This is a genomic window from Coprococcus sp. AF102-57 (assembly GCF_027686195.1).
Taxonomy (GTDB): Bacteria; Bacillota; Clostridia; order Lachnospirales; family Lachnospiraceae; genus Allocoprococcus; species Allocoprococcus comes.
This window is the reverse complement of the sequence record NZ_JAQCSY010000011.1, coordinates 1-57,671: the sequence shown is the minus strand read 5'-3', so window position 1 is coordinate 57,671 and position 57,671 is coordinate 1. Positions and strand designations below refer to the sequence as shown.

The following is a 57,671-nucleotide window of genomic DNA, read 5'->3' as shown; positions in this document are numbered from 1 at the left end:
TGCAGGAGAAAAGAAAATATGCTGCATATAAATCTGATCTACTCTTTTTGAAAAGCATTGAAATGGAAAAATGCATGAAATGAAAAACAAAAATTCAAAAAAACACATTTAAATCAACAAAAATCACGATATATCATATTTATATGCAAGAATTAGTTGACGAAAAATCATTTTTCCTATATACTTACTACTTGTAGTGAGTTTTGATGTTGTCAAAACAGCTGAAAGAAACTGCAGATGGCAGATTTCGGAAGTATAAAGTACGGCAAGAAACACACAATGATTAGTTGATGATTATGGGAGGTTTTCAAGATGACTGCATATAGAGATATGAGTAGAGAAGAACTGCTTGAATTAAAGAGCAGACTGGAAAAAGAATTTGAAGATGTTAAAGGAAAAGGTCTGAAACTGGATATGTCCAGAGGTAAACCGTCCAAAGCACAGCTTGATCTTTCTATGGGGATGATGGATGTACTTAAGAGCACATCAGATCTTGTCTGCGAAGAAGGAGTAGATTGCCGTAACTATGGAGTGATCGATGGAATCAAAGAAGCAAAACAGCTTCTTTCTGATATGATGGAAGTACCGAAGGATAATATTATCATCTTTGGTAACTCCAGCCTGAACGTAATGTATGATACTGTTGCAAGAGCGATGACACATGGTATCATGGGAAGCACCCCTTGGGCAAAGCTTGACAAGATAAAATTCCTGTGCCCGGTACCTGGATATGACAGACATTTTGCAATCACCGAACATTTTGGAATTGAGATGATCAATATTCCAATGACGTCGGATGGACCGGATATGGATCTGGTAGAGCAGTATGTGGAGAATGATCCGGCTGTAAAAGGTATCTGGTGTGTACCGAAATATTCTAACCCACAGGGAATCACTTATTCTGATGAAACCGTACACCGTTTTGCGAAATTAAATCCAGCGGCAGAAGATTTCCGTATTTTCTGGGATAATGCATATGGAATCCATCATTTGTATGAGGATAAACAGGATTATCTGATCGAGATTTTGATGGAATGTAAAAAAGAAGGACATCCGAACATGGTTTACAAATTCGGTTCTACTTCCAAGATCAGCTTCCCGGGTTCTGGTATTGCAGCAATTGCAGCATCCGATGAAAACCTTGCGGAAATCCGCAAGATGATGTCCGTACAGACCATCGGTCATGATAAATTAAACCAGCTCAGACATGCGCGTTTCTTCGGTGATATCCATGGAATGGTTCAGCATATGAAGAAACATGCAGATATCTTAAGACCGAAATTTGACACCGTATTAAGTGTACTGGAAAGTGAGCTTGGCGGACTTGAGATTGGTTCCTGGATAGCACCGCGAGGAGGATACTTCATTTCCTTCGATGCGTTGGATGGATGTGCCAAAGCAATCGTAGCCAAAGCAAAAGAAGCCGGATTGATCATGACAAAAGCGGGAGCAACCTTCCCATACGGAAAGGATCCAAAAGACAGCAATATCCGAATTGCACCGTCCTTCCCGACACCAGAAGAACTGGAAGTTGCAGCACAGGTATTCGTACTCAGCGTAAAACTGGTAAGTATTGATAAAATTCTTGGCGAAAAAGTAGAAGTCGAAGAAGCTTAATATATGTGAGAAAACAGTGGACTTTCCCGAAAGGGAGTCCGCCGTTTTTTTAAATAAAGGTTGTGTGGTCGATTTTACAAAAGAAAGTCCTCCAATTCCATTGTGCAAACCATTCCGATGAGCCTCTTAGGGCGGGAAGCGTGTTCAGCAAAGGCTTCCACGCTTCCTGAGTCTCATCTACATTGCACAAAAAGTGAATTGGCGGACTTTCTTTTGTAAAATCGACCGTTTAACTGTACTGGTAAAAATGACGGTGCTGAATTCGGAGAGAAAAAACTGTAAAGAAAGATATTACACTAATCTTCCCTTCCGACTGCAATTCCCTAAATCCTAGTCCTCACCACCCAAAAAACTTTCGCATATGTAAAACAAAGTTACCAATATACAGACCAGAGGAAACAAAGTACTCCCTCACATGAATTTGCACTACGGAGTTCAAGACTCAGGAATCGTGGAAGCCTTTGCTGAACACGATTCCTGCCTTAAGAGGCTTGAACGAAGTGGTTAGTGCAACTGAATGTGAGGGAGTACTTTGTTTCCTCTGGTCGTCTTATTGCAACCAAATATATTTTACATATCCTAAAATTCTACATCTTCTTCTGCGCAGTCGAAAGCATCAGTTTGATGCGGTTCAGCTGGTTTACTTCGCTTGCTCCCGGATCATAATCGATTGCAACGATGTTGGATTCCGGATGACGGCGGCGCAGTTCTTTAATAACACCTTTTCCGACTACGTGGTTTGGCAGACAGGCGAAAGGCTGTGTGCAGACAATGTTTGGTGCACCGCTGTGGATCAGCTCCAGCATTTCTCCGGTAAGGAACCATCCTTCACCGGTCTGGTTTCCAAGAGAAACAATTTCTTTTGCCATCGAAGCCAGGTGTTCAATATGTGATGGTGGATCGAAGCGTTTACTTGCTTTTAATGCATCGACGGCAGGCTTGCGGAACCATTCCAGAGCCTTGATTCCGAGATTACCCTTGCGGGCGGTTGATTTCTTCATGCCGAGATGTTCTGCTTTAAAGTTTGTATTGTAGAAGCAGTAGAGCAGGAAGTCGGTCAGATCCGGAACCACGGCTTCGGCACCTTCCTGTTCAAGAAGATCTACCAGGTAGTTATTGGCAGCTGGAAGGAATTTAACAAGGATTTCTCCGACAACTCCGACACGTGGCTTTTTGACATCTTTTAATGGAAGAGAATCAAAATCTTCTACGATCTGGCGGCAGAGACGCTTAAACTCGTGTCTGCTTGGATAACCTTTCTTGATAAATTCGATAACTGTCTTTTCCCATTTCTTATGCATGGTATTGGCAGAGCCTGGAACAGCTTCATATGGGCGGACACGGTACAGGCAGCGCATGAAGAGATCACCAAATATCAGACCATACACACCTTTCAGTACAAGTGGAAGGGTGATCTTGAATCCAGGATTGCTTTCAAGCCCGCTTAAGTTGATTGAAATAACAGGGATATGTCCGTAACCGGCTTTTTTTAGAGCACGGCGGATAAATCCGATATAGTTGGAAGCACGGCATCCGCCACCGGTCTGCGAAATAATGACAGCCAGGTGGTCGGTGTCATATTTGCCGGAAAGGATAGCCTCCATGATCTGTCCAACTACCATCAGAGATGGGTAGCAGGCGTCATTGTTTACATATTTAAGACCCATGTCAACTGCATGCTTGTTATCATTTTTCAGTACTTCCAGTTTGTAGCCTGCTTCCTGGAAGGCTGGCTCAATCAGTGAAAAATGGATCGGTGACATCTGTGGACACAAAATGGTATAGGTTTCTTTCATTTCCTTTGTAAAAGGAATTTTTTCGATATTTGCCGGACGAATGGTGCGCTCCATATGCTTCTGCTCGCGGACACGGATGGCTGCGAGCAGAGAACGGATACGGATACGTGCAGCACCCAGGTTATTAACCTCATCAATTTTGAGAGAAGTATAAATCTTGTCGGAACCGGTCAGAATATCTGCAACAGCATCGGTTGTTACGGCATCAAGACCGCATCCGAAAGAGTTCAGCTGGATCAGATCCAGATCATCTCTTGTCTTTACAAAATTGGCTGCTGCGTACAGTCGCGAATGATACATCCACTGATCCATAACGATCAGCGGTCGTTCTACCGGATTCAGATGGGAGATGGAATCTTCCGTCAGAACGGCAAGTCCGTAGGAGGTGATCATCTCCGGGATACCGTGGTTGACCTCCGGATCGTAATGGTATGGACGACCGGCAAGCACGATGCCGCGGGTTCCTGTCTTTTCCATGTAAGCGAGAGTTTCTTCACCTTTTTTGCGGATGTCCTGACGGCATGTGGCAAGCTCTTCCCATGCAGCATGAGCGGCATTTTTGATTTCTTCTGCCGGAAGATTCTTTGCAGAAGTAAATTCACGGACCAGTCCGTCTGTGATTGTCTCTTCGCTTGTGAGGGCGAGGAATGGATTCATGAAATCCACTTCACCGTGTACGATCGGATCCATATTATTCTTGATGTTCTCCGCGTATGAGGTGACGATCGGGCAGTTATAATGATTGTCGGCATCGGCAAATTCACCACGTTCGTATGGTATACAAGGGTAGAAGATAAAGTCTGCACCCTGGTTGATCAGCCACTGTACATGTCCGTGCGCCAGCTTTGCCGGATAACACTCGGATTCGCTCGGAATAGATTCAATACCAAGTTCATAAATCTTATGTGTAGAAGCAGGAGAGAGTAACACATGATATCCCAGTTTTGTGAAGAAAGTAAACCAGAACGGATAGTTCTCATACATGTTGAGAACTCTTGGAATACCAACCGTTCCACGTTTTGCTTCGGATGGATCTAATGGCGTGTAACCAAAATAACGTTCATTTTTATAAGCGAAAAGGTTTGGCACATCACTCTTTGCTTTCTCTTTTCCAAGACCGCGCTCGCAACGGTTTCCGGAAATAAAACGACGTCCTCCACTGAATCTGTTGATGGTCAGACGACAGTTGTTGGTACAGCCGTTACATTTTGCCATTGAGGTTGTATAGGTAAGTTCATTGATTTCATCAATGGAAAGCATAGTTGTATTTTTGCATTCTTTGAAACCATAGCGTTCTCTTGCAATCAGTGCAGCCCCAAAAGCACCCATGATTCCTGCAATATCCGGACGGATTGCCTGACATCCGGCGATGGTCTCAAAGCTTCTGAGTACGGCATCATTGTAGAATGTACCACCCTGTACAACAATTTTTTTACCAAGCTCAGATGCATCGGATACCTTGATAACCTTGAAAAGAGCATTTTTGATAACCGAATAAGCAAGTCCGGCTGAAATATCGGATACTTCAGCACCTTCTTTTTGCGCCTGTTTTACCTTTGAGTTCATAAATACGGTACAACGGGTACCGAGGTCAATCGGATGTTTCGCAAAAAGTGCTTCATGTGCAAAATCCTCTACGGTGTAGTTCAGGGATTTGGCAAAAGTCTCGATAAAGGAACCGCATCCGGAAGAACATGCTTCGTTGAGCTGTACGCTGTCTACAGTCTGATTCTTGATCTTGATACACTTCATATCCTGACCACCGATATCGAGGATACAGTCTACATCCGGTTCGAAGAAAGAAGCGGCGTAATAGTGAGATACGGTTTCAACTTCGCCTTCATCCAGAAGAAGTGCGGCTTTAATGAGCGCTTCTCCGTAACCGGTTGAGCAGGAGTGAACGATCTGTACGCCTTCCGGAAGCTGGCTGTAAATATCCTTGATCGCACCGATGGTCGTACCAAGAGGATCACCGTCATTGCCATGGTAGAAGGAGTACAAAAGAGTACCGTCTTCTCCGACCAGAGCGGCTTTCGTGGTGGTAGAACCGGCATCGATTCCAAGGTAGGCATTACCGCGGTAGCTGGCAAGATCACCAACCGGCACCTGATGCTTTGCATGGCGGTTCTTAAATTCATTGTAATCTGCTTCACTGGAAAAGAGTGGCTGCATACGCTCAACTTCAAAGTCCATTTCAATATGGGCATCCAGCTTTTTCTGCATCTCACCAAGAGAGGTGACTACATCCTTTTTAGAGTTCAGCGCAGAGCCGACGGCTGCAAAAAGATGGGAATACTTTGGTGCGATAATGTGTTCGTCATCCAGCTTGAGAGTACGGATAAACGCTTCTCTCAGTTCAGAGAGGAAATGAAGCGGTCCACCGAGGAAAGCAACATGTCCGCGGATTGGTTTTCCGCAGGCAAGACCACTGATGGTCTGGTTGACGACTGCCTGGAAAATAGAAGCAGACAGGTCTTCTTTGGTAGCACCGTCATTGATCAGCGGCTGGATATCTGTCTTGGCAAATACGCCACAGCGAGCTGCAATCGTATAAAGTGCTTTGTAATTTTTGGCATATTCGTTCAGACCGGTTGCATCTGTCTGGAGAAGGGACGCCATTTGATCGATGAAAGATCCGGTACCTCCGGCGCAGATTCCGTTCATACGTTGCTCAATATTTCCATTTTCAAAATAGATGATCTTGGCATCTTCGCCGCCCAGCTCGATCGCTACATCGGTCTGTGGTGCATAATCCTGAAGAGCGGTGGAAACGGCAACAACCTCCTGGACAAAAGGTACATCAAGGTGCTTTGCCAGAGTAAGACCACCTGATCCGGTAATCATTGGAGATACCTTGATCTGACCGAGCTTGTAGATAGCACGGCCAAGCAGATCAGAAAGGGTTTCCTGAATATTGGCGAAGTGACGCTCGTAATCAGAAAACAGAACATCATTATTACTGTCCAGAACTGCGATTTTAACAGTTGTAGAACCGATGTCAATCCCCAGGGTATGTAATTCTGTCTGATTCATGATTTAACTACTCCTTATTACAATTTAAAAATTTGTCTGTGTTTTTACCTATTAAATGTAGTTCGCAGAGAACTACAGTATCTTACATTATACGACAGAACCATCGAAAATACAAACAGAAGTTGTGTATGGGGTTGTAGAAAAAAGTGCCTGGGAGTGAACAAAAGATGTAAATTATGTGAAAAGAGAGTAAAGAGGTGGAATGGAATTGACAAAGTAAAAAGCAGACGATAAAATAACATACGTGAAAGGAGAGTTTGAATGAAGAACTGGTTAGATAAAATGGAGCGCAGATTTGGGCGCTATGCAATTAGAAATCTTACGATGTATCTGCTTGCAGGCTATGCGATCGGATATCTTTTGAGTTTTACGATGCCACAGCTTCTTAACTATTTTACACTGGAACCGGCACTGATTCTGAAAGGGCAGGTGTGGCGACTTCTAAGCTGGGTGATCATCCCGCCGAATGACAATATTATTTTTGTTATCTTTATGATGCTGTTATACTATTCCCTTGGTAATACGCTGGAAAGCTACTGGGGGGCATTTCGTTACAATGTTTACATTTTTTCAGGGATATTATTTACGGTTATTGGAGCTTTTATTGTGAATGGACTGATCGGAGGCATTACCGGATTTGGAAGCCTTTACAGCACTTACTATATCAATATGTCCATTTTCCTTGCATGTGCATCTATCATGCCGGATTATCAGCTTTTGCTTTACGGCATTATCCCGATCAAGATGAAGTGGCTTGCAATTCTGGATGTGGTTCTGCTTGCGGTAGACGCAGTGCAGGGTGGTCTGATTATACGGATCGTGATCATCGCATCCCTTTTGAATTTTATTATTTTCTTTTTCTGCAACCGGAATCTGCGTGGACACAGTCCGAAACAGGCTGCCCGCAGAAAGAAATTTCAGAAGCAGATAAGCCGTCCGCAGAATCAATATGCAGGAGGTGCAAAGCACAGATGTGCAGTGTGCGGACGTACTGAACTTGACGATCCGACACTGGAGTTCCGTTATTGCTCAAAGTGTAACGGGAATTATGAATATTGCCAGGAACATCTTTTCACACACGAACATGTGAAGTAGAGTTCTACCATAGAATCAAATTGAATTAAAAGAGGAGGAAACAATGAAAAAAACCAAGATTGTTTGTACAATGGGACCAAACACCAACGACAGAGAAATGATGAGAAAGCTGATCCAGAATGGAATGAATGTGGCACGTTTCAATTTCTCACATGGTGATCATGAAGAACAGAAATTCAGAATGGATATGCTCAAAGAACTTCGTGAAGAGGAACATGCAAACACAGCAATCCTTCTAGATACAAAGGGACCGGAAATCCGTACAGGAATTCTGAAAGACGGAAAGAAAATTACTTTAAAAGAAGGAGAAACCTTCACTCTGACAACAGAAGATATCATAGGAGATAATAAGAGAGTATCTATCACATATAAGGGACTGGTACAGGATATTTATAAAGGCTGCACCATTCTGATTGACGATGGTCTGATCGGACTTCGTGTAGAGAGCAAGACAGAGACAGAGATTGTCTGTTCTGTAGTAAATGGCGGAGAACTTGGCGAAAGAAAAGGTGTTAACGTACCGAACGTAGCCATTCGTCTTCCGGCTATTACAGAAAAAGATAAGGATGATATCCGTTTCGGTGTAGAGCAGGATATTGACTTTATCGCAGCATCATTTGTAAGAAATGCAGAGTGTGTACTTGAGATCAAGGCATACTTAAAAGAACTCGGCGCTCCGTATATTCCGATCATTGCAAAGGTAGAGAACGCAGAAGGTATCGAGAATATTGATGAGATCATCCGTGCGGCTGATGGTATTATGGTGGCACGTGGAGATCTTGGTGTAGAGATCCCGGCAGAGGAAGTGCCACATCTCCAGAAAATGATTATCCAGAAATGTAATGACAACTTTAAGACGGTTATCACTGCAACACAGATGCTGGATTCTATGATGCGTAATCCGCGTCCGACAAGAGCGGAAGTGACGGACGTTGCCAATGCGGTATACGATGGAACAGATGCAGTTATGCTTTCCGGAGAAACAGCACAGGGAAAATATCCTCTGGAAGCACTCCAGATGATGGTTCATATTGTAGAGACGACAGAGGAACATCTGGATTATGATTCTATTCTTGTTAAAGCCGGCGATCATCTGAAATCAGGTGTGTCCAGTGCGATCGGATATGCTTCTGTTCTTGCGGCAGCGAACCTGAATGCAAGATGCATCATCACTCCATCTGTATCTGGTGCAACAACAAGGGTTGTATCCAACCTTCGCCCGAGACAGGAAATTCTTGGAATTACACCGAACGAACGTACCCTTCGCCGGATGTCGATCTACTGGGGCGTAAGAGGATTGAAGTCTCTGGAATTCCATACAACAGATGATATCTGCAGTGGGGCAATTGATCTTGCACAGGCAAAGAAATGCGTGGACAGTGGAGATATTGTGGTCCTGACAGCTGGTATTCCTTCACCGAGCGTACAGCGTGAAAAGGGTTCTGTAAGTAATATGATGCGTATTGCAACCATCGACTAAACGAAAGAGAGATGAACAGGATGAAAAAAGAACCATTCGTAACAAAGACACAGTTAGATGAAATCGTAAAAGAATATCCGACTCCGTTTCATCTTTATGATGAGAAAGGGATCCGAGAAAATGTAAAGGCACTCAAAGAAGCATTTGCATGGAACAAAGGATATAAAGAATATTTTGCAGTAAAGGCGACTCCAAACCCATATATCCTCAATATTTTAAAAGAATATGGATGTGGATGTGACTGCTCTTCCTATACAGAGCTTTTAATGTCTGAGTCTGTCGGACAGGTTGGAGAAAATATTATGTTTTCTTCCAATGATACACCGGCAGAGGAATTTGCACTTGCTGATAAGCTCGGCGCGATCATCAACCTGGACGATATCACACACATTGATTTTCTGGAAAAGACGATCGGAAAGATTCCGGAGACAATCAGCTGCCGTTATAATCCGGGTGGACTTTTCAAAATTTCCAACAGTATTATGGATAATCCGGGAGATGCCAAATACGGTATGACAACTGAACAGATTTTTGAGGCATTCAAGATCCTGAAGTCCAAAGGCGCAAAAGAGTTCGGTATCCATGCATTCCTTGCAAGTAATACTGTAACTAATGAATATTATCCGACACTTGCACGTACTTTGTTTGAAGTAGCAGTTAAGCTTCAGAAGGAGACCGGTGTACATATCAAGTTCATCAACCTTTCCGGTGGTGTGGGAATCCCTTACAAACCGGATCAGGAACCGAACGATATCAAGGTGATCGGTGAAGGTGTAAAAAAAGTGTACGAAGAGGTTCTTGTTCCGGCTGGAATGGGCGATGTGGCGATTTACACAGAGCTTGGCCGTTTTATGCTTGGACCTTATGGATGCCTTGTGACAAAAGCAATTCATGAAAAGCATACGCACAAAGAGTACATCGGTGTAGATGCATGTGCTGCAAACCTGATGCGTCCGGCTATGTATGGTGCCTACCATCACATCACTGTCATGGGAAAAGAAAATGAACCATGCGATCATACTTACGATGTGACTGGTTCTCTGTGCGAGAATAATGATAAATTTGCAATTGACCGTCAGCTTCCGAAGATTGACATGGGAGATCTGCTTGTGATCCATGATACCGGAGCACATGGATTCTCTATGGGATATAATTACAACGGACGTCTTCGTTCCGCAGAAGTTCTTCTGAAAGAGGACGGAGGTACACAGCTGATCCGCAGAGCAGAGACTCCGATGGATTACTTTGCAACTTTCGACTGCTTCCCGGTTTATGAGGAACTTAAGAAGAATACGGAAGAAGCGGATAAGCTCGGAAAATAATTTCAAATAGTTTATTTTGAAAAAATACTTGCGAACCGAAGATAAGTATGATATGATTATTTTCGGTTCGTGATTAAAAAACATGAATTTTATGCCGGCATGTCGGAATGGCAGACGAGGCAGACTCAAAATCTGTTGCGGGTGACCGCGTGCGGGTTCAAGTCCCGCTGCCGGCAGTTGATAATTAACTGGAATTGAATAAAAGATATGAGAAGTACATTGCGAGGATTCGTGATGTATTTTTTCGTATATACACAATTATTGTGGCACATTTCGTGTATCTGTAATTTTGATGAGGATCTTTTTTACCCCTTCATGTATTGAAAATATCAAAAAAAAATGTCATAATGAGATGTTGTATATTTGAACGAATAGATAGAAAAGATAGAAGTAAGTGATGAGACTTACAGAGAGGCAGTTGATTATGAGCAAAATCGTATTGATAGACGGACACAGTATTCTGAACAGGGCGTTTTTCGGACTTCCGGATCTGACAAATGCGGAAGGACTCCATACGAATGCAATATATGGATTCTTAAATATTATGTTCAAGATTCTGGAGGAGGAAAAGCCGGAGTATCTGACCGTTGCATTTGATGTGCATGCGCCGACTTTCCGCCATAAGATGTTTGAGGCGTATAAGGGGACGAGAAAGCCGATGGCAGAAGAACTCAGACAGCAGGTACCGTTGATGAAGGAAGTTCTGCATGCTATGGGAATCCGGACGATCGAGCAGGAAGGGCTGGAGGCAGATGACCTTCTTGGAACGCTGTCCAAAAGATGCGAGCGAATGGGGATGGAAGTGGTCATTATTTCCGGAGACAGAGATCTTCTCCAGCTTGCTACAGACCATGTTGAGATCCGGATTCCGAAGACAAAACGGACCGGAACTGAGATCGAGAATTATTATGCAGTGGACGTAAAAGAAAAATACCAGGTGACACCGACAGAATTTATCGATGTGAAAGCATTGATGGGAGATACTTCAGATAATATCCCAGGGGTGCCTGGAGTCGGAGAAAAGACGGCGACCAAGATTATTGTAGAATACGGATCTATTGAAAATGCCTACAAGCATGCATCCGAACTGAAGCCGCCGAGAGCATCGAAAAATCTGGTGGAATACTGGGATCAGGCACAAATGAGTAAGGTGCTGGCGACAATTGATGTAGACGCGGATTTTGCTTATGAACTGGAAGCGGCGAAGCTTGGAAATCTTTATACAGAGGAAGCTTATGTCTATTTCCAGAGACTGCAGTTCAAGAATCTGCTGAATCGTTTTGATGTGCAGAGTGAGAATTCGATTGAAGATGCATTTGTGATCGCTGTGGGAAAAGAAGAAATTCAGAAAATCTTTGCGGAGGCAGAAAAAGCGCAGACAGTGGGAGCTGTTCTTTACAAAGACACCAGAAATGTACTTCCGCTGTTTGCAGGAAATGCTGAGATAGGTGGAATTGGAATTTCGTTTGGAAAAGAGAAGATCTACTGTATTCCGGCAGGAAATGGATACAGCATGGAGGAACTTCTGGAGGCACTTGTACATGTGGCAAAGCATGCCGGACGGTTTGTGGTGTTTGATCTGAAGTCATCCCTGCCTTATCTGAAAGGATTAGAAGGAGCAGCAGAGGAGAAGTGCTTTGACAGTATTGTAGCAGCTTACCTCCTGAATCCGTTGAAAAATGATTATGGATTTGAAGATGTGGCACAGGAGCATCTTGGATTGATGATCGATCCGAAGACAGAACTGGAAAAAATGGTCTGTTATGAAGCCTATGCTGCATTTGCGTCATCGGAAGTTTTGGAAGAAAAGCTGAAAAAAGAGGAAATGTGGAAGCTTTTTACAGAAATAGAGATGCCGCTTGTATTTACTCTGTTCCACATGGAACAGAATGGGGTGCGTGTAGAAGCAGAAGAACTGAAAAGCTATGGAGAACAGCTTGGCGGAAAAATCGTACAGCTGGAAAAGGAAATTTATGAGCTTGCCGGGGAAGAATTTAATATCAATTCACCAAAGCAGCTGGGCGTGGTCCTTTTTGAACATCTGTCCCTTCCAAATGGAAAGAAGACGAAAACAGGATATTCGACGGCAGCAGACGTACTGGATAAGCTGGCACCGGATTATCCAATCGTGGCAAAAATCCTGGAATATCGTCAGCTTGCCAAGCTGAAATCGACTTATGCAGATGGGCTTGCCGTATTTATTCATGAAGATGATCACCGGATCCATGGAAAATTCAACCAGACAGTCACAGCGACCGGACGTATCAGCAGTACAGAGCCAAACCTGCAGAATATCCCGGCGAGGGTAGAACTTGGACGGCTGATCCGTAAAGTATTTGTGCCGGAAGAGGGATATGTGTTTGTAGATGCTGATTATTCGCAGATAGAACTGCGTGTGCTGGCACATTGCTCCGGAGATGCAGCACTGATCGAAGCATACCGGGAGGCAAAGGACATTCACCGGATCACAGCTTCTCAGGTGTTTCATACTCCGTTTGATGAAGTGACCGATCTGCAGAGGCGAAATGCAAAAGCAGTCAACTTTGGTATTGTCTATGGGATCAGTTCTTTTGGACTGAGCCAGGATTTAAGTATTACGAGAAAAGAAGCGGCCGAATATATTGACCGTTATTTTGAAACCTATCCGGGCATCAAGAAATTTCTGGATGATGCAGTTGCTCATGCAAAAGAACAGGGATATGTTGTGACCTTATTTGGCAGAAGAAGACCGGTTCCGGAGCTGTCTTCCAGCAATTTTATGCAGAGACAATTCGGGGAACGTGTGGCAATGAATTCTCCGATCCAGGGAACGGCTGCAGATATCATGAAAATCGCAATGATCGCTGTGGACAAAGAGCTTCGCATGAGAAACATGAAATCCAGGCTGGTTCTGCAGGTACACGACGAACTTCTGATCGAGACATGGAAGGAAGAGGAAGAGGAAGTGCGGGAGATCCTGAAAGAAGGCATGATGCATGCGGCAGATCTTTCCGTTCCGCTTGAAATTGACATGCATAGTGGAAAAAATTGGTATGAGGCAAAATAGAAGGAAACAGATATGAGAAAAATAGGAATAACAGGAGGTATTGGTTCCGGGAAGAGCAAAGTACTCGACTTTTTAAGTGTAGTGTGCGGTGCGGTGATCTGCCAGTCAGATCTGGTGGCACATCAGGTACAGCTTCCGGGAGAAAAATGTTATCAGAAGGTCGTGGAGACGTTTGGAAAAGAAATTTTAAATCCTGACGGAACGATTGATCGGAAAATTCTTGGCAGAATTGTGTTTGATCAGCCAGAGAAACTGCAAAAGCTTAATGCGATCGTGCATCCGGCGGTCAATGAAAAGATCCGGGAGGAAATGCAGAAGGCGCAGGAAGAGGGAAAAGAGCTTTTTATTCTGGAAGCCGCACTCCTTACGGAACCGGTATATCGTGAGATGTTGGATGAGATCTGGTATATTCATGTGCCACAGGAGATCAGGATGGAGAGACTGAGAAGTTCACGCGGATATTCAGATGAAAAAATGTATGCGGTGTTTGCAAATCAGCCGTCGGAAGAGACATTTACAGCGGTTTCGGATCTTGTGATCGAAAACGGCGGAACCTTTGAAGAAACGGAAAAACAGATAGACTTGGCACTGGGAAGAGGCTAAGAACAGGGAGAAGAAACAAGATGAGATTATGCAGCATTGCCAGTGGCAGCAGCGGAAACTGTATTTATGTGGGGAGCGATCGAACGCATCTGCTTGTAGATACAGGAATCAGCAAAAAACGAATTGAGGAAGGCTTAAAGGAACTTGAAATAAAAGGGAAAGAGCTGGATGGAATCCTGATCACCCATGAACATGCAGATCATATTCAGGGACTTGGTGTATTCAGCAGAAAATATGAGATCCCGATCTATGGAACACCGGGAACGATTCGGGGAATCCGTGATTATAAAAATCTCGGGAAAATGCCGGAAGGACTTTACCATGAAATCCAGGTAGATAAAGAATTTAAGCTGGGAGATATTGATGTGCATCCATTTGCTATTTCCCATGATGCAAATGAACCGAGCGGCTACCGCTTTGAGCAGGATGGAAAGAAGATCGCGGTAGCAACGGATCTTGGAAAATACGATGAATATACGGTAGAGAACCTGAAGGATTTAAATGCGGTCCTTCTGGAATCTAACCATGATATACATATGCTGGAAGTCGGTCCTTATCCGTATTACCTGAAGCAGAGAGTTCTTGGGGACAGAGGACATTTATCAAATGAATTGTCAGGACGGCTTCTTTGTGATATACTACACAATAACTTGCAGAGTGTATTGCTGGGGCATTTGAGCAAGGAGAATAATTACGAAGAACTTGCGTATGAGACTGTCAAGCTGGAGGTCACTTTGGGGCAGAACCCGTATAAGGGGGATGAGATACCAATCGCAGTTGCAAAAAGGGATCAGGTGTCTGCAGTGATCGAGGTTTAGAAAAAGAAAGTATGCAGGATTGGATTCAGGAGGACAGGCAGAATGAAGAAATGCATTATTACAGTAGTCGGTAAAGATTCGGTAGGAATTATTGCAAAAGTATGTACATACCTGGCAGAGACCAATATCAATATTTTAAATATTTCCCAGGCGATCGTGGATGGGTATTTTAATATGATGGCGGTTGCAGATGTGGAAAATTCAAAAAAAGAACTGGATATCGTAGCGGTAGAACTTCGTGATATCGGCTTACAGATCGGTGTCAATATTCATTGTCAGAGAGAAGAGATTTTTGAAAAAATGCACAGAGTGTAAGGAGAACCGCTATGATTAATTTTTACGAAGTAGTAGAAACAAACCAGATGATCGAAGAAGAAAATCTGGATGTAAGAACAATCACATTGGGTATCAGTCTGATGGACTGTATTGACTCAGATCTGGACAGACTGAATGAAAAGATATATAAAAAAATCACAACACTTGCAAAGGATCTTGTATCGACAGGAGAGAAGATCGAAAGTGAATTTGGAATTCCGATCGTTAATAAGCGGATTTCCATTACACCGGTTGCACTTGTTGGCGGTTCAGCCTGCAAAAAAACAGAGGATTTTGTGACGATCGCAGAGACACTGGATAAAGCAGCAAAGGAAGTCGGTGTAAACTTTATCGGAGGATACTCTGCAATCGTATCCAAGGGAATGACAAAGAGCGATGAACTCCTGATCCGTTCCATTCCGATGGCAATGGCAAAGACAGAGCGTGTGTGCAGTTCGGTCAATGTAGGTTCGACAAAGACTGGTATTGATATGGATGCAGTCCGTCTTTGCGGCGAGATTGTAAAAGAGACAGCAGAGGCGACAAAGGACAAGGATTCGATTGGCTGTGCAAAATTTGTAGTTTTATGTAATGCACCGGATGATAATCCGTTTATGGCAGGGGCTTTTTTAGGTGTTACCGAAGGAGATGCCGTGATCAATGTCGGTGTCAGCGGACCTGGTGTTGTAAAAAGAGCGATTGAAAAATGTCGTGGCGAGGGCTTTCAGGAACTTTGTGATACGATCAAGAAGACCGCATTTAAGGTGACAAGGGTTGGCCAGCTTGTAGCCGGAGAAGCTTCCAAAAGGCTTGGTATTCCGTTCGGAATCATTGACCTGTCACTTGCACCGACACCGGCTGTTGGCGATTCAGTAGCGGAGATTCTGGAAGAAATCGGACTTGAGAGAGTTGGTGCACCAGGAACAACAGCAGCACTTGCTATGCTGAACGATCAGGTGAAAAAAGGTGGCGTTATGGCGTCTTCCTATGTAGGAGGTTTAAGCGGAGCTTTTATTCCGGTCAGTGAGGATAAAGGAATGATCGATGCAGTCAATGCCGGATCTCTTTGTATAGAAAAGCTGGAGGCGATGACTTGCGTCTGCTCGGTAGGACTTGATATGATCGCTATTCCGGGTAAGACGAAAGCTACTACGATTTCCGGGATCATTGCGGATGAGATGGCGATCGGAATGGTCAATCAGAAGACAACGGCGGTTCGTGTGATACCTGTAGTTGGAAAGGATGTTGGAGATATGGCAGAGTTTGGTGGCCTTTTGGGATATGCGCCGATCATGCCGGTCAATGAATTTGACTGCAGTGCATTTGTGAATCGAAAGGGAAGAATTCCTGCACCGATACATAGTTTTAAAAATTAGAAAGAGGTAAAGAGAGCATGGGGAAAGTTGCGATTGTAACAGATAGTAACAGTGGAATTACACAGGCAGAAGGAAAGAAGATGGGAATTTACGTACTTCCGATGCCATTCTATATCAATGAGGAGTTGTTTTACGAGGATATCACACTCACGCAGGAGGAGTTTTATGAAAAACTGGCAGGAGATGCAGATATTAAGACTTCTCAACCGGCTCCCGGAGATGTAATGGATATGTGGGACAAGGCGCTGGAGGAATATGATGAGGTTGTACATATTCCGATGTCAGCCGGTCTTAGCAGTTCATGTGAGACTGCAATCATGCTTTCCCAGGACTATGATGGAAAAGTACAGGTCGTAAATAATCACCGGATTTCTGTTACGCAGCGAAGATCGGTGGAAGAGGCGAAAAAGCTTGCAGATGCTGGAAAGAGCGCGGCAGAAATTAAAGAACTGTTAGAAGCGATCCAGTGGGACAGTGATATCTATATTACAGTAGATACTTTAAAATACCTGAAGAAAGGCGGCAGACTTACACCGGCAGCTGCAGCGATTGGAACGGTTCTGAACCTGAAGCCAGTTCTCCGTCTTAAAGGAGAAAAGCTGGATGCGTTTGCGAAGTCAAGAGGATGGAAGAGTGCAAAGAAGACGATGATCAAGACAATTAATGAGATTCGTACTTCAGAATTCGGAGATTGTGATGGAAAAAAAGATCTGTATCTGGATGCAGCTTACACAGGAGACCGCAAGGAGGCACAGGAATGGCTGGATGAGCTTCATGAAGCATTTCCGGAGTTTGAAATCCGGATGGATCCACTGTCGTTGAGTGTGGCATGCCATATCGGACCTGGAGCCAGGGCGGTGACTCTTACCAAAATTCTTCATGTGAACTAAATGAGAAAGAGACTTTTTGCACAAACATGCGTAGTAGTGGTGTGCAAAAAGTCTCTTTTTGACAAAGGGGAAGGGTTAAATAATTTGCAACTGCTTCTGGTATTCATTTGTAAAAGGTGTGCCAAATTTCTCGGTAATTATGGATTCATACAGGTCTGATGCGAAAATGTCCAGGTTCAGGAGGACCTGGGTGGCGGAGGTGAGATCTCTGGCATCTGCGAGCTTTGTGATCAGAGGGATGGTGGCATACTCTTTGATCTCTTTAAGGATTTGAGTATCTTTTTTTTGAAAACCGAGTACGCGGGCATAAAGGGCGGATGTGGATGACCGCTCTTTTTTTGCTTTGCCGGAAATGTTACCGGAATCTTCTGCAAAACAGAAAGGAGGCTCATGTCGGAAGGTGTCCTTTTCTATGCCGAGCAGGATGTGCAGCAGGGCGCGGCTGATCCGGGTGTAGGTAAGCTCTCTGGTTTTCAGAAGATCGCAGAAGGAACTCCAGGTAGCAAAATCATTTCTCTGATTGATGATCCGGTTGGCGAGGTCTTTGCTGACATCAAGGTAATCGGTTAGAGAGGAAGCACTCTCACAGAGTAGTCGATACTTTAGCAGGAGCGAAAAATCATCCTGGGTAACCGGAAGTGAGGACTGGTAATTCTTTCGCAGCAGATCTGAAGAAGCGGGCGGAAGTTGTCCTGCGACGGATGAAAAAGCATCTTCTGGTAAAGATGGATTCAGAATTCGATTGCGGATCGCAGTTGCGGAACTGAAGGTTTCGCAGAGGGCAGTATCGTGGTAGCCGGATCCCTCGCGGGGAATTGCGAAAGGCTGGATCGGACTTTTGAAATACCGGAGCGCTTTTAAGTATTCAATCCCAAGAGTATTGTTTGGTGAGGACAGGATTTCGGCAAGGGACGGATCCTTTGTATAGACACTTAGGGCAGTCTGGCGTGCCTGCGGAAACGGTCGGCCTTTTCGCAGTTCATCCTGCAGGAGCTGCCGGTAGACTTCTGGCTCTTCGGAAAGAATCCGGGCAAGCCGATTGAGTTTTTTGATATCGCCACACTCACTGCCAAAGCAGAGATAGGAAATACAGCCAAGACTGTTAAAAATAGAAACGGCACCTCTTGCAAACAACTCTGCACTGCCACAGGAAAAAAGGACCGGGAGCTCCAGAACGAGTGATGCACCGCCAAGAAGGGCAGCTTTTGCCCGCAAATGCTTTGGTGCGATAGCAGGGGCGCCACGCTGGACGAAGTCACCACTCATAAGGACAACTGCCGCATCTGCCCCCGTTTTTTGAAGTGCCTGGTCTATATGATACTGATGTCCGTTGTGGAACGGATTATATTCTGCGATGATACCGACGATTTTCATACTTTTAACTAAAATCTCCTTTGTGTTGTTTGTGAAAAGATTATACTATAAAAAGAGTTTTTGTGCAAAAAACATTGTACTGGAAAATATTACGTGAAAAAAATAACATTACTTGTATACAATGTGTGCAAGGAGTATAATTAAGAATAGAGTGTGAGTTCTAATAAAGAAAATTCTAGTACCAGAAGGGAGAAACATCAATGAATGTATTAGTAATCAACTGCGGAAGTTCATCACTGAAGTTCCAGCTCATCAACTCAGAATCGGAGGCGGTTCTCGCAAAAGGTCTTTGCGAAAGAATCGGTATTGACGGAAGACTTACCTATCAGCCGGCAGGTGGAGAGAAGAATGTATCTGAAAAGGCTATGCCTACACATACAGAAGCAATCCAGTTCGTAATCGACGCGCTGACAGATGCAGATACAGGTGTTGTTAAGAGCCTTGACGAAATCGGAGCAGTCGGACATCGTGTTGTTCACGGCGGAGAAAAGTTTGCAAAATCTGTAGTTGTAACACCGGAAGTAAAAGCTGCGATCGCAGAGTGCAATGACCTTGCACCACTTCACAACCCGGCAAACCTAATCGGAATCGAAGCTTGTGAAAGTCTGATGCCGGGCACACCACAGGTTGTTGTATTTGATACTGCTTTTCATCAGACAATGCCTGAGAAAGCTTATATGTATGGACTTCCATATGAATATTATGAAAAATACAAAGTAAGACGTTACGGATTCCACGGAACAAGCCACAGCTTCGTATCTAAGAGAGTAGCTGAGATTGTTGGAAAACCATACAACGCAACAAAGACGATCGTATGCCATCTTGGTAATGGAGCATCTGTTTCAGCAGTGCTTAACGGAGAATCAGTAGATACCTCTATGGGACTTACTCCGTTGGAAGGTCTTGTAATGGGAACACGTTCCGGAGATATTGATCCGGCGATCATGGAATTCATTGCTAAGAAAGAAAACCTTGACATTGCAGGAATTATGAATGTCCTGAACAAGAAATCAGGTGTGGAAGGTGTATCCGGTGTATCCAGCGACTTCCGTGATCTTGAGGCAGCAGCAAAAGCAGGCAACAAGCGTGCAGAACTTGCAATCGACGTATTTGCATACAGAGTAGCAAAATATGTTGGTGCTTACACAGCAGCAATGAACGGTGTTGATAATATCGTATTTACAGCAGGTATCGGTGAGAACTGTGCACTTGTAAGAACAAAAGTCTGCAGCTATCTTGGATATCTTGGAATTACAATCGATGAAGAAGCAAATGGAAAACGTGGAGAAGAGATCGTAATCTCTACACCAGATTCCAAAGTGAAAGTTCTTGTAGTTCCGACAAACGAAGAACTTGCAATTGCAAGAGAGACAGTTGCACTTGTATAACAGAAGAAATTAGAAAAAACCTTAAAATCTGTAAATCATCCTTGACAAAAAGAATTTACATGGTATAATAGTTTAGGTGTGAACAGGAGAAAGAATTATGTTAATTGACCTGTCCGAAGTCTTATCTGAACCGCATAAGTCCATTGACGAAGTGGTCGGCACTGAGATGAAAGAAGTGAAGGTGAACGGAAGCAGATTTCCGGTAAGCCGGACACAGCCTGTGCATATTCATGTCGAGTATGCCGGCGAAAAAAAACTTCATATCAGTTGTGAGACAAGTCTTACGGTAATCATTCCGTGTGACAGATGTCTTACAGATGTACCGACAGATTTCACGCTTTCCTTTGAAAAGCAGGTGAATACAGCTCTGGCAGACGGAGAAGATGATGGCGAATCCGATGAAGCGAATTACATTGACGGATATCATCTTGATGTGGAGCAGCTGCTCTATAACGAGATTTTAGTAGGGTGGCCGATGAAAGTTCTATGTAGCGAAGACTGTAAAGGGATTTGCAGTGTATGTGGTCAGAACTTGAATGAGGGAAGCTGCGACTGCGAAGACACCAGTCTTGACCCTAGAATGTCAGTTATCCGCGATCTTTACAAGAATTTTAAGGAGGTGTAACCTATGTCAATTTGTCCAAAGAATAAATCTTCTAAAGCAAGAAGAGACAAGAGAAGAGCAAACTGGAAAATGAGCGCACCGAATCTGGTGAAATGCAGCAAATGTGGAGAACTTATGATGCCACACAGAGTTTGCAAAGCTTGTGGATCTTACAACAAGAGAGAAATCGTTACTGTAGAAAACTAATTAAAAAAAGCTATAGTACAGGAGTTAGGCGTATTGCTTAACTCCTTTTCTTTTTCCTAATTTTCCTAAATCTGCTAAATATTATTGATTTTTACGGTCATGTCTAGTAGAATTGGTTTAGTAATGCTGGGAGGTAACAGTATGAAAGAAATAACAAAAGTTGTTGTCGATGCAATGGGCGGAGACAACGCACCGCATGAGATCATCAAAGGTGCGGTCGAGGCGGTCGGGAAGTCAGATGCGATCCATGTGATCCTGGTCGGAAAAGAAGATGTCATCAATCAGGAACTTTCCGGGTACACATATAATAAAGAACAGATTTCGGTTGTTCATACATCGGAAGTAATTGAGACAGCAGAACCGCCGGTTATGGCGATCCGCAGAAAGAAAGACTCATCCATTGTGGTAGGTCTTAAGATGGTGAAGGATAAAGAAGCTGACGCTTTTGTTTCAGCAGGAAGTTCCGGTGCGGTTCTTGCCGGGGGACAGCTTCTGGTTGGACGTATCAAAGGGGTGGAAAGACCACCGCTTGCACCGCTGATCCCGACAGAAAAAGGATTCTCCATTTTGATCGACTGTGGGGCGAATGTAGATGCAAGACCTTCACATCTGGTGCAGTTTGCCAAGATGGGTTCGATCTATATGGAACATATTATGGGAGTCAAGAATCCGAAGGTTGCGATCGTCAATATCGGAGCTGAGGAAGAAAAGGGTAATGCCCTGGTCAAGGAGACTTTTCCTATGCTGAAAGAATGTAAGGATATTAACTTTATCGGAAGCATCGAAGCGAGAGAAATCCCTCACGGACAGGCAGATGTTATCGTCTGTGAAGCATTTACCGGCAACGTGATCCTGAAACTCTATGAAGGAGTAGCATCGGTTCTTGTAAGCAAGATTAAAGGTGGTATGAAGCAGAATCTCCGCGGCATGATTGGTGGACTTCTGGTTAAGCCGGTGCTGAAAAAGACTATGAAGGATTTTGACGCAAGTGAGTACGGTGGAGCACCACTGCTTGGACTCACCGGTCTGGTAGTAAAGACACACGGCAGTTCCAAGGCAAAAGAAGTCTGCAATTCAATTTTGCAGTGCGTAACCTTCAAAGAAGAAGGAATCAATGAAAAGATCAAAGAATGTATTCAGGCGGAAGAAAAATCCGCACAGGAATAAGCTCAGAAAGGATTAAGAATTATGGAATTTGAAAAACTGAAAGACATTATTGTTGATGTGATGGGATGTAACCCGGATGAAATTACGATGGACACTACATTTGTAGATGATCTGGGAGCTGATTCGCTTGATATTTTCCAGATTATTATGGGAATTGAAGATGCATTTGATATCGAAATTGAAAATGAAGATGCAGAAAAGATCGCAACAGTAGGTGATGCTGTAGAACAGATCAAGAACGCTGTTAACTAGGGAAAATGATTACAGGGGACATCCCCATTTTTTGGGAGTGTCCTTTTTTAAAATTGGAGGAGCAATCATGAGCAGAAATGTAAAGGAACTGGAAGAAAAAATCGGCTACAATTTCAAGAACAGCCATTTGCTCAGACATGCTGTGACGCACAGCTCTTATGTGAATGAAAAGCATATGAAGAAGGCAGACTGTAATGAACGTCTGGAATTCCTTGGAGATGCTGTTCTGGAACTGATTTCAAGCGAATATCTTTTTTTCGAGAACCAGACAATGCCGGAAGGAGAACTGACTAAGTTAAGAGCAAGCATGGTATGCGAGAAGGCACTTGCATTTTGTGCGCGGGATCTGGAACTTGGAAGTTATCTGCTGCTTGGGAAAGGTGAGGACGCGACCGGTGGAAGATTCAGAGAGTCTATTACCTCGGATGCATTGGAAGCACTGATTGGTGCGATTTATCTGGATGGTGGTTTTGCTAATGCGAAAGAGTTTATTTTAAAATATATTTTAAACGACCTGGAAGGGAAACGGCTCTTTTATGATAGCAAGACTATCCTGCAGGAAATGGTACAGGGCGGTCAGGAAAAAGGAATTGTCTACCAGCTGGTAGGAGAAGAGGGACCGGACCACAATAAATCCTTCCGTGTAGAGGTTGTGATCGGCGGAGAAGCCTTTGGATGTGGTATCGGAAGGACCAAAAAGGCTGCCGAACAGGAAGCGGCTTATCAGGCAATCCTGAAGCTGAAAGAAGGAAAGGTACAGTAGGTGAGGCATGTATTTAAAAAGTATTGAAGTACAGGGATTCAAGTCTTTTGCAAATAAGATTGTCTTTGAATTTCATAACGGGATCACCGGAATCGTCGGACCGAACGGAAGTGGGAAAAGTAACGTGGCGGATGCCGTCCGCTGGGTACTCGGAGAGCAGAAGGTGAAGCAGCTCCGTGGAGGTACGATGCAGGATGTTATTTTTTCCGGTACGGAAAACCGAAAACCCCTCAGCTACGCATCGGTTGCGATTACACTGGATAATTCAGATCACAAACTCCCGGTGGAGTTTGAAGAGGTTAAAGTCACAAGAAAGTTGTACCGTTCGGGGGAAAGTGAATACCTGATCAACGGCAGTGTCTGCAGGCTCAAAGATATCAATGAGATGTTTTATGATACAGGTATCGGAAAAGAAGGATATTCGATCATCGGACAGGGACAGATTGACAAGATCCTGAGCGGTAAGCCGGAAGAGAGACGAGAGCTTTTTGATGAGGCGGCCGGGATTGTCAAATTTAAGCGCCGCAAGGCGTTATCTCTTCGCAAACTGGAAGAAGAGCAGAGCAATCTGGTCCGTGTTAATGATATTTTGGGAGAGTTGGAAAAGCAGTTTGGTCCACTTCAGAAACAGTCGGAGACAGCGAAGGAATATCTGAAAAAGAGAGAAGAACTGAAGCATTATGACATCAATATGTTCCTGGTGGAGATGAAACGTCTGAAGGGGCAGATCCGGGAAAACGATGAGAAGCTGAAGATTGCGCAGGATGAACTCACTGAAGCCGGCAAAAAGCATGAAAATATGAAGGCACAGTATGAGAAGATCGAGCAGGAAGTAGATGAGATCGACGCCGGAATCGAGCATGCAAAAAGCCAGAGAAATGAGACAACACTTCTGAAGCAGCAGTTGGAAAACCAGATCGAGCTTTTAAAAGAGCAGATCAACAGTGTCCGTATGAATGATGAACACTATGAAAAACGCGCAAACGATATTCAGGCAGAGCTTGCAAACCGTGAAAGGCAGAAATCCGAACTGGAAGAAGAAAAAGCAGAGATCGACAGACATCTTGCAGCAGCATCTGAGAGACAAAAGCAGGCAGGAGAGGAGCTGACTGCCCTGCAGAGCCGGATTGCAGAGATGACAGTGGAGATTGAAAAGAATCAGAACGATATCCGTGAGCTTCTGAATAACCGTGCATCCACGAAGGCAAAGCTGCAGCATTATGAAACGACGCTTGAACAGATCAAGGTACGCCGGGCACTGCTTTACAAACGTCTGGTAGAAGCGGAGAGTGATGTACAGAGGCAACAGGAACTTGCCGCGCAGTATACGGAAGAACTGAAGGCAGTATCAGGGAAGATCACGGATTCTGTAGAACAGATCAAAAACTATGAAACAGAGATTGCCGGACTGCAAAAAGAGATCGGACAGGCAAATGAAAACCTGCGAAACAGGCAGAATGCTTATCACAGGGAGTACTCTCGTCTGGAGTCTCTGAGGAACCTTACGGAGCGTTACGATGGTTATGGGAACAGTATCCGTCGTGTGATGGAGCAGAAAAGCCGTGAGCCGAAAATCCTGGGGGTTGTGGCTGATCTGATCAAAGTAGATAAAAAATATGAGACTGCGGTGGAGATCGCACTTGGAGGCAGTATCCAGAATATTGTTACTGCAGACGAAGAGACTGCAAAAAAAATGATTGGTTATCTGAAGCAGAACCGGTATGGCCGTGCAACTTTCCTTCCATTGACAGCGATTCATGGGGGACAGGGATTTGCCAGGGCAGAAGCCCTTCGCGAGCCGGGTGTGATCGGCACGGCGGACAAGCTGGTAACGGTAGAAGATAAATTTACATCTCTTGCAGAGCATCTTCTTGGAAGAACTCTTGTGGCAGACAACATTGATACTGGGATCCGCCTGGCAAGAAAGTATCGTCAGTCTCTGCGTATCGTTACGCTGGAAGGAGATCTGATCAATCCTGGCGGAGCAATGAGTGGTGGAGCATTTAAGAATTCCAGTAATCTGCTCAGCAGAAGACGTGAGATTGAAGAACTGGAAAAGACGGTTGCGCGTCTGAAAACAGAACTCCAGAAATCGGAAGCAGAAGTTGCGGCCGCAAAGGAGAAGCGGACGGCGCTGTATGCAAAGGTGGAAGAAATCCAGCAGGAGTTGCAGAATGACTATGTGGTTCAAAATACTGCGAAGATGAATCTGGACCAGGTAAAAAGCCTTCAAAATGTGACCAGAGAAAATTCAGAAGGAATTTATGCGGAGCGCAAAAAACTGGAAGAACAGGTTCATGAGATCGAGGAAAACGAAGAATCGATCAAAATGGAGCTGGAGACCAGCCAGCAACTGGAGGACGAGCTGACACGCCAGATGGAAAGCTCACAGAAGTGGCTGGAAAAAGAGCGTGAGGCAGAAGCGGCAGAAGTGCGCAAAAATGAAAATATTCACCTCAGTTTTGCTGCATTGGAGCAGAAAAAAGATTTTATCGAGGAGAATTTTGTCCGTATCCGGGAAGAGATGGGAAAATTCCAGGAAGAGCTTGCCACTTTAAATGCAAGCAAAGGAGAGAATCACGGTGAAATAGAGCAAAAGGAAGCACAGATTACCGAGATTCGGCAGACGATAGAGAATTCAAAGGAATTATTTGAGGAAATCAACAAAGAGATCGAAGAATCGCAGAAAAAGCGGGAAGAACTGAATCAGAAGCATAAGGCATTCCTGAAAAAGCGAGAAGATCTGGCAGCCCATATGGCAGAGCTTGATAAAGAATCCTTCCGGCTTACCAGCAAGAAAGAAGGCTACGAGGAAGCTTTGGAAAAGCAGATCAATTATATGTGGGAAGAGTACGAACTGACGTATAATCATGCACTGGAAATCCGGGATGAGAGTCTGACAGATCCTGCCGAGATGCGAAGGCGGATCCAGGAATTAAAGACGGAGATCCGGAAACTCGGATCGGTGAACGTCAATGCGATCGAAGATTTTAAAAATCTTTCCGAGCGGTATGAATTTATGAAAACGCAGCATGATGATTTGGTAGAGGCAGAAGCAACGCTCAAGAAGATCATTGAAGAGCTGGACGAGGCGATGCGCAAGCAGTTTACTGAGCAGTTTGCAAAGATCAGCCAGGAGTTTAATCAGGTGTTCAAACAACTATTCGGTGGTGGAAAAGGAACTCTGGAACTGATGGATGATGAGGATGTGCTGGAAGCCGGAATTCGGATTATTGCGCAGCCGCCGGGTAAAAAACTTCAGAATATGATGCAGCTTTCCGGTGGAGAAAAGGCGTTGACGGCGATTTCGCTGCTGTTTGCAATCCAGAATCTGAAACCTTCCCCGTTTTGTCTGCTGGATGAGATCGAGGCGGCACTGGATGATTCTAATGTCACGAGATTTGCACAGTATTTGCACAAGCTGACGAAAAATACACAGTTTATCGTCATTACACACCGTCGCGGTACGATGACAGCGGCAGACCGGCTGTATGGGATCACTATGCAGGAAAAAGGGGTATCAACGCTGGTATCTGTGGATCTTCTGGAAGATGAGCTTACAAAGTAGTGGATAGGAGGATATGATGGCAGAAGAAAAAATGGGATTTTTTAAACGTCTGGTAGCAGGACTTAACAAGACGCGCGATAATATCGTGTCTGGAATGGACAGTATTTTTCATGGATTTTCAAAGATAGATGAGGACTTTTATGAGGAACTGGAAGAGGTTCTGATCATGGGAGATCTGGGGGTAAAAGCAACTTACGCGATTCTTGATGATCTTCGTAAAAAAGTAAAAGAACAGCATATCAAAGAGCCGATTGAGTGCAGACAGCTCCTGATCGACAGTATCAAAGAGCAGATGGATGTAGGCGAGACAGCTTATGAATTTGAAAACCAGACTTCTGTTGTTCTGGTGATCGGAGTAAATGGAGTCGGAAAGACGACTACTATCGGAAAACTTGCCGGTAAGATGAGAGGTCAGGGCAAGAAAGTTGTGCTTGCTGCAGCAGATACTTTCCGTGCAGCTGCGGGCGATCAATTAAAGGAATGGGCACATCGTTCGGATGCAGATCTGATCGGCGGACAGGAAGGTGCAGATCCGGCAGCCATCGTTTATGATGCGGTAGCGGCTGCAAAAGCGAGAAAGGCAGATATCCTTCTGGTGGATACAGCCGGAAGACTTCACAATAAAAAGAACCTGATGGAGGAACTGAAGAAGATTAACCGTGTGCTGGAAAGAGAATATCCGGAAGCATACAGGGAAACTTTGGTCGTTCTGGATGCAACGACCGGACAGAATGCACTTTCACAGGCAAAAGAATTCAGTGATGTTGCGGATATTACAGGAATTATCCTGACTAAGATGGATGGAACGGCCAAAGGTGGAATTGCAGTTGCAATTCAGGCAGAGCTTGGAATTCCTGTTAAATATATAGGTGTCGGTGAGACAATCGATGATCTGCAGAAATTCGATTCTGACGAATTTGTACAGGCATTATTTACAACAGAAGAAAAGAAGGAAGAAGGAGAAGAATAATAATATGCTGACATTGGAAAAATTTGAAGAAGCAAGCGAGATCGTAAAACGTGTGACACGTCCGACAAAGCTTATCTACAGTGAGTATCTCAGTAGTCAGACCGGGGGAAAGGTCTATTTGAAACCGGAAAATATGCAGTACACAGGTGCATACAAATTAAGAGGAGCTTATTACAAGATCAGCACACTTTCTGAGGAAGATCGTGCAAAAGGTCTGATCACAGCTTCAGCAGGAAACCATGCGCAGGGTGTGGCATATGCGGCAAAAGCGTTTGGATGTAAGGCGACGATTGTTATGCCAACTGTCACTCCGCTGATCAAGGTAAACCGTACCAAGAGCTATGGCGCCGAGGTTGTTTTACACGGAGATGTCTATGACGATGCCTGTGCAAAGGCCTATGAGCTTGCAGAAGAGTACGGATATACTTTTGTACATCCGTTTGATGATCTGGATGTAGCTACCGGACAGGGAACGATTGCAATGGAAATTGTCCAGGAACTCCCGACCGTTGATTATATCCTTGCACCGATCGGGGGCGGCGGACTGATCACAGGTGTATCTACACTTGCGAAAATGCTGAATCCAAAGATCAAAGTGATTGGTGTGGAACCGGCAGAAGCAGCAAGTATGACTGCTGCAATCGAAGCAGGACATACCGTAACACTTCCAAGTGCCAACACGATCGCAGATGGTACAGCAGTAAAAAAAGTCGGGGAACAGAATCTCCCATACGTCATGGAAAATGTAGACCAGATCGTAACTGTAGAAGACGATGAACTGGTCGGAGCATTCCTTGATATGGTGGAAAACCATAAAATGGTAGTAGAAAACTCCGGTCTTCTTTCCGTTGCAGCTTTAAAACAGCTGGATCTGAAAGGTAAGAAAGTAGTATCTATCTTAAGCGGCGGGAACATGGATGTTATTACCATGTCTTCAGTTGTACAGCACGGACTGATCCAGAGAGACCGTATCTTCTCTGTATCGGTACTTCTTCCGGATAAACCGGGTGAACTGGTAAAAGTGGCACAGACGATTGCAGAAGAGCAGGGAAATGTGATCAAACTGGAACATAATCAGTTTGTAAGTATTAACCGGAATGCGGCTGTGGAGCTTCGTGTGACACTGGAAGCATTTGGAACCGATCATAAGAACCGGATCATTGCGGCATTGGAGGCAGCCGGGTTCAGACCGAAGCTGATCAGTGCGAAGTTATATTAGAATGTTTAAGAGGACAGTCTTATCCCCTGGTGAGGGATGAGGCTGTCTTTTTTTGAAAATAAGGTTGTTAGGTCGGGCGAGAAAAAGAATCTCTTCCAATCCAGGTTGTGCAAACCATTCCGATGAACCTCTGAAGGCGAAAATTATGTCAGCAGAGGCTTCCATAATTTTTGAGTTTCATCTCCATTGCACAAAATAGGATTGGAAGAGATTCTTTTTCTCGCCCGGCCAATGAACGGTATTGGTTAAAAGGGCAGGACTGCTTCATAGTGAGGGAGAGGGGATAGAGACTGCAAATGTGATTGGGTGCTTGTTAAAGACGGGAGATATAGATGGAAAAATATGGAAATTTAACCAATTAGCACTTTAATTGAATGAAATACTGGGTTAAAGCCACGAAATGAGGAAAATGGGGTTGACATCGAAGGTATAGTTGTATACAATAATACAAAAATACAGGTCAGGGAGTGACGGTTATGGAAAATAGAAAGGTTTATCTGGATAAGCATACAAATTTATTGCAACTTGAGGAGCATATGTACCCGCTGGTAGACGTGGACACACCGAATGTGTTCCGGAACCTGTTTCATTATGATGAGATTCCGAAGATTGCGTTTAATGATCGTATTGTACCGCACAGTATGCCGGATGAGATTTGGATCACGGATACGACATTCAGGGATGGACAGCAGTCGAGAGCACCCTATTCAACGGATCAGATTGTAACCATTTTCGATTATATGCACAGGCTTGGAGGTTCGCAGGGGAAGATTCGTCAGAGTGAATTTTTCTTATACAGCAAGAAAGACCGTGATGCCGTATATAAATGTATGGAAAGAGGTTATAAGTTCCCGGAGGTCACAAGCTGGATCCGTGCAAATAAAAAGGATTTTGAGCTGGTAAAAGATCTGGGAATGAAGGAAACCGGAATTCTGGTAAGCTGTTCGGATTATCATATTTTTTATAAACTGAAGATGACAAGACGAGAGGCGATGGAACATTATCTGTCAGTTGTACGTGAATGTCTGGAGACCGGTGTCAGTCCAAGATGTCATCTGGAAGATATTACCAGATCGGATATTTATGGATTTGTCATTCCATTCTGTCTGGAACTGATGCATCTGATGGAAGAATATCAGATTCCGGTGAAGATCCGTGTCTGTGATACAATGGGATACGGAGTCAACTATCCGGGGGCTGTGATTCCTCGTTCCATTCCGGGTATCATTTACGGACTCAGAGTACATGCAGGTGTACCGAGTGAACTGATCGAATTCCACGGACATAATGATTTTTACAAGGCAGTCAACAATTCAACAACGGCCTGGCTTTATGGAGCATGTGGTGTGAACTGTTCCTTGTTTGGAATCGGTGAACGTACCGGCAATACGCCGCTGGAAGCGATGATTTTTGAATATGCGCAGCTTCGCGGAACGCTGGATGGTATGGATACAACGGTGATTACTGAACTGGCAGAATATTATGAAAAAGAGATTGGATACCAGATTCCGCCGCGTACCCCGTTTGTCGGAAAGAATTTCAATGTAACCCGTGCGGGGATCCATGCAGACGGACTGTTAAAGAACGAAGAAATCTACAATGTGTTTGATACCGGCAAGTTTCTGAACCGTCCACCGCTGGTTGCTGTGTCAAATACTTCCGGCCTTGCAGGTATTGCACACTGGATAAATACATATTATCACCTGAAAAATGAGAAACAGGTAGACAAGAATTCCATTTTAGTTGTAGAATTGAAGAAGTGGGTTGACGCGGAATATGAATCCGGCCGTGTGACCGTACTCACAGATCAGGAACTAATCCGGGAGATTGAGAGAATCTGTGACGAAAAGGGGATTACAATCTAACGAAATTCAGGAGAGAGATAAAATGGAAGAGTATTCATTGAGAAGTCAGGTTTTTCAAACTATCAGAGATGACATTCTGAAAGGTAAGTATGAAGAAAATGACGAACTCAGGGAAGCAACATTGGGGAAGGAACTTGGAGTTAGCCGTACACCGGTAAGAGAGGCACTTAGACAGCTGGAACTGGAGGGACTGGTGAACATCATCCCAAATAAAGGAGCTTATGTTACCGGTATTTCCGATAAGGATGTACATGATATTTATATGATTCGTTCCATGCTGGAAGGATTATGTGTCCGTTGGGCAACAGAACATATTACACAGGAGCAGCTGGAAGAACTGGATGAGATCATTCTTTTATCCGAGTATCATATGGATAAAGGACATTCCGATCAGCTGACAGAGCTGGATGGAAGATTCCATCAGATTCTGTATGAGGCATCACAGAGCAGGATTCTGGATCATGTGCTTTCAGATTTTCACAAATATGTACAGCTTGCAAGAAGGACTTCCGTTAAGACAGAAGAGCGTGCGATCAAGTCGATTGGTGAGCATAACGAGATCCTGAATGCCATCAAGGCGAAGGATGCGGAAAAAGCCGGCAATCTGGCAACGATCCATATTATGCATGTTATGGAGAACCTGCATATCGAAGAAAAATAGCCAAAAAGGAGACGAAGTTATGAGTAAAATTCAGATGACGACACCGATTGTTGAGATGGACGGAGATGAGATGACCAGAATTCTCTGGAGGATGATAAAAGATGATCTTCTTCTGCCGTATATTGATCTTAAGACAGATTATTATGATCTTGGATTGGAACACCGCAATGAGACAGATGACCAAGTTACAGTTGATTCGGCTAATGCAACAAAGAAGTACAAAGTAGCAGTCAAATGTGCGACCATTACACCGAATGCGGCAAGAGTAAAAGAATATGAACTCAAAGAGATGTGGAAGAGTCCGAACGGAACAATCCGTGCGATTCTGGATGGAACGGTATTTCGTGCTCCAATCGTGGTAAAAGGAATTGAACCATGTGTAAAGAACTGGAAGAAGCCGATCACGATTGCCCGTCATGCTTATGGGGATGTATATAAAGGAACCGAGATGAAGATTCCGGGACCTGGAAAGGCAGAGCTGGTCTACACGGCACCTGACGGAACAGAGACAAGAGAGCTGATCCATAATTTCGATGGAGCAGGTATTATCCAGGGAATGCACAATATCAATGCATCGATTGAAAGTTTTGCAAGAAGCTGTTTTAGTTATGCACTGGATACAAAGCAGGATCTTTGGTTTGCAACAAAAGATACCATTTCCAAAAAATACGACCATACTTTCAAAGATATCTTCCAGGAGATCTTTGATGCGGAGTATAAGAACCTTTTTGATGAAGCGGGAATTGAATATTTCTACACACTGATCGATGATGCGGTAGCCCGTGTAATGAAGTCAGAGGGTGGTTATATCTGGGCATGTAAGAATTATGACGGGGATGTGATGAGTGATATGGTTTCCTCAGCATTTGGTTCACTTGCCATGATGACATCTGTACTGGTATCACCGGAAGGCTTTTATGAATATGAAGCTGCACATGGAACAGTACAGCGTCATTATTATAAACACCTGAAAGGGGAAGAGACTTCAACAAACTCTGTTGCAACAATTTTTGCATGGACAGGAGCTTTGCGCAAGAGAGGAGAACTGGATGGGAACCAGGAACTGATGGATTTTGCAGACCGTTTGGAAAAAGCAACGATTGATACGATTGAAGAGGGTTATATGACAAAGGATCTGGCAATGATCACAACTCTTCCGGAGGTACATGTACTGAACAGTGAAGGGTTTATTAAAGCGATTGCAGAAAGATTATAAAAAGAGCAGGGAATGCATGAAGGGCGTATCTCTGACAGGAAAATGGGAAGAACTGGCTTATTCAGCCAGTTCTTCCCATTTTTCATAGAGTTCTTCGAGTTCTGCTTCGTTTGCTGCTTTTTCTTTTGCCAGTTCCTGGCATTTAACAGAATTCGTATAGACTTCTTCCTGCATCATCAGTTCATCGATTTTGCCATTACGTGTTTCCAGAACACCGATACGTTCTTCTGTTTTCTTCAGGTCGTTCTGCCTTTTACGGAGACGTGCCTGTTCTTCTTTCTGCTCCTGCCAGCTTAGTTTGGATTCGGAAACCTGCGCCGGTGCGTCTTCGGAAGCAGCTGTGGAAACAGCCGGGGTCAGAAGATCTTTTTTTTCCAGATAATAATCATAGTTGCCGATATAATTTACAAAGGTATTGCCGGTCAGTTCCAGAATACGGGTGGCAGTCTGGTTGATGAAATAACGGTCGTGGGATACATAAAGTATCGTACCGGTATAATCGTTCAGAGCCCGCTCAAGAATTTCTTTGGAAGTGATGTCCAGATGATTGGTCGGCTCATCGAGGATCAGAAAATTTGCATTGGAGAGCATCAGCTTTGCCAGAGATACACGTCCCCTTTCACCACCACTTAAATCACCGATCAGCTTGAAAACATCATCTCCGGTAAAAAGAAAAGCCGCAAGCATGTTCCGGATCTGTGTGTTGGTAAGTGTCGGATAATCATCGGAAATTTCTTCAAAGATCGTCTTATCCATATGAAGGACGTGGTGTTCCTGATCGTAGTAACCAATCTCCACATTGGCACCCAGTGTAAAGGAACCGCTGTCTGCCTGGATCACATTGTTCAGAATCTTGAGAAGCGTAGTTTTTCCGGTTCCGTTGTCGCCAATGATGGCTATATGTTCCCCACGCTTGATCTCGAAACTGATATCGGTGAAAAGTGTCTGTGGCGGAAAGGCTTTGCTTAATCCTTTGACAGAAAGGACATCATTGCCACTGACACGGGAAGGCTCCAGCTTCAGATGGATGTCAGTGTTGATCTCCATCGGTTTGTCTACAAGCGTCATCTTGTCCAACATTTTTTCCCGACTTTCGGCACGCTTGATGGATTTCTCACGGTTAAATGAACGGAGCTTTTCGATCACGGCTTCTTGATGTTTGATCTCACGCTGCTGATTCAAGTATTCTTTTAATCTGGCTTCTCTGAGCTGTTCTTTTTTGACAGCAAAATCAGAATAATTGCCCATATAAGTATGAAGCTGTCCCTGCTCGACTTCAATCACCTTTGTAACCACACGGTTCAGGAAATAGCGGTCGTGGGATACGATAAGAACAGCACCCGGATAATTCAGAAGATAGGTTTCCAGCCATGCGATGGAGTTCATATCCAGGTGGTTTGTTGGTTCATCCAGAAGCAGGACGTCAGGCTTGGTAAGAAGGAGTTTGCCAAGAGATACACGGGTCTTCTGACCACCGGATAAAGAATCTACGGGTTTAGTAAATTCTTCTTCTGTAAATCCGAGACCTTTTAGAACGCCGGTAAGCTCACTTTTATAGGCGTAACCGTCTGCGTGCTCAAATGCAGAAGTCAGTCTCTGATAAGTGGCAAGACGTGCTTCAAGAGCATCTCCGGAAAGAGACGGAAGCTCGATCTCGATTGTACGGATCTGCTTTTCCATCTCAATGACTTCGGCTTTTGCCGTGCGGACTTCTTCGTAAATGGTATTGCCGCTTTCCATCTCCTGATGCTGTGCAAGGTAGCCGAGAGTTTTGCCTTTGGTAAGAACAACCGTCCCTGCATCGGGAGAAAGCTGTCCTACGATCATCTTGAGGATCGTGGATTTGCCGGCTCCGTTAATACCTACAATGGCAGCTTTTTCATGGTTCTCTATATGAAAGGATCCGTCTTTTACGATGACCTGATCCCCAAAACTTTTTGACAGATTATGACATGCCAGTATCATTTTTATATCCTCCTGTTAAAGTGGCAATTATGTTACTGCTCACAGTAACATAATTATAGCTGAAATACGACAAAAAACAACTATAAAATTTGACTTTTTCACTGGATTCTTATATAATTAAAAATAATGAGTCAAAAAATAGGAAGGTGGAAGTGAAAGTGGCATCAAGAGAAATATCTCAGGCAGTAATAAGGAGACTTCCGCGGTATTATCGTTATTTAGGGGAACTACTGGAGAGCGGAGTCGAACGGATATCATCCAATGAATTAAGTAAAAGAATGAAAGTAACTGCTTCACAGATCCGTCAGGATCTGAATAATTTTGGTGGATTTGGACAGCAGGGATATGGCTATAATGTAAAGTATCTTTATACAGAGATAGGTAAGATCCTTGGACTGAACGAGAAACATAAATTCGTTATCATTGGAGCAGGAAATCTTGGACAGGCACTGGCGAACTATGCAGCATTTGAAAATCGGGGATTTGTTTTAAAAGGGCTGTTTGACGTAAACCCAAGGCTTGCCGGATTGACGATCCGTGGAGTTGAGATCCGTATGATGGATGAATTGAAGGATTTTGTGAAAGAAAACGATATTGAGATCGGGGTTCTTACGATTCCGAAGACAAAAGCAGTAGAGGTTGCCAATCTCCTGGTAGATAATGGAGTTAAGGCTATCTGGAATTTTGCGCATACAGATCTGAATCTGCCGGATAATATTATTGTGGAGAATGTTCATTTGTCTGAAAGTCTGATGAGATTATCTTATAATATCACCAGATACAATGAAGAACATGAAGGAAAGTAGGCAAAGCAGACCAGAAGGCAGAGGTGCAGGAAAGTTTTTTCCTGCACCTTTTTGAAAATTAAATGTATGGGAGACCGGATATGAAAGAAATACTGACAGCAGATCAGATGAGAAGATCGGATCAGAGAATGATACAGAAGATGCAAGTCCCGTCCCTTGTCCTGATGGAACGGGCGGCACTTCAGTGTGTGGCTGCGATGAAAGCAGAAGACATAGATTTGTCGAAAGCATTGGTCGTGTGTGGAAGTGGCAATAACGGTGGTGACGGATTCGCAATTGCAAGGATGCTCGTAGAAGAAGGAAATCATCCAGATGTAGTATTGGTCGGAAATTATGACCATCGTAGTGAAGAAACAAAAATCCAGATGAAAATTCTGGAAAATCTGGGAATATCTGTAGGAAACAGTTTGCCACAGAAAGAATATAGTGTTATTATAGATGCCGTATTCGGTATTGGCCTATCCCGTGAAATAAAAGGCAGATACGCAGAGGTGATTGATCAGATGAATCGGATGACTGCCTGTAAGGTGGCAGTCGACACTCCTTCAGGGATCCGTTCGGATGATGGAAAAGTGCTTGGAACGGCATTTAAAGCAGATCTTACAGTGACCTTTGCGTTTCAGAAGATGGGACAGATCCTATATCCGGGATGTGAGTATACAGGAAAGCTTGTTACAGCGCCGATCGGAATTACCAGACCGGAGTTTTTTGCGGAAGAAGAAATCTGCATGGCACTTGAAAAATCCGATGTGCCGGCAATGCTGCCGCAAAGGAAACCGGATTCTAATAAAGGGACTTATGGAAAGGTTCTGATGATTACCGGAAGCAAAGGAATGTCCGGTGCTGCATATTTAAGTGCCAGGGCAGCATATCTTTCGGGAGCGGGTCTTGTCCGGATTTATACGGAGGAAAGTAACCGGGCAATCTTACAGGAACTTTTACCGGAGGCGGTAATGACGACCTATTCTCTGGACGAGACAGAATCATTTGAAGAACTTCCGGATTTGCTGGAATGGGCGGATGTGCTCTGTATTGGATGCGGACTCGGTATGGGACCGCATTCGGAGGAATTACTGAAAAAGGTGCTTGAGAATAATAAAACCCCGGCTGTTATTGATGCGGACGGACTGAACCTTCTGGCAAAGACCGATGAGTGGGGGATCGAACAGATTCGGATGAATCCTTCCGGATATGTACTTACTCCACATATGAAAGAAATGTCCAGACTGACCGGATACAGCGTACAGGAATTAAAAGACAACAGAAGAGAGCTATTAAGGAAATATACAGAAAAAGTCCATGCTGTCTGTGTACTGAAAGACAGCAGGACACTTGTGAAAGCGCCAGAGGGAAGGCTTATGATCAATACCACCGGTAATGCGGCAATGGCAAAGGCCGGATCGGGAGATGTGCTTGCAGGAATGATCACCGGACTTATGGCACAGCATATGAGACCGGATGATGCCGCTGTGCTTGGCGTTTATCTGCATGGTCTGTGCGGAGATCATGCCAGAAAAGAACTTGGCTCTTACAGTGTGCTTGCGGGTGATCTCTTGAAAATGCTCGGCAGAACACTTAAGGAATTGGAGGATATGACAGAATGAAGAAATACAGCAGACTGCGTGCGGTGATCGATCTGGATGCGGTGATGTATAACATGGAAATGATGCATGCAAATATAGAAAAAGGAACCAAGATGGTCGTGGTCATCAAGACAGATGGTTATGGTCATGGAGCGGTGCCGATTTCAAGAATGCTGGAAGATGTGGACTATGTCTGGGGCTATGCGGTCGCAACTCTGGATGAAGGTGTTGTACTCAGAAAAGCCGGCATTCAGAAGCCGATTCTTTGCCTGGGATGTATTTTCCCGGACCAGCTGGAAGAGATGATCCGTCATGAGATCCGCATGACAACTTACAGCTATGAGCTTGCGAAGCTTGCGGATGAGACCGCATATCGTATGGGGAAGAAGGCATATCTGCACATTAAGATCGATACTGGAATGTCAAGACTTGGTTTTCCGGTAGCGAAAGAAAGTGTAGAGGAGATCCTTAAGATCGGCAGGCTTGTTTATACGGATTGCGAAGGAATGTTTACCCATTTTTCAAAGGCAGATGAGGCGGATAAGACCACGACACTGGAACAGATCCGTGCTTTTCTGTGGATGAAAGAACATCTTGCAGCAGAAGGTATGGAATTTACTTATTATCATTGTGCAAACAGTGCAAGTATCATTGATATGCCAAAGCTTGGAATGAATCTGGAGAGAGCCGGGATTTCTACCTATGGACTGTATCCGTCAGATGAAGTCAATAAGGAGGCAGTTCCGCTCCGGCCGGCAATGGAGCTGATCGCGCACGTGACTTATGTGAAATGGATTGAAAAGGGTACGGAAGTCAGCTACGGAGGCACCTTTGTTGCCCCGAAAAGGATGCAGATCGCCACAATCCCGACGGGATATGGAGACGGATACCCACGAAGTCTTTCCAACAAAGGATATGTTCTGATCCATGGTCAGAAGGCACCGATCCTTGGCAGAGTCTGTATGGATCAGTTTATGGTAGATGTGACCGGAATTCCGGATGTGAAATTTGGTGACAGGGCAACACTGGTCGGCCACGATGGGGATGCTTATCTTTCAATAGATGAGCTTGCCGGTCTGAGCGGCAGATTTAACTATGAATTTATCTGTGATATCAATAAACGTGTTCCGAGGGAATATCTGCGTGACGGAAAAGTTGTAGAGCAGGTCGATTATTTCTAAAATGCGGGGATGCACTTCGAAAGAGATATGAATACAGCAGGAGAAAGCTGGCAATAATGAAAGTATCTTGATAAGCGGAGTGTGAAAGAAGTGCAGATCAGGCGTGGAGATATTTATTATGCGGATTTAAGTCCGGTAGTCGGTTCGGAGCAGGGCGGTGTGCGTCCGGTTCTTGTCATCCAGAATGATGTCGGGAACCGGCACAGTCCGACCGTTATCTGTGCCGCGATCACTTCAAGGATGAATAAAGCGAAGCTGCCGACACATGTGGAAATCGATGCAAAAAGGTACAGAATCGTTAAGGATTCTGTTGTCCTTCTGGAGCAGATTCGGACTATCGATAAACAGAGACTGAAGGATTACGTGTGCCGGGTAGACAAAGAGCTTATGAGAAAAGTCGATGAAGCGCTGTGCGTCAGCCTGATGCTTCATACATAAAAGAGGAGAAGTATGGAAAGCAATGGAAACGGAAGGTAATTTACTTCAGAAAATGAAAAATGTATTTTCTGACAATGAAGATAAAGAGAAAATTGCAGAAGAAATCATTGAAAAAGTACTGGAAGGCTATGAAAAAGGTGTTCTGACAAGACGTGAGATGAAGATGATCACCAACATTTTTGAATATATGGATTCGGATGCAAAAGATATCATGACGCACCGGAAAAATATCGTAGCACTGGATGGAGAGGAATCTCTGGAAAAAGCACTTACCTTTATGCTGGAGGAGAACAAATCCAGATTCCCGGTTTATGAAGAAGATATTGACAACATTGTGGGGATTCTTCATATCCGGGATGCGATGCAGAGCTACCTGGACGGTCCGGCAAGGAAAAAACCAGTGCATGATCTGAAGGATGCCATCCGTCCGGCAGGATTTATCCCGGAAACAAAGGCGATTGACAAACTGTTTCAACAGATGCAGCAGGACAAGAGCCATATGGTGATCGTGCTGGATGAGTATGGACAGACATCAGGAATCGTAACGATGGAAGATATTGTAGAAGAAATCGTTGGAAATATCCAGGATGAGTATGATGAGGAAGAAGAGCTGATCATCAAACAGGCAGATGGTACATATATCGTGGATGGTATGACACAGCTGGAGGATCTGGAAGAGCTTCTGGGAATCAGTTTCAACGAAGAAGATTACGATACGATCAATGGTTATCTGATCGACTGCCTGGACAGAATTCCTTCGGAAGATGAAGAATGTCAGGTGGAATTCGGAGGCTATCTGTTCCATGTATTGTCAGTTGATAATAATACAATACGCAAAGTCCTTGTCAGTAGGACAAAAAAGTGATAAAATAGTACAATTGAGAATAGTAAAAATACTGAAGAGAGGTAAAAAGTAATGTCAGGACATTCAAAATTTGCGAATATCAAGCATAAAAAAGAAAAAAACGACGCAGCAAAAGGAAAAGTATTCACGAAGATCGGTCGTGAAATCGCTGTAGCAGTCAAAGAAGGAGGCGGAGCTGATCCGGCTAACAACAGCAGACTCCGTGATGCGATTGCAAAGGCAAAAGCAAATAATATGCCAAATGACAATATTGACAGAAGTATCAAAAAAGCAGCCGGAGACGGAGATGCTAACAACTACGAACACATCGTATACGAAGGATACGGACCGAACGGAACTGCAATCATCGTTGATGCACTTACTGATAACCGTAACCGTACTGCTTCTAATGTAAGAAGCGCTTTCACAAAGGGAAAAGGAAATATCGGAACCAGTGGATGTGTTTCTTTCATGTTTGATCAGAAAGGACAGATCATTGTCGATAAAGAAGAATGTGAACTGGATGCAGATGATCTGATGATGCAGGCACTGGATGCAGGAGCAGAAGATTTTTCGGAAGAAGAGGACAGCTTTGAAATTCTTACAGATCCGAATGATTTCAGTGAGGTTCGTCTTGCTCTGGAAGAAGCGGGTATTCCGATGGCAAGCGCAGAAGTTACAATGATTCCACAGACATGGGTAACTTTGGACAACGAAGAAGATATCAAGAACATTCAGAAGACGCTTGATCTTCTTGAAGATGATGATGATGTACAGGAAGTATATCATAACTGGGAAGAAGCATAGGATAGATTCCGGGAGGAACCTGAATGAATCAGAGTATACAGAATGGACTGAATGACCTGTTTGACCAGATTATTCCGATTTCTAGAGATTTCAATAAAAAGACTTATGCGGATTCGTTTAAAAATGCATACGAGAAGTATAAGCCGCTTTTTACTGAGATTGCACAGGAATGCGAGAATTCGGAAGACAGACAGGAAGAGATTGAAGAGATTGCTGCTGTTCTGCCGGATAGAATGCGGGAAGTACTGGATCAGGAAAGTTCAAAAAGAAAAAAAGAAAATGTACTTATGAAATATAATCTGGGCATGGTTACGTATGTGATCCCGATGTTCCGTTATGGCAGAATGGATGCTTGTGAAGAGATTGTAGACTGCATGATCGAACGCTGGAATGATCATGATCTGGAACTAAAGATCAGTAAATCGGAATTCGAGCAGATCCAGGGAGGCTTCAAATCACGTCTCTGCTATATTACTACAGCCGTATGTGCAAGCCTTGGAAAACCAGATGACTGTTACGAACTGAATCTGATGAGAAGATACAGAGATGAATATCTGGTGAATCAGAAAGGCGGCGAAGAAATTGTTGCCGAGTATTACGATATTGCTCCGACAATCGTAAACCGGATCAACCGGATGGAAAATTCAGAAGATGTATATGCAGATATCTGGTGCCGTTATCTTCACCCATGTGTTTCCATGATCGAATCCGATAATCTGGAGGCATGCCGCAAGATTTATACGGATATGGTATATAGCCTGCGCAGGAAATATTTATTTTCATAATGTTTAAATCAAAGAGAATGTGCCGAGTCGCATTCTCTTTTGCATATACAGTGAATCAGGTACAGATTTGTGTCGCTACAAGAATCTGCGATTCATTTCTGTGGCGAAAATCCTGCATATTTTCATAAGCATTGTCTATACTAAGCTAAAAAGAACGGAGGAATGCGGCAATGAAAATACAGGAAGAAACGGATGTAAAAGAATACCAGATACGCAAGAAAAAGAGCAGGGAACAGACTGTAGAAAATATAGAAAATAAAGAAAAGGAAGTCAGAGAGACAGAGCCGGAAACCACAAAGGAAGAAGATGAACATGTTAAAGAAATGGGAATGCTTTCGCTTGACCGACGTCGGAATCATCAGATCGAGCTACTCACGATCATCGGCGAAGTAGAAGGGCATGAGACGGTTTCAGGCAGTACAAAGGCAACCAAGTATGAGCACCTGCTTCCAAAGCTGGCACAGATTGAGAACAGTGTTCAGACTGATGGTGTGCTGATTCTCTTAAATACACTGGGCGGAGATGTGGAGGCGGGACTTGCGATTGCGGAAATGATCGCGTCTTTAAGCAAACCGACAGTATCTCTGGTACTTGGAGGGTGTCATTCTATCGGTGGACCTCTTGCTGTGTCGGCAGATTATTCTTTTATTGTTCCAAGTGGGACGATGATCATTCACCCGGTGCGGACAAGCGGAATGTTCATCGGTGTGGCACAAAGCCTGCGGAATATTGAAAAGACGCAGGACCGGATCACCGGATTCCTTGCAGAGCATTCCGGAATGTCACAGGAGCGGATTGAAGAACTGATGCTGGATTCCACACAGCTTGTCAAAGATGTGGGGACAATGCTGGAAGGAAAACGTGCAGTGGAGGAAGGACTCATTGACGAAGTTGGCGGAATAAGAGATGCATTAAATAAATTGCATGAAATGATTGATGAAAAAATGGAAAATACTGATAAAAATTATGAGATGACATAAGGCAAAGAGGATGCTATAATAAAATAGTATGTACAAGTATACACTTTTGATGACTGATTCCGGATACTATATCTGGGGAGAGAGGAGAAGGAATCGGTCATTTGATTACAAGATAAAGAGTATAAATACAAGGGGGAAGTTTGATGGCTTCAAAGACAACCGGAACAAAGAAAAATGCAAAGCAGAGCACGGCGAAAAAGCGGCAGCCTACGAAGAAGACAAGTGCAAAGTCTGCAAAATCTGCGAAGACAACCAGAAAGAATACCACATCAAAAGCTGTGCCGCAGGAAGAATCATTTCTTGCAACGGAGATTCTGATCTGGGTGACACTTGCGGTAGGGATTCTGCTCACAATCAGCAATTTCGGACTTGCAGGTGCATTTGGAAGAAAGATTGCAGCACTGCAGCAGGGAATGATGGGTTGGATGGCGTATGTATTTCCACTGCTTTTATTTTGTGGAGTCGCGTTTGTGGTTTCCAATAAAGGAAACAGGATCGCATATATTAAGACTGTTGCAGGCGTTGTATTACTGGTTCAGTGCTGTGTGCTCTTTGAACTGATCGATGAAAAAGGCGGATCTGTCGGAAAGGCAATTGCGGTCAGACTGGTGCCGGCAATCGGTAAAGTTGGTACATATGTTGTCGTGATCATTTTAATGGTGATCTGTGTAGTCCTTATCACAGAAAAGTCTATTCTAAAAGGAATGAAGATCGGCGGGGAAAAAGCGTATGACCGTGCCAGAGAGGACATGCAGAAGCGTAAAGAAGAGGCTGAGGAACGCAGGGCAAGACGGGAAGCTATGCGTGTTGATTATCAGGTAAGCGGCGTTTCCTTTAATTCGACAGTTGGAGGAAAAGAGAACGAGGCAGAAAAAGCAGAAGAAAAAGCCGGAAAAGATGCAAAGGAAAGCACAGAAAAGAAAGCTACCAGACGCAGCCGGAAGGATATGAGCAGCGTGCTTGCCGGTGCAGAAGAAGCGGCTGCAAAGCACATTATGGAACAGACTGGGAAAATTGCACTGGATGATGTAGTGATCAATCGTGCGATGCCCCTTTCCGCTACAGAGCTGATCCCGGATCCGGAACCGGTTCCCCTTGAGCCGGTGAAAGAAAAACTCCCGAAGTTCTTAAAAGGAGCGATGCAGGAAGCAGAAAAAAAGACGGAGTCCGGTAAAGATATACAGACAGATGTGGCTGAAGAAAATTTATCAGCGGTGCAGACAGAAGACGGAATAAAAAGACAGGTCTCCGGAAATTCAAAAGTTAAGGCAGATATCCCAAAAGAGGTGGCTGCTGTTGCAGATACGATTGCAAAAAGTGAGAAATCGGTCAGGGAATACCGCTTTCCACCTCTTAGTCTGTTGAAGCATGGAAGTAAAACCTCCGGAGATTCGGATGCGCATCTGCGGGAGACAGCAGCAAAGCTCCAGAAGACACTTCAAACCTTCGGTGTGAATGTTACAATCACTAATATCAGCTGCGGACCTTCTGTCACACGCTATGAGTTACAGCCTGAGATGGGGGTGAAAGTCAGCAAGATCGTAGGACTTGCGGATGACATCAAACTGAACCTGGCGGCGGCTGATATCCGTATTGAGGCACCGATCCCGGGAAAAGCAGCGGTCGGCATTGAAGTTCCGAATAAGGAAAATACTGCAGTTATGCTGCGTGATCTTCTGGAATCAGATGAATTTAAGAAAAGTAGATCACGGATCGCATTTGCGACAGGTCGTGACATTTCAGGTAAAGTGGTGGTATCAGATATTGCAAAGATGCCGCATCTGCTTGTCGCAGGAGCTACAGGATCCGGTAAATCTGTCTGTATCAATACGATCATTATGAGTATTATCTACAAAGCAAAACCGGAGGATGTGAAGCTGATCATGGTAGATCCAAAGGTGGTGGAATTAAGTGTATATAATGGAATTCCACATCTGATGATCCCGGTTGTAACGGATCCGAAGAAGGCAGCAGGAGCTTTGAACTGGGCGGTTGCGGAAATGAACAGACGTTATCAGCTTTTTGCCGAGTATAATGTCCGTGATCTGAAAGGTTACAATGATAAAGTCGAGAACATTAAAGATATTGATGATCCGAATAAAGCACAGAAACTTCCACAGATTGTAATCATCGTAGACGAACTTGCAGACCTGATGATGGTTGCACCTGGAGAAGTGGAAGAGGCGATCTGCCGTCTGGCACAGCTTGCGCGTGCGGCAGGACTTCATCTGGTTCTTGCAACGCAGAGACCATCGGTTAATGTCATTACCGGTCTGATTAAGGCGAATATGCCATCAAGAATAGCATTTTCTGTATCATCCGGTGTGGATTCCCGTACCATCATTGATATGAATGGCGCGGAGAAGCTGCTGGGAAAAGGCGATATGTTGTTCTATCCGGCTGGCTATCAGAAGCCGGTACGTGTTCAGGGGGCTTTTGTTTCTGATAAAGAAGTCCAGGCAGTGGTTGATTTCCTGAAAGAGAACAGCGGAGGCGCAGCCTACAGTGAAGAAATCCAGAAGCAGGTGAATAGTAATCAGAATGTATCTGCGGGAGGAGCATCTTCCGAGGACGACAAAGATGTCTACTTTGTAGATGCAGGAAAGTTTATTATTGAAAAAGACAAAGCATCGATCGGAATGCTCCAACGGGTGTTTAAGATCGGGTTTAACCGTGCGGCGCGGATTATGGATCAGCTTGCCGAGGCGGGAGTCGTAGGAGAAGAAGAAGGTACCAAACCAAGAAAAGTACTGATGTCTATGGAACAGTTTGAGCAATACATAGAAGAATCAGTTTAAGAAACGCAGAAGAAAAAAGGGAGGATATAATTATGAAAACAGACATTCAGATCGCACAGGAGGCAGAGATGCTCCATATTCGCGAGGTTGCAGCAAAGGTTGGAATTGAAGAGGAAGACCTTGAGTTTTACGGCAAGTATAAGGCAAAATTATCGGACGAATTGATGGAAAGAGTAAAAGACAGACCAGATGGAAAGCTGGTACTTGTTACTGCAATCAATCCGACTCCGGCGGGAGAGGGAAAAACGACGATTACCGTTGGACTTGGAGAGGCAATGGCAAAGCTCGGCAAAAAAGCTCTGATCGCTCTGCGCGAGCCATCGCTCGGACCTTGCTTTGGAATTAAAGGCGGTGCTGCCGGCGGTGGTTATGCACAGGTTGTACCGATGGAAGATCTGAATCTTCATTTTACCGGAGATTTTCATGCGATCACATCGGCAAATAACCTGCTTGCAGCTCTTCTTGACAACCATATCCAGCAGGGAAATGCTCTTGGAATCGATCCGAGACAGGTTGTGTGGAAACGGTGTGTAGATATGAATGACCGTGTACTGCGTAATGTAGTAGTTGGTCTTGGAAATAAAATGGACGGAATGGTAAGAGAGGATCATTTTGTGATCACGGTTGCGTCCGAAATTATGGCAATTTTATGTTTGGCAGACGATCTGGAAGATCTGAAAAAACGTCTTGGCAGAATCATTGTTGCCTATACATTTTCCGGAGAACCGGTTACAGCTGACCAGCTTCATGCAACCGGTGCAATGACAGCACTGTTAAAGGATGCGATCAAGCCGAATATTATTCAGACTCTGGAACATACACCGGCACTGGTACACGGTGGCCCGTTCGCAAATATTGCACATGGCTGCAACAGTGTACGTGCAACCAAGATGGCACTTAAGCTGAGTGATATCACGATCACAGAAGCGGGATTCGGTGCGGATCTGGGTGCAGAGAAGTTTATGGATATCAAGTGCCGTATGGCGGGACTGAAACCGGACGCTGTAGTTCTGGTTGCAACGGTACGTGCATTAAAATACAATGGTGGCGTGCCAAAAGACGAACTGAACAAAGAAAATCTGGATGCTCTTGCAAAAGGAATTGTAAATCTTGAAAAGCATATTGAGAACCTGCAGAAATTCGGTGTTCCGGTTGTGGTTACCTTGAATTCATTTGTCAGTGATACTGAAGCAGAATACGAATTTATCCGTAAGTTCTGCGAAGACAGAGGCTGCGAATTTGCTCTTGCAGAAGTATGGGGTAAAGGCGGAGACGGCGGAAAAGAGCTGGCAGAGAAAGTATTACAGACTCTGGAGACAAAAGAAAGCCATTATCATCCGATTTACAGTGATGAGTTATCAATTGCAGAGAAGATCGAGACAATCTGCAAAGAGATTTACGGAGCAAAGAGTGTTGTATATGAACCTGCTGCAAAGAAACAGCTTGCACGAATTGAATCAATGGGCTTTGGCAAGTTCCCGGTATGTATGGCAAAGAACCAGTATTCTCTGTCCGATGATGCGAAGCTTCTTGGACGTCCGGAGAACTTTGATATCCATATCCGTGAAGTCTATGTAAATGCAGGAGCAGGATTTGTTGTTGCTCTTACCGGAGCAATCATGACCATGCCGGGTCTTCCGAAAGTACCTGCAGCAAATGGAATTGATGTAGAAGACGGTAAAATTACCGGATTGTTCTAAAAGAAGTATGATACCAGAAGGAGACGAAAGACAATGAAATGTATGCACTGTGGAGCAGATTTGCCTGAAGATCAGTTGATCTGTCCTAGATGCGGCAGGGAAATACAGATCGTGCCTGATTATAACCCACTTGATGATATGCTGACTGCTCAGTTAAAAGGAGGCATTACACAGACAATGTCGCTTCATCTGGGTGAGCAGGAAAAGCAAGATGTCAGCTATTCTGGTGCGGCAAATCCGGTATATGAAAGACGGGAAATTGTTGGAGGAGAGACCAGGTGTGTGGGAAATTCGGGAAGTGTTGGTCGTCGCCAGCAGGGAACTGTGACCAGGCGTGGAAGAGATGCAGTGGTCAGACGCAGTGATGTCAGACCGGCTACCGGACGTGTGGGTCAAAGAGAAGATGCGCGGGAACAGACGAGAAGAGCGTATGAAGAAGAACGCAGATTGCGGCGTATGCGGGCAGAAAAGAGAAAAGAGCGCGCCAGAAAAAAACGCCGGAAAATGCTGCTTATGCTATTGGCGGGGTGTATTGTTCTGGCAGGACTCATTTTCTTGTTTTATCAAAATTCATATACCGGAAAAGTAAAGAAAGGATACCGGCTTCTGGCAGCTTCCGAATATGAGAACGCACTCACTGTATTTGAAAAAGCAGCTTCTGGAAGTCCGAAGAAAGCAGAAGCTTATACAGGGATTTCAAAGGTTTATATTGCCAAGGATGATCTGGATCAGGCAGAAGAAGTTTTTACAGACGAGATTGCAAAGCAGTCCGGAAATGCAGAAATTTATCGTGCAGCGGTAGAATTTTATATTGATACCAAACAGGAAGAAAAGGTATCACCGCTTCTGAATGCATGTACCAGTGATACGGTTCTTGAAGCACTGAAGGATTATGTGTCAGGTGAACCGGAGTTTAGTCTGGATGAGACAGAGACATATGATGAAGTGCAGGCACTGGAACTGACCGGAAAAGGAAAAGCGATCTACTATACGACAGACGGTTCAGAGCCGACAACTTCAAGTACGAAATATACGGAACCGATCAAGATCGGTGAAGGTGAGACAACGGTGAAAGCAATTTCTGTTAATAAGAAAGGAATTCCAAGCCTGACAGAAAGTAAAACTTATAAAGTTGAGTTCCCGATTGCAGATGCGCCGGCGGTGACTCCATCGACCGGGCAGTATAACCATGTCCAATCAATCAGTGTAGTTGTACCGGATAAGTATACGGCATATTACACGACGGATGGATCAGATCCGGATCCGGAGAATAATTCTGCGACGCAGGAGTATACCGGGCCGATCGTAATGCCGGCGGGAAGTACGATTTTCAGCTTTGTTCTGCAGGATCAAAAAGGCAGATTAAGTGATGTCACAAGAAGAAATTATGAACTGAATATAGAGTAAAACCCGATTTTAAGAAGAGAGTATGCCGAGTCGTCTGCTTGTCAGAGCAGACTGGTAAAGCGTACTCTTTTTCGATTACTTTCATTTGTGGATAACTTGCGTAAATATGTGAAATATATCACAAATCAAATATTTTATGAATAGAGTGGGGATAATATGGCTTATTAAAAATGTATAATTGTATGGAAACAAATACAATTTATTTGTGGTAAAATATTGCAAAAAGGATAGAATTGAGATACAATGTGATTGTCAAAAAGATAACATACTTTAAGGGCGAAGGAGTGTTTGAAATGAGCAGATTTACATTACCAAGAGATATTTACCATGGAAAAGGATGTCTTGAAGAACTGAAGAACCTGAAAGGAAAAAAAGCAATCCTGGTTGTCGGAGGAGGTTCCATGAAGCGTCAGGGATTCCTCGACAGAGCTGAGAACTATCTGAAAGAAGCAGGAATGGAAGTAAAGCTTTTTGAAGGTGTTGAGCCAGATCCATCTGTTGAGACCGTTATGAAAGGTGCAGCAGTTATGCAAGAGTTCCAGCCGGACTGGATCGTAGCTATGGGTGGCGGATCACCGATTGATGCTGCAAAAGCAATGTGGGCATTCTATGAATATCCGGATGTTACATTTGAAGATCTCTGTATTCCGTTCAACTTCCCGGAATTAAGAACAAAAGCAAAATTTGCTGCAATTCCGTCAACATCAGGAACAGCAACAGAAGTAACAGCATTCTCCGTTATTACCAACTATCAGACCGGAGTAAAATACCCACTTGCCGATTTTAATATTACACCGGACGTTGCAATTGTAGATCCGGATCTTGTCATGGGTCTCCCGGTAAAGCAGGTTGCTTACACAGGTATGGATGCACTGACACATGCGATCGAAGCTTATGTATCTACCTTGAACTGTCCATTTACAGATCCGCTTGCACTGCAGGCAATCGAGATGGTTCTGGATTACCTTCCGGCATCTTACAAATGTGATATGGTAGCAAGAGAGCAGATGCATTATGCACAGTGTCTTGCAGGAATGGCATTCTCCAATGCACTTCTTGGAATCGTACATTCTATGGCACATAAGACAGGTGCGGCATTCTCAACCGGACACATTCCGCACGGATGCGCAAATGCAATTTATCTTCCATATGTAATTAAATACAATGCAAAAGATCCGGTCGCTGCAAAACGTTATGCAGAAATCGCACGCAGAATGGGACTTCCGGGCACATCTGAGAAAGCGCTGATCAACAGCCTGTGTGCAAAGATCGATGCATTTAATGTAGAACTGAATATTCCGAAGACACTGAAAGATTTCGGTATTGACGAAGCAGAATTCAAAGAAAAAATTGCAAAGATTTCAGAACTTGCAGTTGGTGATGCATGTACAGGATCCAACCCACGTCCGATCGATCCGGCAGCTATGGAAAAACTTTTCAACTGTACATATTATGGAACAGAAGTAGATTTTTAAAAAAGAGAATACAGTTCTTACAGAGACAGACGGACTCAATATTGACCGTCTGTCTCATTTTTATATCCGGTCAGCAGGTAAAAGTTCGTGTCGGCACAAGATTTTATGTAGTTGAAAATTTTGATAACCGGAAGAATTTTGGCAGATTTATAGAAGAAATGTTGGTACTTATAGATAAAAAAGATAGTTATATTTATGACATAAATAATTTTTTAACAAATTAAAAAGAAATACTTGCTATTTACTTTGCAATAATTTATCATAAAGAGAGTAAATATTTTAGGAGGCAATGCAATGTACAAGATAAGAAAAGCTGAAAAACTGGCTGATAAGATTTATCTTATGGATGTAGAAGCACCACGTGTGGCAAAGCACTGTGAGCCAGGACAGTTCGTAATTGTCAAGATGGATGACAAGGGGGAAAGAATTCCGCTGACAATCTGCGATTATGACAGAGAAGAAGGAACAATTACCATCGTATTCCAGACAGTAGGAGCATCTACTGAGAAGATGGCACAATTAAAAGCAGGAGACTCTTTCAGAGATTTCACAGGACCGCTTGGATGCCCATCTGAATTGATTTCAGAGGATATTGAGAGTCTGAAGAATAAAAAGATCTTATTTGTAGCCGGTGGTGTTGGTGCAGCCCCTGTATACCCGCAGGTTAAATGGATGCACGCACATGGGATCGATGTAGATGTTATCGTTGGTTCTAAGACAAAAGATATGCTGATTCTCGAAAAAGAGATGGAAGCAGTTGCAGGAAATTATTACCCATGTACAGATGACGGTACATACGGACATGCAGGTATGGTAACAACAAAGATCGAAGCACTTGTTGCAGAAGGTAACAAGTATGATGTCTGTGTTGCAATCGGTCCGATGATCATGATGAAATTCGTATGTCTGCTCACAAAGAAACTCGAAATCCCGACTATCGTCAGCATGAACCCGATCATGGTAGACGGAACAGGTATGTGTGGCGCATGCCGTCTCCACGTAGGCGATGAAATCAAATTTGCATGTGTAGACGGACCGGAATTTGACGGACATCTCGTTAACTTTGATGAAGCAATGAAGAGACAGCAGATGTATAAGACTCAGGAAGGCAGAGCTATGCTGAAATTACAGGAAGGTGACACACATCACGGTGGATGCGGTCATTGCGGAGGTGACGAATAATGGCAGACGTATTAAAGAAAGTACCTGTAAGAGAACAGGATCCGAAGGTACGTGCAACAAATTTTGAAGAAGTATGTTATGGATATAATCAGGAAGAGGCAATGGAAGAAGCAAGCCGTTGTATCAACTGTAAGAATGCTAAATGTATTCAGGGATGTCCTGTAGGAATCAATATTCCTGCATTCGTTCATGAAGTAAAAGAAGGCAATATCGAAGAAGCATATAAGATTATCGGACAGTCTTCTGCACTTCCTGCTGTTTGTGGACGTGTATGTCCGCAGGAATCACAGTGCGAAGGAAAATGTATCCGTGGTATCAAAGGAGAATCTATTTCTATCGGTAAGCTGGAAAGATTCGTTGCTGATTACGCTCTGGAGCATGACATCAAACCGGTTGGAGCTGACAAGAAGAACGGACACAAAGTTGCTGTTATCGGTTCTGGTCCGGCAGGACTTACCTGTGCAGGCGACCTTGCAAAGCTTGGCTATGATGTAACTGTATTTGAAGCACTTCATGAACTCGGTGGAGTACTTGTATATGGTATTCCGGAATTCCGTCTTCCAAAACAGAAAGTCGTTGCAAAAGAGATCGCAAAAGTAAAAGAGCTTGGTGTTCACTTTGAGACAAACGTTGTAATCGGTAAATCTACTACAATCGATATGCTGATTGAAGACGAAGGATTCGAAGCAGTATTTATCGGATCAGGAGCAGGACTTCCAAAATTCATGGGAATCCCGGGGGAAAATGCCAACGGTGTATTTTCTGCAAATGAATACCTGACAAGAAGTAATCTTATGAAAGCATTTGATGATTCTTATGATACACCGATCGCAGCTGGTAAGAAAGTTGCAGTTGTTGGTGGTGGTAACGTAGCAATGGATGCTGCAAGAACAGCACTTCGTCTTGGAGCAGAAGTTCATATCGTATATCGTCGTAGCGAAGAAGAGCTTCCGGCCCGTGTAGAAGAAGTTCATCACGCAAAAGAAGAAGGTGTACAGTTCGACCTACTGACAAACCCGGTAGAAATCCTCGAAGAAGATGGATGGGTAAAAGGAATCAAATGTGTTCGTATGGAACTTGGTGAACCGGACGCATCAGGAAGAAGATGTCCTGTACCGGTTGAAGGTTCTGAATTCGTGATCGATGTTGATACAGTTATCATGTCACTCGGAACATCGCCGAACCCGCTGATTTCTTCTACAACAGAAGGACTGGAAGTTAACAAGTGGAAATGTATCGTTGCAGACGAAGAACACGGAAAGACTTCTAAAGAAGGCGTATACGCAGGTGGAGATGCCGTAACAGGTGCAGCTACAGTAATCCTTGCTATGGGAGCGGGAAAAGCTGGTGCAAGAGGTATCGACGAGTATCTTTCAAATAAATAAGGGTTATGACCGCAGTTTCCTTTGATGGGACTGCGGTTTTTTATAGGGGTTGTGTAGACCACCTGGGGAAAAATAATTGCTCCAATTCAAGTTGTGCAAACCATTCCGATGAACCTCTTAGGGCGAAAATTATGTCAGCAGAGGCTTCCATAATTTTTGAGTTTCATCTCCATTGCACAAAATAGAATTGGAGCAATTATTTTTCCCCAGGTGGTCGTTCTACGGTATTGGTAAAAAATGCAAAGAAGTTATACAAAGGGGAGAAAACTGGCGGTTATAGAGGGAAAATCGGACGCTGGTTTGTATGTTGTGGTTGATTTTAAAAGAGTTCTGTAGATTTACATTTCTGGACAGGACTGGTCAAAAATGGTACAATAAAAAAAGTATTATTTTGTGAAAGAGGGGTATTATGAAGTATAAATATATCTTATTTGATTTGGATGGGACGATTACGGAATCGGGACCGGGGATCATGAATTCGGTGGAGTATGCACTGAATAAAATGAACCGGGAGGTTGGTGATCGGGATACTTTAAAGAAATTTATCGGACCGCCGTTGACGGAATCAATGGAGAAATATTATGGGATGTCTGAGGAAGAGGCACTGCTTGGAGTAAAGTATTACCGGGAATATTATGCGGTGAAAGGCATTTTTGAGAATTCGGTGTATGAAGGGCTTGCGGAGACGCTGGAATCCTTGAAAAATGAAGGATATATACTTGCAGTGGCGACTTCCAAACCGGAAGAGTATGCAAAAAGGATTGCGGACAAATTTGACTTTGCAAAATATTTTGCAGGGATTTACGGGGCTACGATGGATGGCTCTCTGATCCGGAAGGCGGATGTGATCCGGTATGCGTTGGATAACCTGGGCGTGGAAAGGGAGAATTACGATCAGGTCGTTATGGTCGGTGACAGAAATAATGATATCTACGGTGCAAAGGAGAATGGGATCCAGGTGATCGGTGTCCTGTATGGATACGGAGATCTTACGGAGCTTCAAAGTGCCGGTGCAGATTACATTGCAAAGATGCCGGAAGAGATTGCACAAATCATCGGAAGATGTAATCATGAGAGGGTTTGAATATGAGTAATAACGACGCAATGAACAGTGAGATTCGGTTTCTGGAAGAGGTTGAAGAGAAACTGAAGACACGCATTACCGAGATCAACGCATTGTTTCTTGAAGGAGAAAAACAGATTGAGAGCATGCATGATTATTATTGGGAAAACTATACGGAGATGGATGAGTATGGTTATGAAAATTATGATAATCAGCAGGCACTTCTCGGAGAAGTTAATGCGAACAATGAACGTCTGATGAAAAAACAGCGCCTTAAGAAAATGATCGACTCCCCATATTTCGGAAGAGTGGATTTTCTCTTTGAGGGGGAAGAAGAAAGCGAAAGTTTTTACATCGGAATCGGCAATTTTGCGCCTAAGGCAGGAATGACGCCACTGATCTACGACTGGAGGGCGCCAGTGAGCGGTCTTTTTTATGATTATGACAAAGGACAGGCTTCTTATGAAGCACCGGGAGGAACCATTGAAGGGGAGATTACTTCCAAATGGCAGTATAAGATCAAGAAAGGGAAGATGGTTTATGCATTTGAAAGTGACACCAAGATTGATGATGAGATCCTGAAACAGGAGCTTGGAAGTAACGGGGATGTACAACTGAAGAATATTGTCCGTACTATCCAGAAAGAACAGAATGAGATCATTCGGAATGTAAAGGACAAAGTTCTGGTCATTCAGGGAGCCGCAGGAAGTGGGAAAACCTCCGTTGCACTGCACCGGATTGCATATCTTTTGTATCACGACAGGAAAAATTTAAAAGCATCGGATATCCTGATCCTTTCACCGAACAGCGTATTTGCGGATTATATTTCCCACATTCTGCCAGAGCTTGGAGAAGAAAATATCCAGGAGATGAGTTTTGATCTGTTTGCGTACAGAGAATTGAAAGGAATCGTATCGGACTGTGAGGACCGTTATGATTATCTGGAGAAGCTGATCCATTTTCCGGAGATGGGAATCCGGGAGAGCTATCTGAAGAAGCAGTCTGCCGGATTTGTCGGAGAGATGGAAGGTTTTCTGGCAGTTCTGGAAGATCAGCTGATGGATTTTAAGCCGGTTAAGATCCGTACTCTGGAAAAAACCGAAGAGGAGCTGATCCATCTGTTCTATTTCAAATTTCAGGATATTCCGATCCTTGCAAGAATGGATGCGGTGATGGAATATCTGGTGGATGAATACGAGACATTGTATAACCGGAATCTTCCGGAAGATGAGGTAGAAGAGATCCGGGAGAAATTCAACCGGATGTATGTCACCCGTGATATTTACAAAATATATAACTGGTTTTTGGAGGACAGTGGGTATGAGACACTGGCAAAAATTCCGTATGAGAACAGAAAACTCCAGTATGAAGACGTATTTCCGGTACTTTATCTCAAATACCGGATGCTTGGAGGAACCAGACATAAGCATATCAAGCATCTGGTGATCGACGAGATGCAGGATTATTCATATTTGCAGTACGTGGTACTGTCCCAGCTGTTTTCCTGCCGGATGACGATCCTTGGCGACCGGGCGCAGACACTGGACAGTCAGATGCAGGATGTACTGACATTCCTGCCGAAGATTTTCGGACGTACGATCCGCAAGATCATCATGAATAAAAGTTACCGGAATACCATTGAAATCGCAGAGTATGCAGCGAAATTTACCGGGGAAAAGGATCTGGAATATCTGGAGCGTCATGGCAAACCAGTGACCGAAAAGACATTTGATTCGGATGAGGAACTGTTAAATGAACTTATCCGGGAGGCAGATGCCGGAATGGATAAATATGAGACCGCCGCAGTTCTGATGGAGACGATGGACGAGGCGTATACAATGACCAGGATGCTTTCAAACCGTGGACTTCCGGTAAACTGTATTGACCGGGACAGCAGTACCTTTGAAAAAGGCGTGACAGTAACGACTTTCTATATGGCAAAGGGACTGGAATTTGATCAGGTATTCGGTGTGTTCCCGAAGAAAGAAAATCCGATGACCGGGCAGGCAAAATACATTTGTGCAACAAGAGCACTGCATGAGCTTTATATGTATGAAAGGGCATAACTGTACAGACTGATACAGCGAAAGAGAGGAAAAAACAGGATGAAGATAACCGTACTGACGGTTGGAAAAATAAAAGAAAAGTATCTGCGGGATGCGATCGCGGAATATACGAAGAGACTGAGCCGCTACTGCAAGCTGGAGATCATTGAGGTGGCGGATGAAAAGACACCGGACAATGCCAGCGAAAATGCAGAGGAAATGATCCGGCAAAAAGAGGCCGAACGTCTTTTGAAATATATCCGTGAGGATGCATATCTTATTACACTGGAGATAGGCGGAAAGCAGCTGACCTCCGAAGAATTTTCAGAGAAAATTGAAAAACTTGGCATTCAGGGAACCAGTCACATTATTTTTGTGATTGGTGGATCCATAGGGATCGGGAAGGCAGTTCTGGAAAAATCGGATTATGCACTTAGTTTTTCAAAAATGACATTTCCGCACCAGCTGATGCGTGTAATCCTGCTAGAGCAAATTTACCGTGGATACCGGATCATGTCGGGAGAACCCTATCACAAATAGAAAAGAGGTCATTAACAGTTAAAGATAAATTATAAAATCATATAAGTAGATATTGAGTTTTATAAGATATTAGACTGGAATATTATTGAAAGGAGTTGATACTTTGAGTAAATATTATTCTATACACGAATTTTCAAAAATTATAGGCGTATCTGCTCAGACATTACGAAATTGGGATGCAAATGGAAAACTTCATCCGCATCATACTACAGTAAGTGGCTATAGATATTATTCTGATGAGCAACTCAACCAGGTAATAAATGTAAAGCCTAAAAATCGCATTACAATTGGATATTGTCGCGTTTCCAGCCATAAACAAAAAGATGATTTGGAACGACAGATTGATAATGTTAAGACATATCTTTTGGCAAAAGGACAGCCGTTTGAGATAATAAGCGATATCGGTTCTGGGATTAATTATAAGAAAAAAGGACTTCAGGAATTGATTAGACGAATCTCTCAAAATCAAGTTGAAAAGGTTGTTGTTTTATATAAAGACAGGCTATTGCTATTTGGTTTTGAGTTGATAGAATATATCGCTTCACTTTATAATTGTGAGATTGAGATTATTGATAATACTGAAAAATCTGAACAGCAGGAACTTGTTGAAGATCTGGTTCAAATAATCACAGTATTCAGCTGCAAATTACAAGGAAAACGAGCGAACAAAGCTAAGAAACTTATCCGGGAATTGATACAGGAGGAAACAGATGGTAAAAGCCATAAAAGTAATGCTGATACCAAACAACGTACAGAAAACTAAGATGTTTCAGTACGCAGGTGCTTCAAGATTTGCTTATAACTGGGCTTTGGCCAGAGAAAAAGAAAATTATGAAAAAGGTGGCAAATTCATTTCAGATTCAGAACTCAGAAAAGAATTTACAAAGCTCAGACATTCTGATGAATACGCATGGCTGCTGAATATTTCAAATAATGTAACCAAACAGGCAATCAAAGATGCCTGTACTGCGTATAAGAACTTTTTCAAGGGTTTGCAAAAATTCCCAAGATTCAAGTCTAAAAAGAGATCAATGCCGAAGTTCTATCAGGATAATGTTAAGATACAATTCAGTAATACCCACGTTAAGTTTGAAGGCTTTTCTTCCAGCAGGAAAGCAAATAAGCAGAAAATGAATTGGGTAAGACTTGCAGAACATGGACGTATTCCAACAGATGTTAAATATATGAATCCGAGAATATCCTTTGACGGATTGAACTGGTGGATCAGTGTATGTGTGGAATTTCCTGATTGCAAGGAAACACTTAATGATGATGGAGTTGGTATAGACTTAGGAATCAAAGATTTGGCTGTCTGCTCTGATGCTGTTAAATATAAGAACATTAATAAGAGTCAGAAAGTAAAGAAACTAGAAAAACAGAAACGCAGATTACAGCGTAGTATCTCTCGTTCTTACGAGAAGAATAAGAAAGGGGAAAGTTACTGCAAAACCAATAATGTAATCAAAAAGGAAAAACTTTTATTAAAGCGAAATCACAGATTAACAAACATCCGTAAAAACTATTTGAATCAGACCATATCTGAGATCGTAAATCGAAAACCAAGATTTATCTGTATTGAAGATCTGAATGTCAGCGGAATGATGAAAAATAGACATTTATCCAAAGCAGTTCAGGAACAAGGATTTTTTTGGTTTAGAAAACAGCTTGAATACAAATGCAGTGATAAAGGGATCCAGCTTATTGTGGCTGATCGTTTTTATCCATCATCAAAGCTTTGCAGCTGTTGTGGAAATATCAAAAAAGATTTGAAATTATCTGACAGGGAATATAGATGTGAGTGTGGGAATATAATTGACAGAGATTTCCAGGCATCAATAAATCTTAAGGGTTATGGAGAACGATTTGCAAGCTGACACTGAAACGTTAATGCAAATATGTACGGATACGTTAGTCCGGAATTTACGCCTATGGAGAGTACAAGAACTTGTGAGTAGATAGATATTTATATCATCAAAAGCATACTCGTTGAAGTAGGAATGAAACATAGAAGTTTGTAACTTTTTATAAGTTTTCAGTAACGG

The 57,671-nt window shown here is 43.7% G+C and carries 44 protein-coding genes and 1 tRNA gene; 42 read left to right on the top strand and 3 right to left on the bottom strand.

Annotated elements, in window-relative coordinates; genetic code table 11:
- The first annotated feature begins 312 nt into the window (after positions 1–312).
- Complete coding sequence (locus tag PGZ10_RS08810; RefSeq protein ID WP_055248298.1) at positions 313–1,617, top strand: aminotransferase; 1,305 nt, start codon at positions 313–315, stop codon at positions 1,615–1,617.
- Positions 1,618–2,204: 587 nt separating this feature from the next.
- Here PGZ10_RS08810 and PGZ10_RS08805 read toward each other — a convergent pair.
- On the bottom strand, positions 2,205–6,446 hold the full coding sequence (locus tag PGZ10_RS08805) for a 2-hydroxyacyl-CoA dehydratase (RefSeq protein WP_270541166.1): 4,242 nt from the start codon (positions 6,444–6,446) through the stop codon (positions 2,205–2,207).
- Positions 6,447–6,707: 261 nt separating this feature from the next.
- On the opposite strand from PGZ10_RS08805, the gene PGZ10_RS08800 reads away from it, so the two are divergent.
- The 10 genes from PGZ10_RS08800 to PGZ10_RS08755 all read left to right on the top strand — a co-directional run bounded on the left by PGZ10_RS08800 (position 6,708) and on the right by PGZ10_RS08755 (position 17,391).
- Entirely contained in the window at positions 6,708–7,541 is an 834-nt protein-coding gene (locus tag PGZ10_RS08800; RefSeq protein WP_173825095.1) for a hypothetical protein, read from the top strand.
- A gap of 43 nt (positions 7,542–7,584) precedes the next feature.
- Positions 7,585–9,021: a pyruvate kinase gene (pyk, locus tag PGZ10_RS08795; protein WP_270541164.1), complete on the top strand. Its 1,437-nt coding sequence runs from the start codon at positions 7,585–7,587 to the stop codon at positions 9,019–9,021.
- Positions 9,022–9,041: 20 nt separating this feature from the next.
- Positions 9,042–10,343 carry a diaminopimelate decarboxylase gene (locus PGZ10_RS08790; protein WP_270541161.1) on the top strand — a complete coding sequence of 434 codons (1,302 nt, stop codon included), beginning with the start codon at positions 9,042–9,044 and terminating at the stop codon, positions 10,341–10,343.
- Positions 10,344–10,436: 93 nt separating this feature from the next.
- A tRNA-Leu gene (locus PGZ10_RS08785) sits at positions 10,437–10,519 on the top strand.
- A 245-nt stretch (positions 10,520–10,764) separates the two neighbouring features.
- Positions 10,765–13,389: a DNA polymerase I gene (gene polA, locus PGZ10_RS08780; protein ID WP_270541198.1), complete on the top strand. Its 2,625-nt coding sequence runs from the start codon at positions 10,765–10,767 to the stop codon at positions 13,387–13,389.
- Positions 13,390–13,401: 12 nt separating this feature from the next.
- Positions 13,402–13,992: a dephospho-CoA kinase gene (gene coaE / locus PGZ10_RS08775; RefSeq protein WP_008372230.1), complete on the top strand. Its 591-nt coding sequence runs from the start codon at positions 13,402–13,404 to the stop codon at positions 13,990–13,992.
- 20 nt (positions 13,993–14,012) lie between these two features.
- Positions 14,013–14,810 carry an MBL fold metallo-hydrolase gene (locus tag PGZ10_RS08770; protein WP_173685373.1) on the top strand — a complete coding sequence of 266 codons (798 nt, stop codon included), beginning with the start codon at positions 14,013–14,015 and terminating at the stop codon, positions 14,808–14,810.
- A gap of 42 nt (positions 14,811–14,852) precedes the next feature.
- Entirely contained in the window at positions 14,853–15,125 is a 273-nt protein-coding gene (locus PGZ10_RS08765; protein ID WP_117556694.1) for an ACT domain-containing protein, read from the top strand.
- Between the two features lie 11 nt (positions 15,126–15,136).
- Positions 15,137–16,501 (top strand): PFL family protein, encoded by a 1,365-nt coding sequence (locus PGZ10_RS08760; RefSeq protein ID WP_117556696.1) that lies wholly within the window; start codon positions 15,137–15,139, stop codon positions 16,499–16,501.
- A 17-nt stretch (positions 16,502–16,518) separates the two neighbouring features.
- Positions 16,519–17,391, top strand: a complete 873-nt coding sequence (locus tag PGZ10_RS08755) for a DegV family protein (protein ID WP_008372222.1) — start codon at positions 16,519–16,521, stop codon at positions 17,389–17,391.
- Between the two features lie 75 nt (positions 17,392–17,466).
- Here PGZ10_RS08755 and PGZ10_RS08750 read toward each other — a convergent pair whose 3' ends face one another.
- The gene (locus PGZ10_RS08750) at positions 17,467–18,765 is read right to left on the bottom strand and encodes a nucleotidyltransferase (protein WP_270541159.1); all 1,299 of its coding nucleotides are present in this window, start codon (positions 18,763–18,765) and stop codon (positions 17,467–17,469) included.
- A gap of 200 nt (positions 18,766–18,965) precedes the next feature.
- On the opposite strand from PGZ10_RS08750, the gene PGZ10_RS08745 reads away from it, so the two are divergent.
- The 12 genes from PGZ10_RS08745 to PGZ10_RS08690 all read left to right on the top strand — a co-directional run bounded on the left by PGZ10_RS08745 (position 18,966) and on the right by PGZ10_RS08690 (position 32,645).
- A complete protein-coding gene (locus PGZ10_RS08745; RefSeq protein ID WP_008372212.1) occupies positions 18,966–20,153 on the top strand; it encodes an acetate kinase in 1,188 nt (395 codons plus the stop codon).
- A gap of 97 nt (positions 20,154–20,250) precedes the next feature.
- The gene (locus PGZ10_RS08740) at positions 20,251–20,778 is read left to right on the top strand and encodes a YceD family protein (protein WP_055156626.1); all 528 of its coding nucleotides are present in this window, start codon (positions 20,251–20,253) and stop codon (positions 20,776–20,778) included.
- A gap of 3 nt (positions 20,779–20,781) precedes the next feature.
- Positions 20,782–20,964 carry a 50S ribosomal protein L32 gene (rpmF, locus tag PGZ10_RS08735; protein WP_008372209.1) on the top strand — a complete coding sequence of 61 codons (183 nt, stop codon included), beginning with the start codon at positions 20,782–20,784 and terminating at the stop codon, positions 20,962–20,964.
- A gap of 141 nt (positions 20,965–21,105) precedes the next feature.
- Positions 21,106–22,131 (top strand): phosphate acyltransferase PlsX, encoded by a 1,026-nt coding sequence (gene plsX / locus PGZ10_RS08730; RefSeq protein WP_022219879.1) that lies wholly within the window; start codon positions 21,106–21,108, stop codon positions 22,129–22,131.
- 21 nt (positions 22,132–22,152) lie between these two features.
- Positions 22,153–22,383: an acyl carrier protein gene (gene acpP, locus PGZ10_RS08725; RefSeq protein ID WP_008372189.1), complete on the top strand. Its 231-nt coding sequence runs from the start codon at positions 22,153–22,155 to the stop codon at positions 22,381–22,383.
- A 67-nt stretch (positions 22,384–22,450) separates the two neighbouring features.
- A complete protein-coding gene (gene rnc, locus PGZ10_RS08720) occupies positions 22,451–23,146 on the top strand; it encodes a ribonuclease III (RefSeq protein WP_270541157.1) in 696 nt (231 codons plus the stop codon).
- Between the two features lie 7 nt (positions 23,147–23,153).
- On the top strand, positions 23,154–26,714 hold the full coding sequence (gene smc / locus PGZ10_RS08715; RefSeq protein WP_270541155.1) for a chromosome segregation protein SMC: 3,561 nt from the start codon (positions 23,154–23,156) through the stop codon (positions 26,712–26,714).
- A gap of 16 nt (positions 26,715–26,730) precedes the next feature.
- Positions 26,731–27,684: a signal recognition particle-docking protein FtsY gene (gene ftsY, locus PGZ10_RS08710; protein WP_022219882.1), complete on the top strand. Its 954-nt coding sequence runs from the start codon at positions 26,731–26,733 to the stop codon at positions 27,682–27,684.
- 4 nt (positions 27,685–27,688) lie between these two features.
- A complete protein-coding gene (gene ilvA, locus PGZ10_RS08705; protein ID WP_008372180.1) occupies positions 27,689–28,903 on the top strand; it encodes a threonine ammonia-lyase in 1,215 nt (404 codons plus the stop codon).
- A 476-nt stretch (positions 28,904–29,379) separates the two neighbouring features.
- Positions 29,380–30,768, top strand: a complete 1,389-nt coding sequence (locus PGZ10_RS08700) for a 2-isopropylmalate synthase (protein WP_118217800.1) — start codon at positions 29,380–29,382, stop codon at positions 30,766–30,768.
- A gap of 22 nt (positions 30,769–30,790) precedes the next feature.
- Positions 30,791–31,429 (top strand): GntR family transcriptional regulator, encoded by a 639-nt coding sequence (locus PGZ10_RS08695; protein ID WP_055248874.1) that lies wholly within the window; start codon positions 30,791–30,793, stop codon positions 31,427–31,429.
- A gap of 19 nt (positions 31,430–31,448) precedes the next feature.
- Positions 31,449–32,645, top strand: a complete 1,197-nt coding sequence (locus PGZ10_RS08690) for an NADP-dependent isocitrate dehydrogenase (RefSeq protein WP_055156697.1) — start codon at positions 31,449–31,451, stop codon at positions 32,643–32,645.
- 57 nt (positions 32,646–32,702) lie between these two features.
- On the opposite strand, the gene PGZ10_RS08685 is transcribed toward PGZ10_RS08690, so the two are convergent.
- Positions 32,703–34,610 (bottom strand): ABC-F family ATP-binding cassette domain-containing protein, encoded by a 1,908-nt coding sequence (locus PGZ10_RS08685; protein WP_195250008.1) that lies wholly within the window; start codon positions 34,608–34,610, stop codon positions 32,703–32,705.
- Between the two features lie 158 nt (positions 34,611–34,768).
- On the opposite strand from PGZ10_RS08685, the gene PGZ10_RS08680 reads away from it, so the two are divergent.
- From PGZ10_RS08680 to PGZ10_RS08590, 19 genes are all read left to right on the top strand, one after another.
- A complete protein-coding gene (locus PGZ10_RS08680; protein WP_022219887.1) occupies positions 34,769–35,416 on the top strand; it encodes a redox-sensing transcriptional repressor Rex in 648 nt (215 codons plus the stop codon).
- 80 nt (positions 35,417–35,496) lie between these two features.
- Entirely contained in the window at positions 35,497–37,020 is a 1,524-nt protein-coding gene (locus PGZ10_RS08675) for a bifunctional ADP-dependent NAD(P)H-hydrate dehydratase/NAD(P)H-hydrate epimerase (RefSeq protein WP_022219888.1), read from the top strand.
- Positions 37,017–38,180 carry an alanine racemase gene (gene alr / locus PGZ10_RS08670; RefSeq protein WP_195250006.1) on the top strand — a complete coding sequence of 388 codons (1,164 nt, stop codon included), beginning with the start codon at positions 37,017–37,019 and terminating at the stop codon, positions 38,178–38,180. The genes PGZ10_RS08675 and alr overlap by 4 nt, the downstream gene beginning before the upstream one ends.
- 90 nt (positions 38,181–38,270) lie before the next feature.
- Positions 38,271–38,618 (top strand): type II toxin-antitoxin system PemK/MazF family toxin, encoded by a 348-nt coding sequence (locus PGZ10_RS08665; RefSeq protein WP_022219890.1) that lies wholly within the window; start codon positions 38,271–38,273, stop codon positions 38,616–38,618.
- Between the two features lie 22 nt (positions 38,619–38,640).
- The gene (locus PGZ10_RS08660; protein ID WP_022219891.1) at positions 38,641–39,483 is read left to right on the top strand and encodes a hemolysin family protein; all 843 of its coding nucleotides are present in this window, start codon (positions 38,641–38,643) and stop codon (positions 39,481–39,483) included.
- A gap of 51 nt (positions 39,484–39,534) precedes the next feature.
- The gene (locus tag PGZ10_RS08655; RefSeq protein ID WP_022219892.1) at positions 39,535–40,269 is read left to right on the top strand and encodes a YebC/PmpR family DNA-binding transcriptional regulator; all 735 of its coding nucleotides are present in this window, start codon (positions 39,535–39,537) and stop codon (positions 40,267–40,269) included.
- 23 nt (positions 40,270–40,292) lie between these two features.
- The gene (locus PGZ10_RS08650) at positions 40,293–41,054 is read left to right on the top strand and encodes a CFI-box-CTERM domain-containing protein (RefSeq protein WP_270541153.1); all 762 of its coding nucleotides are present in this window, start codon (positions 40,293–40,295) and stop codon (positions 41,052–41,054) included.
- Between the two features lie 323 nt (positions 41,055–41,377).
- Entirely contained in the window at positions 41,378–42,034 is a 657-nt protein-coding gene (locus PGZ10_RS08645) for a ClpP family protease (protein WP_055248888.1), read from the top strand.
- Between the two features lie 143 nt (positions 42,035–42,177).
- Entirely contained in the window at positions 42,178–44,832 is a 2,655-nt protein-coding gene (locus PGZ10_RS08640; RefSeq protein ID WP_270541152.1) for an FtsK/SpoIIIE family DNA translocase, read from the top strand.
- Between the two features lie 32 nt (positions 44,833–44,864).
- Positions 44,865–46,532, top strand: a complete 1,668-nt coding sequence (locus PGZ10_RS08635; RefSeq protein ID WP_055156706.1) for a formate--tetrahydrofolate ligase — start codon at positions 44,865–44,867, stop codon at positions 46,530–46,532.
- Between the two features lie 33 nt (positions 46,533–46,565).
- A complete protein-coding gene (locus PGZ10_RS08630) occupies positions 46,566–47,939 on the top strand; it encodes a chitobiase/beta-hexosaminidase C-terminal domain-containing protein (protein ID WP_270541150.1) in 1,374 nt (457 codons plus the stop codon).
- A 293-nt stretch (positions 47,940–48,232) separates the two neighbouring features.
- Positions 48,233–49,414 (top strand): iron-containing alcohol dehydrogenase, encoded by a 1,182-nt coding sequence (locus PGZ10_RS08625; protein WP_022219898.1) that lies wholly within the window; start codon positions 48,233–48,235, stop codon positions 49,412–49,414.
- 294 nt (positions 49,415–49,708) lie between these two features.
- Positions 49,709–50,596 carry a sulfide/dihydroorotate dehydrogenase-like FAD/NAD-binding protein gene (locus tag PGZ10_RS08620; protein ID WP_055156711.1) on the top strand — a complete coding sequence of 296 codons (888 nt, stop codon included), beginning with the start codon at positions 49,709–49,711 and terminating at the stop codon, positions 50,594–50,596.
- The gene (gene gltA, locus PGZ10_RS08615; protein ID WP_270541149.1) at positions 50,596–51,981 is read left to right on the top strand and encodes an NADPH-dependent glutamate synthase; all 1,386 of its coding nucleotides are present in this window, start codon (positions 50,596–50,598) and stop codon (positions 51,979–51,981) included. The genes PGZ10_RS08620 and gltA overlap by 1 nt, the downstream gene beginning before the upstream one ends.
- 409 nt (positions 51,982–52,390) lie before the next feature.
- The gene (locus tag PGZ10_RS08610) at positions 52,391–53,065 is read left to right on the top strand and encodes an HAD family hydrolase (RefSeq protein ID WP_270541145.1); all 675 of its coding nucleotides are present in this window, start codon (positions 52,391–52,393) and stop codon (positions 53,063–53,065) included.
- Positions 53,066–53,085: 20 nt separating this feature from the next.
- Complete coding sequence (locus PGZ10_RS08605) at positions 53,086–55,110, top strand: HelD family protein (protein ID WP_442872545.1); 2,025 nt, start codon at positions 53,086–53,088, stop codon at positions 55,108–55,110.
- A 39-nt stretch (positions 55,111–55,149) separates the two neighbouring features.
- The gene (gene rlmH / locus PGZ10_RS08600) at positions 55,150–55,629 is read left to right on the top strand and encodes a 23S rRNA (pseudouridine(1915)-N(3))-methyltransferase RlmH (protein WP_022219903.1); all 480 of its coding nucleotides are present in this window, start codon (positions 55,150–55,152) and stop codon (positions 55,627–55,629) included.
- 103 nt (positions 55,630–55,732) lie between these two features.
- Positions 55,733–56,392: an IS607 family transposase gene (locus PGZ10_RS08595; protein WP_270541142.1), complete on the top strand. Its 660-nt coding sequence runs from the start codon at positions 55,733–55,735 to the stop codon at positions 56,390–56,392.
- Positions 56,340–57,503 carry an RNA-guided endonuclease InsQ/TnpB family protein gene (locus PGZ10_RS08590; protein WP_055297353.1) on the top strand — a complete coding sequence of 388 codons (1,164 nt, stop codon included), beginning with the start codon at positions 56,340–56,342 and terminating at the stop codon, positions 57,501–57,503. Before PGZ10_RS08595 ends, PGZ10_RS08590 begins: the two co-directional genes overlap by 53 nt.
- Positions 57,504–57,671: the final 168 nt, after the last annotated feature.

Excerpts from the sequence above, each read along its gene's own strand:
- ilvA (WP_008372180.1), top strand. The coding sequence starts at position 27,689 with ATGCTGACATTGGAAAAATTTGAAGAAGCAAGCGAGATCGTAAAACGT.
- alr (WP_195250006.1), top strand. The coding sequence starts at position 37,017 with ATGAAGAAATACAGCAGACTGCGTGCGGTGATCGATCTGGATGCGGTG.
- PGZ10_RS08625 (WP_022219898.1), top strand. The coding sequence starts at position 48,233 with ATGAGCAGATTTACATTACCAAGAGATATTTACCATGGAAAAGGATGT.
- PGZ10_RS08590 (WP_055297353.1), top strand. The coding sequence starts at position 56,340 with ATGGTAAAAGCCATAAAAGTAATGCTGATACCAAACAACGTACAGAAA.
- PGZ10_RS08690 (WP_055156697.1), top strand. The coding sequence starts at position 31,449 with ATGAGTAAAATTCAGATGACGACACCGATTGTTGAGATGGACGGAGAT.
- PGZ10_RS08760 (WP_117556696.1), top strand. The coding sequence starts at position 15,137 with ATGATTAATTTTTACGAAGTAGTAGAAACAAACCAGATGATCGAAGAA.
- PGZ10_RS08750 (WP_270541159.1), bottom strand. The coding sequence starts at position 18,765 with ATGAAAATCGTCGGTATCATCGCAGAATATAATCCGTTCCACAACGGA.
- plsX (WP_022219879.1), top strand. The coding sequence starts at position 21,106 with ATGAAAGAAATAACAAAAGTTGTTGTCGATGCAATGGGCGGAGACAAC.
- PGZ10_RS08695 (WP_055248874.1), top strand. The coding sequence starts at position 30,791 with ATGGAAGAGTATTCATTGAGAAGTCAGGTTTTTCAAACTATCAGAGAT.
- acpP (WP_008372189.1), top strand. The coding sequence starts at position 22,153 with ATGGAATTTGAAAAACTGAAAGACATTATTGTTGATGTGATGGGATGT.
- PGZ10_RS08620 (WP_055156711.1), top strand. The coding sequence starts at position 49,709 with ATGTACAAGATAAGAAAAGCTGAAAAACTGGCTGATAAGATTTATCTT.
- PGZ10_RS08675 (WP_022219888.1), top strand. The coding sequence starts at position 35,497 with ATGAAAGAAATACTGACAGCAGATCAGATGAGAAGATCGGATCAGAGA.
- gltA (WP_270541149.1), top strand. The coding sequence starts at position 50,596 with ATGGCAGACGTATTAAAGAAAGTACCTGTAAGAGAACAGGATCCGAAG.
- rpmF (WP_008372209.1), top strand. The coding sequence starts at position 20,782 with ATGTCAATTTGTCCAAAGAATAAATCTTCTAAAGCAAGAAGAGACAAG.
- PGZ10_RS08605 (WP_442872545.1), top strand. The coding sequence starts at position 53,086 with ATGAACAGTGAGATTCGGTTTCTGGAAGAGGTTGAAGAGAAACTGAAG.
- smc (WP_270541155.1), top strand. The coding sequence starts at position 23,154 with ATGTATTTAAAAAGTATTGAAGTACAGGGATTCAAGTCTTTTGCAAAT.
- pyk (WP_270541164.1), top strand. The coding sequence starts at position 7,585 with ATGAAAAAAACCAAGATTGTTTGTACAATGGGACCAAACACCAACGAC.
- rlmH (WP_022219903.1), top strand. The coding sequence starts at position 55,150 with ATGAAGATAACCGTACTGACGGTTGGAAAAATAAAAGAAAAGTATCTG.
- PGZ10_RS08645 (WP_055248888.1), top strand. The coding sequence starts at position 41,378 with ATGGGAATGCTTTCGCTTGACCGACGTCGGAATCATCAGATCGAGCTA.
- PGZ10_RS08800 (WP_173825095.1), top strand. The coding sequence starts at position 6,708 with ATGAAGAACTGGTTAGATAAAATGGAGCGCAGATTTGGGCGCTATGCA.
- PGZ10_RS08635 (WP_055156706.1), top strand. The coding sequence starts at position 44,865 with ATGAAAACAGACATTCAGATCGCACAGGAGGCAGAGATGCTCCATATT.
- PGZ10_RS08660 (WP_022219891.1), top strand. The coding sequence starts at position 38,641 with ATGGAAACGGAAGGTAATTTACTTCAGAAAATGAAAAATGTATTTTCT.
- PGZ10_RS08755 (WP_008372222.1), top strand. The coding sequence starts at position 16,519 with ATGGGGAAAGTTGCGATTGTAACAGATAGTAACAGTGGAATTACACAG.
- ftsY (WP_022219882.1), top strand. The coding sequence starts at position 26,731 with ATGGCAGAAGAAAAAATGGGATTTTTTAAACGTCTGGTAGCAGGACTT.
- PGZ10_RS08655 (WP_022219892.1), top strand. The coding sequence starts at position 39,535 with ATGTCAGGACATTCAAAATTTGCGAATATCAAGCATAAAAAAGAAAAA.
- PGZ10_RS08630 (WP_270541150.1), top strand. The coding sequence starts at position 46,566 with ATGAAATGTATGCACTGTGGAGCAGATTTGCCTGAAGATCAGTTGATC.
- PGZ10_RS08650 (WP_270541153.1), top strand. The coding sequence starts at position 40,293 with ATGAATCAGAGTATACAGAATGGACTGAATGACCTGTTTGACCAGATT.
- PGZ10_RS08740 (WP_055156626.1), top strand. The coding sequence starts at position 20,251 with ATGTTAATTGACCTGTCCGAAGTCTTATCTGAACCGCATAAGTCCATT.
- PGZ10_RS08805 (WP_270541166.1), bottom strand. The coding sequence starts at position 6,446 with ATGAATCAGACAGAATTACATACCCTGGGGATTGACATCGGTTCTACA.
- coaE (WP_008372230.1), top strand. The coding sequence starts at position 13,402 with ATGAGAAAAATAGGAATAACAGGAGGTATTGGTTCCGGGAAGAGCAAA.
- PGZ10_RS08640 (WP_270541152.1), top strand. The coding sequence starts at position 42,178 with ATGGCTTCAAAGACAACCGGAACAAAGAAAAATGCAAAGCAGAGCACG.
- rnc (WP_270541157.1), top strand. The coding sequence starts at position 22,451 with ATGAGCAGAAATGTAAAGGAACTGGAAGAAAAAATCGGCTACAATTTC.
- PGZ10_RS08810 (WP_055248298.1), top strand. The coding sequence starts at position 313 with ATGACTGCATATAGAGATATGAGTAGAGAAGAACTGCTTGAATTAAAG.
- PGZ10_RS08700 (WP_118217800.1), top strand. The coding sequence starts at position 29,380 with ATGGAAAATAGAAAGGTTTATCTGGATAAGCATACAAATTTATTGCAA.
- PGZ10_RS08745 (WP_008372212.1), top strand. The coding sequence starts at position 18,966 with ATGAATGTATTAGTAATCAACTGCGGAAGTTCATCACTGAAGTTCCAG.
- PGZ10_RS08790 (WP_270541161.1), top strand. The coding sequence starts at position 9,042 with ATGAAAAAAGAACCATTCGTAACAAAGACACAGTTAGATGAAATCGTA.
- PGZ10_RS08610 (WP_270541145.1), top strand. The coding sequence starts at position 52,391 with ATGAAGTATAAATATATCTTATTTGATTTGGATGGGACGATTACGGAA.
- PGZ10_RS08765 (WP_117556694.1), top strand. The coding sequence starts at position 14,853 with ATGAAGAAATGCATTATTACAGTAGTCGGTAAAGATTCGGTAGGAATT.
- PGZ10_RS08770 (WP_173685373.1), top strand. The coding sequence starts at position 14,013 with ATGAGATTATGCAGCATTGCCAGTGGCAGCAGCGGAAACTGTATTTAT.
- PGZ10_RS08685 (WP_195250008.1), bottom strand. The coding sequence starts at position 34,610 with ATGATACTGGCATGTCATAATCTGTCAAAAAGTTTTGGGGATCAGGTC.